This window comes from Candidatus Electrothrix sp. (assembly GCF_052785085.1).
The window spans coordinates 1-49651 of record NZ_JALAAI010000011.1 but is presented as its reverse complement, the minus strand read 5'-3'; the positions used below and the strand labels follow the sequence as shown (position 1 = coordinate 49651).

General features: G+C 47.0%; 49 protein-coding genes, 5 pseudogenes and 1 riboswitch. Of the genes and pseudogenes, 24 read left to right on the top strand and 30 right to left on the bottom strand.

Annotated elements, in window-relative coordinates; genetic code table 11:
• Positions 1-222: pseudogene (locus L2082_RS03540) on the top strand (IS66 family transposase); the annotation flags it as partial.
• A 24-nt stretch (positions 223-246) separates the two neighbouring features.
• Here L2082_RS03540 and L2082_RS03535 read toward each other — a convergent pair.
• Together L2082_RS03535 and L2082_RS03530 are read right to left on the bottom strand one after the other, a co-directional pair.
• The gene (locus L2082_RS03535; RefSeq protein WP_446009650.1) at positions 247-669 is read right to left on the bottom strand and encodes a c-type heme family protein; all 423 of its coding nucleotides are present in this window, start codon (positions 667-669) and stop codon (positions 247-249) included.
• Positions 670-1476: 807 nt separating this feature from the next.
• Positions 1477-2091: a class I SAM-dependent methyltransferase gene (locus L2082_RS03530; RefSeq protein ID WP_446009649.1), complete on the bottom strand. Its 615-nt coding sequence runs from the start codon at positions 2089-2091 to the stop codon at positions 1477-1479.
• Between the two features lie 565 nt (positions 2092-2656).
• Here L2082_RS03530 and L2082_RS03525 point away from each other — a divergent pair.
• The gene (locus tag L2082_RS03525) at positions 2657-3175 is read left to right on the top strand and encodes a shikimate kinase (RefSeq protein ID WP_446009648.1); all 519 of its coding nucleotides are present in this window, start codon (positions 2657-2659) and stop codon (positions 3173-3175) included.
• Positions 3175-3777 (top strand): UbiX family flavin prenyltransferase, encoded by a 603-nt coding sequence (locus tag L2082_RS03520; protein ID WP_446009647.1) that lies wholly within the window; start codon positions 3175-3177, stop codon positions 3775-3777. Before L2082_RS03525 ends, L2082_RS03520 begins: the two co-directional genes overlap by 1 nt.
• Positions 3778-3917: 140 nt before the next feature.
• On the opposite strand, the gene L2082_RS03515 is transcribed toward L2082_RS03520, so the two are convergent.
• Positions 3918-4631: a Bax inhibitor-1/YccA family protein gene (locus L2082_RS03515; protein ID WP_446009646.1), complete on the bottom strand. Its 714-nt coding sequence runs from the start codon at positions 4629-4631 to the stop codon at positions 3918-3920.
• A 136-nt stretch (positions 4632-4767) separates the two neighbouring features.
• On the opposite strand from L2082_RS03515, the gene L2082_RS03510 reads away from it, so the two are divergent.
• Entirely contained in the window at positions 4768-5526 is a 759-nt protein-coding gene (locus L2082_RS03510; RefSeq protein ID WP_446009645.1) for an ATP-binding protein, read from the top strand.
• A gap of 5 nt (positions 5527-5531) precedes the next feature.
• Here the strand turns inward: L2082_RS03510 and L2082_RS03505 are convergent, their stop codons facing one another.
• Positions 5532-5816: a hypothetical protein gene (locus tag L2082_RS03505; RefSeq protein WP_446009644.1), complete on the bottom strand. Its 285-nt coding sequence runs from the start codon at positions 5814-5816 to the stop codon at positions 5532-5534.
• 380 nt (positions 5817-6196) lie between these two features.
• Entirely contained in the window at positions 6197-6985 is a 789-nt protein-coding gene (locus L2082_RS03500) for a type III pantothenate kinase (RefSeq protein WP_446009643.1), read from the bottom strand.
• Positions 6986-7301: 316 nt separating this feature from the next.
• On the opposite strand from L2082_RS03500, the gene trmFO reads away from it, so the two are divergent.
• Positions 7302-8618, top strand: a complete 1317-nt coding sequence (trmFO, locus tag L2082_RS03495) for a methylenetetrahydrofolate--tRNA-(uracil(54)-C(5))-methyltransferase (FADH(2)-oxidizing) TrmFO (protein WP_446009642.1) — start codon at positions 7302-7304, stop codon at positions 8616-8618.
• Between the two features lie 61 nt (positions 8619-8679).
• Here trmFO and L2082_RS03490 read toward each other — a convergent pair whose 3' ends face one another.
• Positions 8680-9168: a universal stress protein gene (locus L2082_RS03490; RefSeq protein ID WP_446009641.1), complete on the bottom strand. Its 489-nt coding sequence runs from the start codon at positions 9166-9168 to the stop codon at positions 8680-8682.
• Positions 9169-9460: 292 nt separating this feature from the next.
• Complete coding sequence (locus tag L2082_RS03485; protein ID WP_446011451.1) at positions 9461-10543, bottom strand: peptidylprolyl isomerase; 1083 nt, start codon at positions 10541-10543, stop codon at positions 9461-9463.
• 277 nt (positions 10544-10820) lie between these two features.
• Between L2082_RS03485 and L2082_RS03480 the strand changes: the two genes are divergently transcribed.
• Positions 10821-12167 carry a 3-deoxy-D-manno-octulosonic acid transferase gene (locus L2082_RS03480; protein ID WP_446008574.1) on the top strand — a complete coding sequence of 449 codons (1347 nt, stop codon included), beginning with the start codon at positions 10821-10823 and terminating at the stop codon, positions 12165-12167.
• Between the two features lie 11 nt (positions 12168-12178).
• Here the strand turns inward: L2082_RS03480 and L2082_RS03475 are convergent, their stop codons facing one another.
• On the bottom strand, positions 12179-12436 hold the full coding sequence (locus tag L2082_RS03475; protein WP_446008575.1) for a BrnA antitoxin family protein: 258 nt from the start codon (positions 12434-12436) through the stop codon (positions 12179-12181).
• Positions 12437-12802: 366 nt separating this feature from the next.
• Here L2082_RS03475 and L2082_RS03470 point away from each other — a divergent pair, with 366 nt between their 5' ends.
• The 6 genes and pseudogenes from L2082_RS03470 to carB all read left to right on the top strand — a co-directional run bounded on the left by L2082_RS03470 (position 12803) and on the right by carB (position 20431).
• Positions 12803-13441 carry an IS1096 element passenger TnpR family protein gene (locus L2082_RS03470; protein ID WP_446008576.1) on the top strand — a complete coding sequence of 213 codons (639 nt, stop codon included), beginning with the start codon at positions 12803-12805 and terminating at the stop codon, positions 13439-13441.
• Positions 13442-14313: 872 nt separating this feature from the next.
• Positions 14314-14451, top strand: a pseudogene (locus L2082_RS03465) (excalibur calcium-binding domain-containing protein); the annotation flags it as partial.
• A gap of 177 nt (positions 14452-14628) precedes the next feature.
• Positions 14629-14907, top strand: a complete 279-nt coding sequence (locus L2082_RS03460) for an addiction module protein (RefSeq protein ID WP_446008577.1) — start codon at positions 14629-14631, stop codon at positions 14905-14907.
• 157 nt (positions 14908-15064) lie between these two features.
• Positions 15065-15664: a flavodoxin family protein gene (locus tag L2082_RS03455; protein ID WP_446011450.1), complete on the top strand. Its 600-nt coding sequence runs from the start codon at positions 15065-15067 to the stop codon at positions 15662-15664.
• A 276-nt stretch (positions 15665-15940) separates the two neighbouring features.
• Positions 15941-17050: a glutamine-hydrolyzing carbamoyl-phosphate synthase small subunit gene (gene carA / locus L2082_RS03450; RefSeq protein WP_446008579.1), complete on the top strand. Its 1110-nt coding sequence runs from the start codon at positions 15941-15943 to the stop codon at positions 17048-17050.
• A gap of 159 nt (positions 17051-17209) precedes the next feature.
• A complete protein-coding gene (carB, locus tag L2082_RS03445; protein ID WP_446008580.1) occupies positions 17210-20431 on the top strand; it encodes a carbamoyl-phosphate synthase large subunit in 3222 nt (1073 codons plus the stop codon).
• Between the two features lie 81 nt (positions 20432-20512).
• On the opposite strand, the gene L2082_RS03440 is transcribed toward carB, so the two are convergent.
• Positions 20513-21889 (bottom strand): B12-binding domain-containing radical SAM protein, encoded by a 1377-nt coding sequence (locus L2082_RS03440; protein WP_446008581.1) that lies wholly within the window; start codon positions 21887-21889, stop codon positions 20513-20515.
• Positions 21890-22652: 763 nt separating this feature from the next.
• Between L2082_RS03440 and L2082_RS03435 the strand changes: the two genes are divergently transcribed.
• Genes L2082_RS03435 through L2082_RS03425 form a run of 3 tightly spaced genes read left to right on the top strand, consistent with a single transcriptional unit; the run spans position 22653 to position 23501 of the window.
• A complete protein-coding gene (locus L2082_RS03435; RefSeq protein ID WP_446008582.1) occupies positions 22653-22883 on the top strand; it encodes a hypothetical protein in 231 nt (76 codons plus the stop codon).
• On the top strand, positions 22822-23223 hold the full coding sequence (locus tag L2082_RS03430) for a Uma2 family endonuclease (protein WP_446008583.1): 402 nt from the start codon (positions 22822-22824) through the stop codon (positions 23221-23223). Before L2082_RS03435 ends, L2082_RS03430 begins: the two co-directional genes overlap by 62 nt.
• The gene (locus L2082_RS03425) at positions 23169-23501 is read left to right on the top strand and encodes a Uma2 family endonuclease (RefSeq protein WP_446011449.1); all 333 of its coding nucleotides are present in this window, start codon (positions 23169-23171) and stop codon (positions 23499-23501) included. Before L2082_RS03430 ends, L2082_RS03425 begins: the two co-directional genes overlap by 55 nt.
• On the opposite strand, the gene L2082_RS03420 is transcribed toward L2082_RS03425, so the two are convergent.
• Both L2082_RS03420 and L2082_RS03415 read right to left on the bottom strand, forming a co-directional pair.
• Complete coding sequence (locus L2082_RS03420) at positions 23387-23638, bottom strand: toxin-antitoxin system HicB family antitoxin (RefSeq protein WP_446008584.1); 252 nt, start codon at positions 23636-23638, stop codon at positions 23387-23389. The two genes, L2082_RS03425 and L2082_RS03420, sit on opposite strands and share 115 nt — an antisense overlap.
• The gene (locus tag L2082_RS03415) at positions 23635-24033 is read right to left on the bottom strand and encodes a putative toxin-antitoxin system toxin component, PIN family (RefSeq protein WP_446008585.1); all 399 of its coding nucleotides are present in this window, start codon (positions 24031-24033) and stop codon (positions 23635-23637) included. Before L2082_RS03415 ends, L2082_RS03420 begins: the two co-directional genes overlap by 4 nt.
• Before the next feature lie 116 nt (positions 24034-24149).
• Here L2082_RS03415 and L2082_RS03410 point away from each other — a divergent pair, with 116 nt between their 5' ends.
• From L2082_RS03410 to L2082_RS03390, 5 genes are all read left to right on the top strand, one after another.
• Positions 24150-24308 (top strand): hypothetical protein, encoded by a 159-nt coding sequence (locus L2082_RS03410; protein WP_446008586.1) that lies wholly within the window; start codon positions 24150-24152, stop codon positions 24306-24308.
• Between the two features lies 1 nt (position 24309).
• Positions 24310-25572 (top strand): ABC transporter substrate-binding protein/permease, encoded by a 1263-nt coding sequence (locus L2082_RS03405; protein ID WP_446008587.1) that lies wholly within the window; start codon positions 24310-24312, stop codon positions 25570-25572.
• Positions 25565-26251, top strand: a complete 687-nt coding sequence (locus L2082_RS03400) for an amino acid ABC transporter ATP-binding protein (protein ID WP_446008588.1) — start codon at positions 25565-25567, stop codon at positions 26249-26251. Before L2082_RS03405 ends, L2082_RS03400 begins: the two co-directional genes overlap by 8 nt.
• 112 nt (positions 26252-26363) lie before the next feature.
• A complete protein-coding gene (locus L2082_RS03395) occupies positions 26364-28094 on the top strand; it encodes an FAD-dependent oxidoreductase (protein ID WP_446008589.1) in 1731 nt (576 codons plus the stop codon).
• 58 nt (positions 28095-28152) lie between these two features.
• On the top strand, positions 28153-29010 hold the full coding sequence (locus tag L2082_RS03390; RefSeq protein WP_446008590.1) for a UbiA-like polyprenyltransferase: 858 nt from the start codon (positions 28153-28155) through the stop codon (positions 29008-29010).
• Positions 29011-29155: 145 nt separating this feature from the next.
• On the opposite strand, the gene L2082_RS03385 is transcribed toward L2082_RS03390, so the two are convergent.
• A complete protein-coding gene (locus tag L2082_RS03385; RefSeq protein WP_446008591.1) occupies positions 29156-29530 on the bottom strand; it encodes a hypothetical protein in 375 nt (124 codons plus the stop codon).
• Positions 29531-29563: 33 nt separating this feature from the next.
• A riboswitch (cyclic di-GMP riboswitch) is annotated at positions 29564-29642 on the bottom strand.
• Positions 29643-30083: 441 nt separating this feature from the next.
• Entirely contained in the window at positions 30084-30455 is a 372-nt protein-coding gene (locus L2082_RS03380) for a hypothetical protein (protein ID WP_446008592.1), read from the bottom strand.
• 638 nt (positions 30456-31093) lie between these two features.
• On the opposite strand from L2082_RS03380, the gene L2082_RS03375 reads away from it, so the two are divergent.
• Positions 31094-31459 carry a VanZ family protein gene (locus tag L2082_RS03375; protein ID WP_446008666.1) on the top strand — a complete coding sequence of 122 codons (366 nt, stop codon included), beginning with the start codon at positions 31094-31096 and terminating at the stop codon, positions 31457-31459.
• A gap of 93 nt (positions 31460-31552) precedes the next feature.
• Here the strand turns inward: L2082_RS03375 and L2082_RS03370 are convergent, their stop codons facing one another.
• The 17 genes and pseudogenes from L2082_RS03370 to L2082_RS03290 form a co-directional block, all read right to left on the bottom strand.
• Positions 31553-32866 carry a B12-binding domain-containing radical SAM protein gene (locus tag L2082_RS03370; RefSeq protein ID WP_446008665.1) on the bottom strand — a complete coding sequence of 438 codons (1314 nt, stop codon included), beginning with the start codon at positions 32864-32866 and terminating at the stop codon, positions 31553-31555.
• Entirely contained in the window at positions 32863-34245 is a 1383-nt protein-coding gene (locus tag L2082_RS03365) for a B12-binding domain-containing radical SAM protein (protein WP_446008664.1), read from the bottom strand. The genes L2082_RS03370 and L2082_RS03365 overlap by 4 nt, the downstream gene beginning before the upstream one ends.
• Positions 34246-34260: 15 nt before the next feature.
• A complete protein-coding gene (gspE, locus tag L2082_RS03360) occupies positions 34261-35949 on the bottom strand; it encodes a type II secretion system ATPase GspE (protein WP_446008663.1) in 1689 nt (562 codons plus the stop codon).
• A 13-nt stretch (positions 35950-35962) separates the two neighbouring features.
• On the bottom strand, positions 35963-38251 hold the full coding sequence (gene gspD / locus L2082_RS03355) for a type II secretion system secretin GspD (protein WP_446008662.1): 2289 nt from the start codon (positions 38249-38251) through the stop codon (positions 35963-35965).
• Between the two features lie 229 nt (positions 38252-38480).
• Positions 38481-39548, bottom strand: coding sequence for a beta-N-acetylglucosaminidase domain-containing protein (locus L2082_RS03350; protein ID WP_446008661.1), 1068 nt, complete (start codon positions 39546-39548; stop codon positions 38481-38483).
• 5 nt (positions 39549-39553) lie between these two features.
• A complete protein-coding gene (locus tag L2082_RS03345) occupies positions 39554-40534 on the bottom strand; it encodes a type II secretion system protein N (RefSeq protein WP_446008660.1) in 981 nt (326 codons plus the stop codon).
• Positions 40531-41487, bottom strand: coding sequence for a type II secretion system protein GspN (gene gspN, locus L2082_RS03340; protein WP_446008659.1), 957 nt, complete (start codon positions 41485-41487; stop codon positions 40531-40533). Before gspN ends, L2082_RS03345 begins: the two co-directional genes overlap by 4 nt.
• An 18-nt stretch (positions 41488-41505) precedes the next feature.
• Positions 41506-42045, bottom strand: coding sequence for a hypothetical protein (locus L2082_RS03335; protein ID WP_446008658.1), 540 nt, complete (start codon positions 42043-42045; stop codon positions 41506-41508).
• Positions 42042-43583 (bottom strand): type II secretion system protein GspL, encoded by a 1542-nt coding sequence (gene gspL, locus L2082_RS03330; RefSeq protein ID WP_446008657.1) that lies wholly within the window; start codon positions 43581-43583, stop codon positions 42042-42044. The genes L2082_RS03335 and gspL overlap by 4 nt, the downstream gene beginning before the upstream one ends.
• 8 nt (positions 43584-43591) lie before the next feature.
• Complete coding sequence (locus L2082_RS03325; protein WP_446008656.1) at positions 43592-44617, bottom strand: hypothetical protein; 1026 nt, start codon at positions 44615-44617, stop codon at positions 43592-43594.
• Positions 44614-45684, bottom strand: a complete 1071-nt coding sequence (locus tag L2082_RS03320; RefSeq protein ID WP_446011448.1) for a general secretion pathway protein GspK — start codon at positions 45682-45684, stop codon at positions 44614-44616. Before L2082_RS03320 ends, L2082_RS03325 begins: the two co-directional genes overlap by 4 nt.
• The gene (locus L2082_RS03315) at positions 45684-46388 is read right to left on the bottom strand and encodes a PulJ/GspJ family protein (protein WP_446008654.1); all 705 of its coding nucleotides are present in this window, start codon (positions 46386-46388) and stop codon (positions 45684-45686) included. Before L2082_RS03315 ends, L2082_RS03320 begins: the two co-directional genes overlap by 1 nt.
• A gap of 2 nt (positions 46389-46390) precedes the next feature.
• Positions 46391-46801, bottom strand: a complete 411-nt coding sequence (locus tag L2082_RS03310) for a type IV pilus modification PilV family protein (RefSeq protein ID WP_446008653.1) — start codon at positions 46799-46801, stop codon at positions 46391-46393.
• A complete protein-coding gene (locus L2082_RS03305) occupies positions 46798-47346 on the bottom strand; it encodes a pilus assembly FimT family protein (protein ID WP_446008652.1) in 549 nt (182 codons plus the stop codon). Before L2082_RS03305 ends, L2082_RS03310 begins: the two co-directional genes overlap by 4 nt.
• Before the next feature lie 9 nt (positions 47347-47355).
• Positions 47356-47826, bottom strand: a complete 471-nt coding sequence (gene gspG / locus L2082_RS03300) for a type II secretion system major pseudopilin GspG (protein WP_446008651.1) — start codon at positions 47824-47826, stop codon at positions 47356-47358.
• Positions 47827-48044: 218 nt separating this feature from the next.
• Positions 48045-48269: pseudogene (locus tag L2082_RS03295) on the bottom strand (type II TA system antitoxin MqsA family protein); the annotation flags it as partial.
• Between the two features lie 18 nt (positions 48270-48287).
• Positions 48288-48401 (bottom strand): annotated as a pseudogene (locus L2082_RS03290) (type II toxin-antitoxin system MqsR family toxin); the annotation flags it as partial.
• A 66-nt stretch (positions 48402-48467) separates the two neighbouring features.
• On the opposite strand from L2082_RS03290, the pseudogene L2082_RS03285 reads away from it, so the two are divergent.
• The 3 genes and pseudogenes from L2082_RS03285 to L2082_RS03275 all read left to right on the top strand — a co-directional run.
• Positions 48468-48662 (top strand): annotated as a pseudogene (locus L2082_RS03285) (recombinase family protein); the annotation flags it as partial.
• 77 nt (positions 48663-48739) lie between these two features.
• Positions 48740-48970, top strand: a complete 231-nt coding sequence (locus L2082_RS03280; protein ID WP_446008650.1) for a type II toxin-antitoxin system Phd/YefM family antitoxin — start codon at positions 48740-48742, stop codon at positions 48968-48970.
• Positions 48945-49334, top strand: coding sequence for a type II toxin-antitoxin system VapC family toxin (locus tag L2082_RS03275; RefSeq protein WP_446008649.1), 390 nt, complete (start codon positions 48945-48947; stop codon positions 49332-49334). The genes L2082_RS03280 and L2082_RS03275 overlap by 26 nt, the downstream gene beginning before the upstream one ends.
• Positions 49335-49651: the final 317 nt, after the last annotated feature.

Genomic DNA, 49651 nt, shown 5'->3' with positions numbered 1-49651 from the left:
CTGACCAATAATGAGGCGGAGCAAGCACTACGTCATTGGGTTATTGCGCGCAAATTAAGCCACGGTACCCGTAATGGCCAAGGCAGTCATGTGTTCGCCATACTTGCGAGCGTGATTGATACGTGTAAGAAGCGCAACGCCTGTCCGTGGAAATATCTCGCTGAGGTTATCACGGCTCGGCGCCAGGGGCTGGATGTGCCTCCTCTGCCTCTTGCTGCGTAAAAAAAATGAGAGGGGTCTGAACGGTTACGTCTCTTCTGTTTCCAGCGGCTTCATAAAACGAAGAAATGATTTCTCATTAACTTGAGCATAGTTGATATATTCTTTTTCCCCTTGTTCAAAAGAATGAAGAGCCTCTTTTTCCCAGAGTGCAGGCTTATTTTCAGGCCGTTTGGGGTCAAGGCTTGTAATACGTCCCTGTACAGAAATGCTATCTTTTCCAAGCTCGTAAACTTGCCTGGAGATATATGCCGGGTTCATTAAAGTATATTTTTTTCCAGCTATTGTTACATCACGATTTTCAATATCAAGGTAAGGATTGGGCTGGTTATACTTAGAGACCGGAACATAGACACCACCATGCGATACAGCCCATGCCCGATATAACATATCTTTTTCCAAGAACATAAGAGCATGCGTCTCAGCCAGTTGCTGTGTTGTTTTTTTCATATTCTGTTGATTCCAGATCAACAGTAGAAGTAATAATAATGTCCACACAACAAGGGACAAAATCAAGAATTTGACAAGTAAAAAACTGGTAGTTATTTTTGTCTGCATAATTATAAGAAGGCAGTAGTAGTTATTTTGAATCGTTAAGGAACGGGAATTAAATAACTGTCGCTTTTCGAGGCAGCAATGCCTGTTATCACATCAGTCTCTGGGAGACAAATAAGGCAATTATTGAAGAATTATTCCTAAGAATAAAACGTTCCTTTTGCAGCTATATCTGCATCAATTATGCCTGTGTCTTTCGAATAATACTGTTCAAAAAGTTGTATATTTTGGAATAAAAATTACAATGACTTATTGTAATAGAAATAGATATCTTTATCAGTAATAATAAATATTATACTTATTTAAAGGAAATATTTTGTTAAAGACAAGAAAAATGAATACTTTTTACACTTTCTGACCGAGGCAGGTACAATATATTCTGTAAAAAGTTAACAGTTCGAGATGACAAGATATACAGGTATTGTTGATTGGTTATGCAATCTGACAAAACTGTAATGTTGGAAAAAAATACTCATATCGCTATGGCAAAACTTCTTTGGATTGCGTAGTGATGGGGATAGGAAGACAAGACAAAAAAGGGGGGTAAAAAAAAACACTTTCTGCTGGCTGTATGCAGGCTTGCTTGCGGGCTACAGTATTTACGTCATCTGAAAGGGAGCCATGAGTATAACCTGCTGATTTTTGAGCAATCATTGTCAGGATCAGATGACGTTTATGTCATTCCTTCACAAATTCGCCAACCTAATTTGGTCGAGCCACAATCATCCGGTATTCCCCTTTGCAACACTTTCCTGGTGTTGCTTTGTCGTGTAAAACTGAAAGATTATGATTTTCAAGTAAAGTAAAGAATTCATTCTCATATGTTGCTTTTCCAAAATCAACGGTGGTGAGATACCTTAATTTGGGTTTGGCAATGTCTAATAACCAGGATTTTTCCTTAAACATGGTTTGAGAAAATACTATTTCGCCGTTAGGATGAAGGCAGTCCTTTACTTTATCTAAAATCAAGGGCTGATCATTGAACAGCATAAAGCTCATGCTAAAAAGAACAAAATCATAAGATTTATTATTGGGTGGGGAAAACTGTTCAATAGGCTCATGGTAAATGCTTAAATGATCTTGAAGATCATACTTTTTGATGAGGCGCTTACAATTCTTTAAATAAGCTTTATTGATATCTATTCCTGTTATGTTTAGTTGCTTAGATTTAATTACAGGATGAAATGTTTTTAGCATCTTGCCATTGCCGATTCCAATATCTAAAATACTTGAATCGTGAGGGAAATATTCTAAACAATATTCATAGCCATGATTGGTGAAATCCTTGATGATGTAGTTATACAGTAGGTTTCTCATTTTCTGATGTAATCCTTTGTCGTGTTATCAAGTAACACCACTAAATTATTTTTTATGCGTAAGTTGCTTTCTAAATAGCTTATTAAGTTCTTCATGTAGCGTTCTTGCAGTTTCTACCAGAAACGTCAAGTTGTGCAACGAAAGGAAATTCTTGGCCTCGCCAAAGTATGACTCCTTCTTCAGCGATTAGAGAAGTAATATTGCGTTCGCAGTCCTCAAGGTATTGCTTGCTATATACCTTGATCTCAATGAAGGAGTCCTGTTCGGTTTTTTTGCCATTCTTTCAGCCCAGGCGGGATTTACAAACAAGTTGTTTGTACAGGTTTTTTTAAGACGACATCCAGTATGCAATATTTGATGAGTTTTTCTTAATCAAGAACGTCATTATGACATTATGAACTTTTTAGAGCAACCCGAATTTTTATTTCAAGCAGGACGTGACTGGCCCAAATGGGCAAGAAAAAAAATCAGCATTCATTGCAGACCAGGCGAATACTCCGTATAATCACCTCGCAAACTGTATTGAAAGAAACGCCTGACAGCACCTGTGATCCTTAACGAAATCATGACAAAAGCACCTGCAAATATTATTTTGATCGGCATGCCCGGCTCTGGCAAGAGTACTGTTGGATCCCTCCTTGCCAGCAAGATATCCCGCAACTTTCTGGATACAGACCAGGTTATTCAGGAATCACAAGGGCGGGCATTGCAGGATATTGTAAATACAGAGGGACAGGCTGTGCTCCGGGTTCTTGAAGAACACGTCTTGCTGAACCTTACTGTACAAAATTATGTCATTGCCACAGGAGGAAGCGCTGTTTACAGTGAGCAAGGCATGGTGCATCTCAAAGCCAGTGGTCTTGTTCTTTTTCTTGATGCAGATAAAATCACCTTGGAGTCGAGAATCCATAATTTCAGTTCACGAGGTCTTATCAAGCAACCAGGTCAGACCTTTGCGCAATTATTTGACGAACGTCTTCCGTTATACAGGAAATATGCAGATATCATCATTAACAGCACAGGGCAGACGCAAGAAGGAGTTTGTGTCGATATTATTGCCGAACTGGAGAAAAATAATATATAATGAACGAGAAAAAACGACCACGCTGCATCATTCTTGCCATAACAGGGGCCACGGGTATGTTGTATGTCAGAGCCTTACTTGACCTGTTGGCAGATCAGGATGTGGCTGTGGATGCGATTATTTCTGATTCCGGTAGAAAAGTCCTTCGGTTAGAGCAGGATATGGGACCTGAAGATCTGCCTGGTATCAAGCGTTGGTTTGCAGCAGGTAATTTTACCGCCCCTCCGGCCTCGGGATCAGCCCCTTATGATGCCATGATTATCCTGCCCTGTACGGTCGGAACTCTGGGAGCCATTGCCAGTGGTTTTTCTGGAAATCTGATCCACCGGGCAGCGGATGTCTGCCTGAAAGAGCGGCGGCCCTTGCTTCTTGCTGTCCGGGAGACGCCATTAAATCGCACCCATCTCAACAATATGCTGACTCTGCATGATGCCGGAGCAACCATTTGTCCACCCATGCCCTCTTTTTATTTGCATCCTCAGAACCTTCAGGAAATGGCTCGTCAGTTTGCCAGTCGGGTCTGTGATCAGATCGGGATTCATCTTGAGGGGATGCCTCGTTGGCAGGGTGTTATTTCCAGCTCGTCCCTTGGGGAGAGATAAACAACACAGCATGCAAAAAACAATGAAAACAGAGGGAAAGGGGCAGGATAAACAAAGTACAAAGATAAGGCCGGAACAACAAGTGTTCCGGCCTTTTGTTAATATAATAGTTAAACCAGCCTGTCTGAGATTCCTTAATCTTAGTCGCGTCCTCCACCAAAAAAGCTGAGTAACATAATAAAAAGATTTATAAAATCAAGGTAGAGCGCCAAAGCTCCGGTAATCGCACCCTTCTGAACCACATCGTCACCCTGCTGCATAATACCCTGCTCACCTATATTTTTGATCCTCTGAACATCATAAGCGGTCAAACCAACAAATACCAGCACACCAACAGCGGATATTGCCAGGTGCAGAGTTGAACTCCCTAAAAACATATTAACCACTGAGGCAAGGATAAGCCCGACCAGCCCCATAAACATAAAGGATCCTACCCCTGACAAATCCTTCTTGGTGACCAATCCATAAACTGCCATAGCCCCGAACATGCCAGCAGTAATCATAAAGGTAGCTGCGATTGATGTGCCCGTATAGCTAAGAAAAATCATAGAAAAAGTGAGCCCATTCAAAGCGGCATACACCACAAACAACGCCGTTGCCGTATTGGCCCGAATTTTCTCAATACGGGCAGAAAGGTAAACAACGAGACCAATCTCAGCAAGAAAAAGTAACCAATATACTCCTGAACTCGCCATGATGTATGCTAGATTAGTATTGGCAGTAAACCAGGCCACAACACCTGTCAAAGCCAACCCTCCCGCCATCCAGTTAAAGACCTTGGCCAGGAATATTGTTGAAGCCTCCTGCTGCGCCCTGACATTCACTGCGGTATTGCTCGCATACTTTGTTTCCATATTGTATAGTCTCCTGATAAAATTTAAAGGATTTACCACGTTGTGCCGCACACTCGACTGTCGGCTATACTATAATTATCTCTGATTAATGTAACCACTCTGTTGAAACAAGGCAAGGAATTCAGGAGAAAAGACTATGAAAATCGCGATCAGTGGCAAGGGCGGGGTCGGTAAGACAACCATCATGGCGTTATTGGCTGGAGAACTGAAAAGACAGGGGCGTAGGGTGCTGGTTATAGACGCTGATCCCAGTCCGCATATGGCAGAGACCTTGGGGGTTAAAAATGCACAAGAGGTGAAGCCCATTGCAGAAATGAACACCCTGCTGACAGAACGGGCCGGGAAAACCCAGGGATCTCCTTTTTACAACCTCAATCCAGAAGTAAATGATCTGCTACAAGATTTTATGCTGGAACAGGATGGCATCCGCCTGATGATTCTTGGTGCCGTGCAAACAGCCGAAGGAGGCTGTGCTTGTCCGGAAAATCATGTGCTTCGTAAAATGTTAAAAAAGATGCTTCTGAGTGCTGATGAAACCGTTCTGTTAGACATGGAAGCCGGGGTAGAACATCTGGGGCGGGGGACAGTGGCTGGGGCAGATTGTCTTCTGATTGTGACCATTCCATCCAGATCTGGTATTCGTACGGCCCTGAAGATTAAAAAAATGGCCGATGATGTGGGGATACCTCGGGTTTGTTTTGTCGGTAATCTGGTACAGGGGCAGGAGGATGAAAAATTTCTTGAACAGGAATTGGGAGAACAACCTCTTGTTTGTTTTCCAGACTCACAGGCTGTGCGCCGTGCTGAGCGGGCTGAGCAGGCAATACTTACGATCAAAGAAGGCTTACAGGAGGTTCCTGGGCAATTGGTAGAAAAGCTTTTCGTTACAGAATAACGGGTTCATATTGAGCAAAGAAACTGCCCTACATCAGAGTTATCTTTGTACTCGCTGCTCATTGCCTGGCCCACAAGAAAACTTTGAATATAGAGAAAGATGCAAAGAAAACGTGGGCTGGTATGAGTTCTGTTCAGAAATATATGTTCATCACCAGTTAAAAGAAACCAGCAGGCAACGAGAAGGAAAACAACTGATAACGAACCTAGGGTAACAAAGAAAAGTGTTTCAAATCCATTGATTGTTCCCTGTTTTTTTTTTCTGCTTAACTGATCTTTTTTTACAACCATATCAATTCCTCCTTTTTTGGTTCTTTTGTACATCAATTGATCATGGGTACGTTTTGATGTTCTGATTTGTGCGGTCAGGATAAGGGGTGTTACTGCTTGATTGTTTTTAATCAGCCAACCTTGTTATTATTACCTTCCTCCTTAAAGATTGAATACTGCAATCTTGTGTTATTTTTTATACCCATTAAGTCAAGAGTAAAAATTTTTAAATATTTAGCACTATTAATAATAATTATCTTTAAGGGTATTGTAACAGATGATTTGCAGATGTCAAGATTGATTCTCTGACAACGAAAAAACAGCGGATTGGGTTATGAGGTGTAAAAAAAGATGGAGATCCTGGTGCTTACATCAGAATAAGGGGTAATATTGAAGCGTGTTCAGCTTTGATGCAACTCATGAATGAGGCGTAGGCCAGTCAGGGTCAGGAGTGGATCAATGTCTGTGATGGAGGAACAGTACGGTGCAATCAGCTCTGCCATACCACCAGTGGCAATGATATTGACTTCCTCATTTTTTTGTTGCATTTCTTTGTATAAGAGATCAGTCATACGGTCAATCATGCCGCCAAAGCCGTACAGCATTCCTGAGCTGATTGCATCAACAGTATTGGTACCTATTACTGAAACAGGATTCTTTCCCAGGTCAATACGTGGTAATTTTGCTGTTTTGCCAGCAAGGGCATCAAGGGAAATTCCGATACCTGGATGAATCGTGCCGCCCAAGTACTCTCCTTTTTTGCTGACACAATCAAAGGTTATAGCTGTTCCAAAGTCAATAACTATCAGAGCAGTTTTAAAAGAATCCCAAGCTGCAACAGCATTGACAATTCTGTCTGCGCCAACTTCTGTCGGGCTTTCTGTACGGATGATAATGCCAGTATCTATCTGGTGGGAAACAGCCAAAGGAGGGGCGAGGCAGCCGGTAAGATATTTTTCCCCAAAATTGAGCCAGCTGGTTTCCAAGGTCGGAACAACCGAGCAGACAATAAAGGCGGTGATATCTCCTTGTTTGATACCATCCATCTGAAAGAGGGAGTGATAGCGGAGAGCCAGTTCATCAGCAGTGTTATGCCGGTCTGATTTTAACCGCCATTGATGGATCAGGTTTTGATCAGTAAATACACCGCTGACAGTATGTGAGTTACCCACATCAACAGTAAGGAGCATAGGTTAACGTTAACCAAGGGAAGAATTTTGTCTTTTGGTTGAGGTGTTCCTGATCTTTCCAAGAGTGAGTAAGAACAGGAGGGACACCTCTACGAATCTGAATATGATATGAGGACTTCATTATCAAAAAAAAAATCATCTGTCAAATCTCTTGTTCTCTCGCCATATTCTCCTTGTCATTATCTTGCTCAATTTGTTAGATATTCGGTCCCGAACCAAGGATTCAACTACGCTGGATTCTAACTATGAAATCGTGTACTTTGAAGAATTCCTGTAGTTTTTGTGATATCCCTTTACTGAGAAAATATATTCAAATATGAAAAAAATACAAATAATCGGCGGTGGTCTGGCTGGCTGTGAAGCTGCCTGGCAGGCTGCACAACGCAGTTGCACAGTTGAACTCTATGAAATGAAACCAACCCGGTTCAGCCCGGCCCATGAGTCAAAGTTATTGGGCGAACTGGTCTGCTCCAACTCGTTTCGTTCCAATGCCCCGGATTCAGCAGTAGGGTTGCTCAAGGAAGAAATGCGACGGCTGGGTTCATTGATTATGCGGGCAGCAGAGGCTACAGCTGTGCCAGCAGGGTCAGCCCTGGCTGTGGATCGACAGGAATTTGCCGCCTTTATTTCACAGGCAGTGGAAGAGCATCCAGGAATCACTGTTATTCGAGAGGAGGTGACCAGCCTGCCTGAAGTATCCGCAACAGGTTTTCCGGTTATTCTGGCCACAGGTCCATTGACCTCGGAGACCATGACTGCTGCCTTGGTTGAATTAACCGGGGAGCAGCATCTGGCTTTTTATGATGCCATTGCTCCGATTGTGGCAGCAGATTCCCTGGATATGGATATCATCTATCAAAAATCCCGCTGGGATGATGAAGGGCCTGGGGATTATCTCAATTGCCCCATGACAGAGGAGCAGTACCAGCATTTTATTGATGAGCTGGGAGCCGCAAAGACGGTGCCGCTGAAGTCTTTTGAAAAAACCAAGTATTTTGAGGGCTGTCTTCCCATTGAGGTGATGTGTGAACGGGGCAAGGAAACCCTGCGTTTTGGTCCCATGAAGCCAGTAGGGCTGGCTCATCCCAAGACCGGAGCCAAGGCCCATGCTGTTGTTCAGCTACGGGCAGAAAACCGGGGCAAGACCATGTATAACCTGGTGGGATTTCAAACCAAGCTTACCTATCCTGAGCAGAAGCGGGTCTTTCGGACTATCCCAGGCCTGGAAAAGGCTGAATTTGTGCGCTTGGGTTCCATTCATCGTAATACCTTTATCTGCGCCCCAGAGCTGCTGGATACCTCCTTGCAGATGAAAAAACGCCCCGGTCTGTTTCTGGCTGGTCAGCTCTCAGGGGTAGAAGGGTATGTGGAATCCACCGCAATGGGTTTGCTGGCAGGTATTAATGCGGCCTGTCTTTTATCAGAGAGGTCAATAATTCCACCGCCCCCGGCCACTGCTCTGGGAGCCTTAATCCATCATCTCACGGAAACAGAACCCAAGCATTTTCAGCCCTCCAACGTGAACTTTGGCCTTTTTCCTCCTTTGCAGAAAAAAATGCGTAAGCGGGATCGGGGGCAATTCCGGGCAAATCAGGCATTGGAGCTTTTGCAGGAATGGCAGCAGAGGATGTAGAGTTCAGCGGAATAAGGGCAGTTTGCAAACCGCCCTTGCTTTTTCCACGGAAAATTCGGTGTTACGGCTTTTTCGCTTCTTCACAGATTTTACGATAAGGATTGATGGTCATGACCGGGCAGCAGGCGTTTTTCACCACCTTATCAGCAACGCTCCCAAACATGATCCGCTCAAGGCCCTTATAGCCGTGGGTGCCCATCACGATCAGATTACAGTCAATCTCTCTGGCATAGTTCAGGATTTCTTCACTCACGTCACCGGTCAGCACCTTGCTGTGGACAGTAGCAACGCCAGCTTCATAGAAGTCCTTTTTCTTTTCCGCGATAAATTCATCCATCCGTTGTTGAGCAGATTTCAGGAGTTCCTCTTCCAGATTAGGCAGGTTGACTGGTGGGACAAAGAACCCGGAGTAATCTTCGAAATTTTGGACAACAAAGACCAAGTGCAGTTCTGCATTAAATTTTCCAGCGGTGTAACCAGCTGACTTTGCTATCATGTCGGCGTTGTCGGAAAAGTCAACCGGTGTGATAATAGTTTGGATTTCCTGCATGGTGTTCTCCTTTGTGCTGAATAACCCTGGGGTACAGCCCAAGGTTTTTAATATGAAGAGATGTATTATGATGTATTCAAACAGGCTGCAACTAAGCTGCACCTCTTGCGGTCTTCAGCGCAGCTTACTGCATATAAATCGGTTTTAGGGAGTCAGCAAAATATATTTTGCCCCTTTATGCTGGGCTTCGTAGGGGCGAACCTCTGTGTTCGCCCTGGTATACCGGCAGACACGCAGGTCTTGCCCCTACAGCTCTCGACGGAAAACGAGATATTTATTTCTGCTGCATCCCTTAGAAATCAACAAGTTCCACGTCAAAGACCAGCCAGGCATCAGGAGGAATAACCCCGCCTGCTCCTCGCGAACCATAGGCCAGTTCCGGTGGGATAATCAGGGTGCGCTTTTCACCTTTGCGCATATTAGAAAGAGCCTGGTCCCAGCCCTTGATTACTCGTCCCTCTCCCACAGGAAATTGAAGAGGTTCGCCACGATCATGAGAGCTGTCAAATTTTTTGTTGTTGGAAAGGAGACGGCCTGTGTAATGGACACTGATGGTCGTTCCCTGAACTGGTTTGTCGCCAGTACCTTCCTGATTCACAACCCAGTAAAGACCAGAATTACTGAAATGGACATCTGGCCATTTCTGTTTGATCATTTTTATGGTTGCTTCTTTCTCGTTTTCAGCAACGTTTTTCTGGCCCTGTTTTAACTTTTCCTGCATCAACTCAAAGGCTTCCTGATCGGTTTTAAAATTTTCTGCTGCCTCGCCAACCCGGATGATCTCCACGCTTTTTATTTCATCGTTTTGGGCAATGCTGTCAACAACATCCTGGCCTTCAATCACATGACCAAAAATGGTGTGTTTGCCGTTCAGGTGCGGGGTCGGAACATGGGTGATAAAGAATTGTGAACCATTGGTTCCCAGGCCAGCATTAGCCATAGCCAGAATACCAGGGCTGGTAAAACGTAGTTCAGGATCAAACTCATCAGCAAAGGTGTAACCAGGGCCACCGGTACCGGTTCCCAGGGGACAACCGCCCTGAATCATGAAGTCCTTAATGACTCTGTGGAATTTTAAGCCGTCATAGAAGCGAATTCCTGTGGGTTTTTCTGCACCACCATAGGTCAGGGTACCTTCAGCCAGTCCAACAAAGTTGATAACGGTCAGCGGAGCTTTATCATAATACAGGGAGAGCAGGATGTCTCCCTTGGGTGTGTGTATCTTTGCGTATAATCCGTCGTGCATTTTTTCTTCCTTATGTTCTTGAGGAGTTACCTCTTGTTCGGTGGTTGCTGAAACAGGCTGTTGTATAAAAATACACAATGCCGACAAGATAATGGGAATAATGAAACGTTTTGCAAGCAGGTTGCGCATAAATGCCTCCAACAGCAGATAATGTCTTTTTGCCTTGTTTAAGTTTTCAGAGCAGGATTCTGTACCTTAACAGAAAAACTGTATAGGTTGCTAACAAAACATGAGCCCAGTTGTCAAGAAAAACCAGAGTATTTCTTTTTTATTGTTGCACTTTCTTCACTATTGACGAAGAGAGATAATCCTGTTTATAATGATAAATCTTTCGGAAAGGTGGCAATGAATTGATTGCCCTTTGAAAAAGTGAGCTTTTTTCGGACCGAAAAGATAAGGACACTGTGTGCTGTACAACTTCTATCGCATAACCGGAGCAATATTTTATCCCCTGCTCGTTGCGGTGTCTCCGCTTTTTGATCAATGTAAACCAAATTGGTATGTGAGCCAGCGGCTTGGGCGGTATCAGTACCGATATCGAACAGCACCAGGAGGACTCCACGCGCAGTTGATCTGGATACATGCTGCTTCTGTTGGCGAGGTTCAAGCGGCTCAGGCACTTATTGCTTTTTTGCTTGATGCCTTGCCTGAGACTGGAATTTTTTTAACGACCATGACACGGCAGGGAAGGGCAGTGGCCTGCTCTCTGTTGCCCTCCCAAATTCGTTGCGAGTTGGTTCCCTTGGATATGCCCCAGGCAGTGGCCAGGGTTCTTCAAGATGTGCAACCGGATCTCTATATTTGCCTGGAAACAGAACTCTGGCCTGTGATGTTGACAACCTTGCACAAAGCCGGTGTGCCCATGCTCCTCCTCAATGGTCGGATCTCCGAGCGTTCCTTTCGTCAATACCAGCGTATTAAAGAGACGATTTCCTCTCTTTTGAACGGTTTTTCTCGTCTTGCTGTGATTACGGAGCAGGACCGTGAACGTTTTCAGCATCTTGGTGTTCCTGCTGATCGGATTCGGGTCTGTGGTAACCTGAAATACGGCCTGATGCAGTCTGCCACAGGACATGATGCTTCAGGAAGCAAATCCGCAGAACAAACAAAACAAGAGTACAGCCAATTGCTCGGGATTCAGTCTGATGACGTTGTATTTCTCTGCGGTTCCACCCGTACAGGAGAAGAGAAACTCCTTCTGCCTGTTTACCTTCAACTGCAAAAAAAATACGCTGACAAAATTCTGTGGATTCTTGCTCCCCGCCATTTGGAACGGTTGCCGGGAATTATGGCCTTCCTGGAACAGGCCGGATTGGGTTATGAACTGTTTTCGCAATGCTCTCAGTCCGTTGCAATGGCTGGCAAAACACGCCAGGAAAATATTATCCTGCTGGATAGTATAGGGGAGCTTGCCCGTTTGTATGCTGTTGGGGATTATATCTTTTGCGGGGGGAGTCTGGTTGACAAAGGGGGACATAATATAATGGAGCCTATTGCCCAACGAAAGCCGGTCTTTTTCGGTCCCTTTATGCAGGATTTTCAGGATGCCGTGGATTTGGTTCTTGCTGCTGGAGCTGGGGTGCAGGTTGCCTCGCCTGATGAGTTGTCAGAACGTCTGCTGGAGTATCCTGTGGATGCGCCTGCCTATGAGCATGCCTGCCTGGCGGCGGATCAGTTGGCGCAGACCCAACAGGGTGCGGTGATTCGGCAGGCGGAGATGGTGTTGCAGGTGTTGGATGCAAAACGAGTGTGAGGAATATTTTGTCAATGCAAAGTAATTCGTTCCAGTTCTTCACGCACAACCTTTCGCAGGGTTCCTTCGCTGATAGGATCTTGGTTTTTCTTCAGATATTCACGGAGTGCTTTGTTGATCATTGTTTGATAACCAGACCCGGAAGCGTCTGCCTGTTCACGAAAATCCTCAAGAACATCATTATCAAGGTAAATAGTGATGCGTGTTTTTCCAGGCTGTTGAATGACCGGGCCACGTTTAGCCGCAGAAAAGTCATATTCCTTTTTCATAGCGTTTTTTCTCTGCTGGGGTTGCCGGACGAGCTGAAAATTCACAGTAAAAGTGTACATATAATGTATGCATAGGTCAAGCGGAGTAATGAAGACCTGGATATTCGATATAAGGTCTGTGTGAAATTATCAATAGCCAATAATAGGCAACTAAGCGATTTTTAAACAGGTACAAAGGTGCTGGCCTACGTCAAAAAACGCTTAAAAACCAATATATTGCAGAGCGAATATAATTGATATAAGCTACGTTCTACATTTTGTGTACACCTGTCAAGCTAACCGCAAAATATAGTATGCTCGAAAGGTTGAATCCTTATATCGAATATCCAGATGAAGACAGATTGTTTTGAAAAAATAGGATAATTTATGAAATTAAAAAGAAACGATAAATGTCCGTGTGGTAGTGGAAAGAAATATAAAAAGTGTTGCTATCTTGATGAGGAAAAGAATGCCGAAATCCTCCGGTTAACCTCACAAACCAACAACTTCGATAAACTGGCTGAACTGCTTTCCCGACCGATGCAGATATACAGGCTGAAAGTTATCCTCAAAAGAATGGGATTTGAGGAGATAGGGGAAGAGGTCTCAAGAACCTTTGAGATAGGAGGTCGTTACAATTTATATGATCTGCATCTGGAAATCCAGCGTGCTTTTGCCTGGGATAATGACCATATGTTTTCATTCTACTTTGGTGGCGAGTTGTTTGACCGACCTAATGAATATTCCGGCAGTCCGCTTGGCGAGCATTTTGCGTCCAGAATAGGCCCATCTTCCAAGTCGGCTGCTAAAACCCAACTTCGTGATTTAGGACTAAAGAAAGAGCAAGGTTTCCTCTATTTGTTTGATTACGGGGATGAGTTGGTTCATGAAATTTTGGTGGAAGGAATCCGTGATAAAGAAGAGGATGAGAAAGGAGTTCCGGTTGTTGTCAAGAAAGTCGGGGAACCTCCTGCGCAATATGATGACAGTGAATATGAGGATTGGGAGGAAGATGATGAGTATTGAGCTGTTGACGACTCATAAAAGAAAAGCAAAGGCTCTTGAGAAAGAAAAAGCAACTTTGGAAAAAAAGCTGGAGTTGCTGATTAATACCAATATTCAAAATAATTAATTTTTTCATGAACCTTTTCATTACAAAACAAAGAACACGCTGTTTCCTGGTGGGATTTATCATAGGTTTTCTTTTCCATGTCCCAATATCCCAAGCCACAGAGTTTTATCTGTCCGTTGCTGGCAATAACGGGAAAGAGCATTGTGAGTCGCTGGAGATAAGAGGAAAGACGGCTGCATGCATCAATGAAAAAAAGGTTACTGGTTACGAGCTTGGCTTGATACGAGAGGTTGAGATTATTGACCAAGGAAAGATTACGCTTATTGGTCAACTCACCCCGGATTCAATTAAAATGATTAATTCGTCGAGCCAAAATGCTCGGGAATATGCAGAAACTGTCGAGAAGATAGAACACAGCAAAATCGGCTATCTTGTTCATAAGCTCAAACATATTAAATCGTTTGCTGATCTTCAAAGGCTCGGTGAAAAACAGTATCAAAAATACGGCCTGAATGGCGCATTGCATCTCTTTCTTCCCCTTTTGGGAGTGCTTTTTATTCTTGTTGGTTCACTTTGGTTTATTATCGTGGCCTTCCGCGTGCATATTCTCTGGGGGCTTGGCTGTCTCCTGATTCCCTTTGTGTCCTTATTTTTTCTTTTTTTCCACTGGCGAGCCGCAGCAAAGCCTTTTCTTTTGTCCGTTTTCGGGATTATTCTCGCCCTGTCAGGAATCTATCTTTTTGATACTCAACCGGTTCATGCGGTAAAGGAGAGAGCTACTGTTACTTCACCAATAAAGAAGAGCCAGAGAAAAGTAACGAGTAGGTTTCGTTGTCAGGGGAAAATATATTGTTCAGAGATGACCTCCTGTGCTGAAGCGAAATTTTACCTGAAGAACTGTCCCGGCGTTAAAATAGACGGTGATAATGACGGCGTTCCCTGCGAGCGTCAGTGGTGTAAATAGAATTCCTCTATATCCCTGAAAAATTGAAACCTCTTAAATTGCATTTCGGTGACAAGATTGAAATCTTTGTTACAAATAAAAGAGAAGCGATCATCAGTTCGGTTTCACGCAAGGTGAACGAAGTCTTTTGCAAACTGCGCAGGCCGGGTCAAAAACCAGTAACGCTTGAGGAGATGGATGAAGCTGTTAGGGCAAGTATGTAAGTATAGATTTTCTAAATTCAATGCGGAGGAAAAGATGGTGAAAGCGAATGAATTATTGTCTATTGCGGAATCATTGCCGATAGAATTGAAAATTCAAATGATTGAGAAACTTATCGGCAGTCTTAATCCTTCACAGGATAAGTTTGATAGATTATGGGCAGATGAAGCTGAAAAAAGAGTCTCTGATTTGAAAAACGGGATGGTGAAATCAATACCCGGAGAAGAAGTATTCAGAGAAATCAAAATGACATAAGGGCATAAGATTCCCTCTGCCAATGTATATTTAAATGTACGGCTACTAGCTTAAGTCGGGAAAAGAGTCCGGGTTCTGAGGTTTCTGAATTCGGCAAAAGCCCCATGATAGCCAGATGGTGGTCCAATGTACTAATCACGAATATGAGAAAGAAGCAATGAAAATTATAGGTGTAGCAGCAAGTCCGAGACAGAATAAATCCACCCGCTTCCTTTTGGAACAATGCCTTGACGCTGTTAAAAACTCAACAGAGGCCGCTGAAAAGGGTATTGAGGTTGAATTAATTGATCTTGCTCCGCTTGAAGTTAATGGCTGCATTGCCTGTGATGCCTGTAAAAAGGGTGTCCTGTGCAGTCAAAAAGATGGCTTCCAGTCTATCATTCCCAAACTTGCAGACCCGGAATTGGTTGGAATTATAATGGCGACCCCGGTTTATATGGGCTGCATGACCAGCCGGGCCAAGGCATTTATTGATCGAACCGTCATCTTTCGCCGTAATGGGTTTATGCTGAAGAATAAACTGGGCGGTGTTATTGCGGTGGGTGGTTCCCGAAACGGTGGGCAGGAGCTGACCGTGCAGGCCGTGCATGCGGCCATGATGATTCATGATATGATCATTGTTGGTGACGGCGATCATTTTGGAGGAGCAGCCTGGGCTAATCATCCAGACGGCTATGAGGCAGATGCAACAGGTATTGCCACAGCCAGGAATCTGGGGATACGTATGGGGGAGGTCGCTGCAACGTTGCGTGGATAGCTTTCTGTTATCTTCATTGCAAAGCGATACAGGGAGTGGTAAAAAGCATCGCAACGCAAACGCCGCAGGCGAAATCCATAGTCTATCTCTACAGAATTTTTTTCTATAAAAGTGCTGGATAATTTACTTGAGTCGCCCATCCTTTTCATTGTTTGATGCCCCGCCCCAGAGGGGCGGGATGAGATTTTATATGAAAGTACAGGTGGACTTTTTTTGGTTGTCTGACGCATTTTTATGTTTTGTTTTCTCGGCCTGTGGGCCGAGATGGGAGTTTATATGAAAGCATTCATCGCGCTTGAAGATGGCACCGTGCTTACAGGCCGCTCTTTTACCGGAGCCGGGGAAGCAGTGGGTGAAATAGTCTTTAATACCAGCATGAGCGGTTACCAGGAGGTCTTGACCGATCCCTCTTATACAGGCCAGCTGGTCACCATGACCTATCCCCTGATCGGTAATTACGGGGTCAATGAGGAGGATATGGAATCCTCGTCAGTCCATCCCCGCGCCTTTCTGGTGCGTGAGTATCAGGATGTTCCCAGTAATTTCAGAGCAACAGGAACGCTGGCTGAATTTTTGCAAAAATATGGCGTATTGGGTGTTGATGGCTTTGATACCCGAATGCTGACCCGGATTATCCGTAAGCATGGTGCTATGAAGGCGATTATCTCCACCGAGAATCTGAATGAGGCATCCTTAGTGCAACGGGCAAAAGAATGGTCTGGCCTGGTGGGTCGGGACATGGTCGCCCAGGTCACAACCGGAACAGCCTATAACTGGATCAATAATGCTCCGGCCGAAGGCGCCGATTTTTCCCCAGAGGCAGATGATAAATTTAAGGTGGTTGCCTATGATTTTGGTGTGAAATACAACCAGCTTCGTATTCTTAAAGAAAAGGGCTGCGCTGTCCATGTGGTTCCTGCCACCACCTCTGCTGAGGATGTGCTGGCCCTGAACCCGGACGGTGTTTTTCTTTCCAACGGCCCTGGCGACCCTGCCGGGGTAGATGGGGTTGTGGAAAACGTGCGCAAGCTTTTGGGCAAGAAGCCTGTCTTTGGCATCTGTCTTGGCCATCAGATTCTGGGACTGGCCTACGGGGCTTCCACCTATAAGCTTAAATTCGGTCACCGGGGCGGCAACCAGCCGGTCAAGGATTTGCAGACCGGCAAGGTGGAGATCACCTCGCAGAATCACGGATTCTGCGTTGATCAAGAAAATTTACCAGATCAGGTCGAGATAACCCATATTAATCTTAATGATGGCAGCCTGGAGGGAATGCGCCACACCGGGTTTCCGGCCTTTTCTGTGCAATATCATCCAGAGCACGCACCTGGTCCCCATGATGCTGTTTATCTTTTTGACCGTTTTATTGAGCTGATGGCCCAGTGACAGATGTTGTAGGGGCGAACCTGTGTGTTCGCCCTCTCATACCGGGCAGACACGTAGGTCTGCCCCTACGCTATCTGAAAAAACGATAATCATACCGGGTAGACACGCAGGTCTGCCCCTATATGAAATTTACATTAAATATTTCACATATCCTCTGTCATGCCAAAACGCACAGATATACATAAGATTCTCATTATCGGGTCCGGCCCGATCATTATCAGCCAGGCCTGTGAATTCGACTACTCCGGTGCCCAGGCCGTCAAGGCCCTCAAGGAAGAGGGCTATGAGGTGGTGCTGATCAACTCCAACCCGGCCACTATTATGACCGATCCAGGTTTGGCTGATCGTACCTATATTGAACCCATTACTCCGGAATACCTGATCAAGGTTATTGAGCGGGAGCGTCCTGATGCCATTCTGCCCACTCTGGGCGGACAGACCGCCCTGAACACCGCCATTAAGGTGGCTGAGACCGGGATTCTGGAAAAGTATAATGTCGAGATGCTGGCTGCAAATATCGATGTTATCCGCAAGGCCGAAGGTCGGGAAGAATTCCGTGATGCCATGGAAAAAATCGGCCTCAATGTGCCGAAATCTTTTATTGTCCATACCATTGAAGATGCTATGGATGCCGGTGACAAGATCGGTTTTCCCGTGATTGTTCGTCCCAGCTTCACCTTGGGCGGAACCGGCGGCGGGGTGGCCTATAACCGTCAGGAACTGCGGGAGATGTGTACAGCTGGCCTGGATCTTTCCATGACCACTGAGATCATGCTGGAGCGCAGCCTGCTGGGTTGGAAAGAATACGAGTTGGAGGTGGTACGGGACCGCAAGGATAACGTGGTTATTATCTGCTCCATCGAAAATATCGACGCCATGGGCGTACACACCGGTGATTCCATCACCGTGGCCCCGCAGCAGACCCTGTCTGATGTGGAGTACCAGGAGTTGCGGGACGCCTCCATTGCCATTATCCGGGAAATCGGGGTGGAGACTGGCGGTTCCAATGTTCAGTTTGCGGTCAACCCGGCAGACGGCGAAATCATGGTTATTGAGATGAATCCTCGGGTTTCCCGTTCTTCTGCCCTGGCTTCCAAGGCCACCGGCTTCCCCATTGCCAAGATTGCAGCCAAGCTGGCTGTGGGCTATACCCTGGATGAGTTAAAGAACGATATCACTCAGGAAACTTATGCCGCTTTTGAGCCCAGCATTGATTACTGTGTGGTCAAGATTCCCCGGTGGACCTTTGAGAAATTCCCTGAAGCCGATGATACCCTGACCACGGCCATGAAGTCGGTGGGCGAGACTATGTCCATGGGGCGCACCTTTAAAGAGGCCTTTCAGAAGGCCATGCGTTCTCTGGAAATCGGACGGATGGGCTTTGGCTTTGATGGCAAGGATGGGATGGAGGATCTGCATCAGGATGATCTGGAAAAGGCCCTTAAAGAACCCAGCTCCAAGCGTTTCTTTTTTCTCTTTGAGGCCATGCGACGGGGCATGTCCATTGAACGGATGCATGAGTTGAGCATGATTGACCCCTGGTATCTGCGCAACATGCAGCAGATCGTTGACATGGGCAAGAATATTGAGCAGCGGGGCTTTACCGGGCTTGATGCTGATTTCCTTTGCACGGTTAAACAACATGGTTTTTCTGATGTCCAATTGGGGTATCTCACTGGTACCTCAGAGGATGATATCCGTCAACTCCGTAAGGAAAAGGATGTCCTGCCGGTGTATAAGCTGGTGGACACCTGTGCTGCTGAGTTTGAATCCTACACGCCTTATTATTATTCCTGCTATGATCAGGAGAATGAATCCCTGCCTTCGGAGAATAAAAAAATCATCATCCTGGGTGGTGGGCCCAACCGAATCGGCCAAGGCATTGAGTTTGATTATTGCTGTGTCCATGCCTCCTTTGCCTTGGCAGAGATCGGGGTGGAATCCATCATGGTGAATTCCAACCCGGAAACCGTGTCCACGGATTATGATACATCAGATCGCCTCTATTTTGAACCGCTGACCCGTGAGGATGTACTCAATATCATTGAGCTGGAAAAGCCAGATGGTGTGATTGTTCAGTTTGGTGGTCAGACCCCACTCAATCTTGCTGTGGCCCTGGATAAGGCTGGGGTGAACATTATCGGGACCCCGCCCGATGCCATTGACCGGGCAGAGGACAGGAAGCGTTTTCAGCAGCTCTTGCAAAAGCTGGGGCTGAAGCAGCCGGAAAACGGCACAGTGAATAATCTGGAAGAAGCCCTGAAAGAGGTAGAGCGAATCGGCTATCCGGTTGTTATGCGTCCTTCCTATGTGCTGGGTGGTCGGGATATGCAGATCGTCTATAATGAGCAGGGCCTGCGGGAGTTCATGGCCCGGCCCACCATTATGGGCAGCGAGCATCCGGTTCTGCTGGATCGCTTTCTGAAAGATGCGGTTGAGGTGGATGTGGATGCGGTCTCTGACGGGACAATGACTGTGATTGGCGGGATCATGGAGCATATTGAAGAGGCTGGTATTCACTCTGGTGACTCGGCCTGTGTGCTGCCGCCCCATACTTTGTCTGAGAACATGATCAATGAGATCATGCGGGCCACCAAGGCCATGGCTGGTGAACTGGGCGTGATCGGCTTGATGAATGTGCAGTATGCAGTCAAGGGTGAGGAACTCTGTATTCTGGAGGTCAACCCACGGGCCTCACGGACCGTGCCCTTTGTGTCCAAGGCCACTGGTGTGCCTTTGGCTAAAATGGCAACCAAGGTGATGATGGGTATGACCCTGGAGGAACTGGGCTTTACTAAAGAGGTTGCCATTGATCATTGGGCGGTCAAAGAAGCGGTCTTTCCTTTTGATCGTTTTGAGAATGTGGATACCTTGCTTGGGCCGGAGATGAAATCCACTGGTGAGGTCATGGGGATAGATGGGGATCTGGGGCTGGCCCTGGCCAAGTCGCAGCAGGCAGCCAATCAGCAGGTGCCTCAAACCGGAACCGTGTTTATCTCTGTTCGTCGTGGTGATAAGAAGCCCTTGGTACCAGTGATCACGTCTCTGCTGGAACGCGGCTTTACAATTCTGGCTACTGATGGCACTGCTGAGAAGTTTACAGAATATGGTCTGGAATGTGAGCAGATCAATAAGATTTCTCAGGGACGGCCTCATATCCTGGACAAGATCAAGGACGGGCAGGTGCAGTGGATCATCAATACCTCATCCGGCAGCAGAACCACAGAGGATTCCTACCGGATCCGCCGGGCTGCTCTGGATTATCATGTTCCCTATACCACCACTGTGAGCGGGGCAGTGTCTATGGCCCAGGCTATTATTGCCTCTGCTGAGCAGGAGGTGGGGGTGAAGACGGTACAGGAGTTTTCCAGTCTAATCTAATGCCCACCAGCAAATATTCCGTTGTTATGTCGAAGTGTTGTGATTTTTGTAGGGGCACGACGTGCCGTGTCCCTACGGTATTCAGCCAGACCGCCACATCGCAGCCAGATAACGCAGGGTCAGGTGAATCCCTCCAATGCTGAGGCGAAGCAGAGTTTTTATTCCAAAGCGTTGGATCAGGTAGAAGGCATTATTCATGAAAAAGTTGACCTGAAGATTGGTCAGCAGTACCTCAGCATAATAGGCCCGCAAACTCATCTTGCTGGGCCGGATAGCAATATTACCAAAACTCCATTGCTCATAATCTGTTGGCTCAAAGAGGAGTCGATCCTGGAATTGCTGAAAAGCAGGCAGGCCAGGAAAGGGGGTCAGTGGTGAGAGCGAGGATATTTCCGGGCGCAGCTGGCGGATCGAACGGCGAAAGGCCTTGAAATCCTCATGATCCCAATTGGGGTGCAAAATAAAAGAGGCCCAGGCATCTATTCCCCATTGCCGGAGTAAGTGGCTGACCTTGAGATTATCTTCCACAGAAGCCTTTTTCTGATAACTTGCCAGCTCATCAGGATCAAAGGACTCATAGCCCACCAGCACTGCCTTGAGCCCGTGTCGGGCAAAACGGCGTACCCTTTCCTCATTATTCAGGATGCTCTGCACAGACCCGTAGCAGAGAAAGTTTTTGCGGATTCCTTCCTGGTCAAGGAAGTCACAGAGCTGTTCCAGCCGTTCTCCACTACAGAGGAAGTCATTATCAATGATCATGATGCTGGGTTCGTCGATGGTGCGAATCTGCGTAAAGATGACCTCCATGTCCTGGTGGGCCTCTTTGCCGCCCTCAAGTCGCCACCGCAGACAAAAAGAACAGCATTGGCTACATCCCTGGGAGGTTTGGAGTAAGGCACAGGGTTTATAGCCAAAATAGCTGTATTGGTCCCTGTATTGTTGGCAGGAACTGCGATCCGGCACCAGGTACTCGTTTTTTTGCCGGCGGATTTTCTTCGGGATTCCCTGTTGTACTGAGATTACGCCAGGAATATCAGGATCAGGTATGGCCTTGATGGGGGTTGCTAAGGCATGAAAGAGGCTATGCAGTCCCTCTGCTGTGGTTTGGTGCATCACATAATCGATAACCGGATCAGCAAAGGCCTGGGGCACGAGCTGGGCCTGGGTGCCGCCCACCACCACAGGAATGTTTTGATCAATGGTCTTGACAAGCCGGGCCAAGGCCAGCACATTCTCCACATCTATACAGAGCGCGGTGATCCCCACCGCTTCCGGTTGCATTTCCAGTAGATACTGCCCGATATTCACCTGTTCCGCCATCATATCCAGGATAGTGACCTGATGTTTTTCCTGGAGCACAGCAGAGACCGCCTCAAGCCCCAAAGGCTCGCAGAACATGAATTCGCCAATGGTGATGGCCTTGGGTGGACGGGGAGGGCGGATAAGGAGGATACGCATGGTGTTGGAGTAACCGGTGTGTCTCAATTTGAGTAAGGAGGCTGTCTCAAACCGAGCATAACGCTTTGCTCGGTGCGAGTATAGTGCTTTGCTCAATACGAGTATAACGCTATGCTCAATGTAAGTATAGTGCTTTGCTCAATTCGAGTAAAATACTTGTCTGTTGCGGAGGCGAGTAATCATCTGTCCTGTCGTTGCGCGGTTCGGGGTAAAGCTGCGGTGCCCTGCCTGATCGCTTCAAATAATCATTGATATGCTTGCTCGCTTTTTATAAGCTGAGTTTAAGCTCAGACAAAATCAGCATACGAGACAGAATGAAAGTTTATAGTGACTCAACACAAGAGAAGCGTGCATCCGAGAGAGTTCGGCTGGCCGGATATACTGTCAGTTTTATTGATGTTCATTGCAGTTCTTCGGTAACCGTCACGGATGTCTCCAATGAAGGGTTGCACATGATAAGAGTTCCGAGGAAACTGGCTTACAAAGAGACGCCGACAAGGATTACAGTTTCAGGAAATCTTCTTTCGGGAAACTGTTGCCTGACAATTATGCCGTGCTGGAGAAAGAAGGGGGTTGTTTATTGGGATGTCGGGTTTTATATCAACAGCCCGCCTGAATTCTGGAGAAAATTTGTCAGACTTATAAAGATACGGAACAGGTAGGAGTTACTTCATAACGAAACAGCTTCTCCGTCGCTGAATACAGTAATACCCCTCCATTCCGGCCGGGCGCGCCGGGATAACACAACACGATAGACGGGATAATGCATCTTCCCGTCTATCTCTTTTTTTCTGGAACCTGCCGTGATGATTATCCCTGTTTACAAACTGCCATACACGGTGGTAACCTGTCTGGCAGTTGTTATGATAAGGAGCGCGACAAGGAGCGAACCGCAGCATCCATCAAGCGAATAAAAAAGGGAAGAAAAAGCCATGCCATTGCCTCAGCAAGAACCGCAACAGCAGATCAGCGAACAGGAATACCTGGACGGTGAACTCCTCAGCGAAGTGAAGCACGAGTTCATTGACGGTGCTGTTTACGCAATGGCAGGGGCCAGTGCTGATCATGGCAGAATAGCAGGCAACCTTTTTGCCGCCTTCCTCCGCCATCTTCAGGAGCGGAAGTCACCATGTGAGCCTTTCCTGGCTGATATGAAAGTGAAGACCGGCAACAAGTTCTTTTACCCGGATGTGCTTATCTCCTGTGAACGAGAAGAGAATGACTCTTACCGCAATGCTCCTGTGAACGAGAAGAGAATGACTCTTACCGCAATGCCCCTGTGCTCATTATCGAGGTGGTCTCGCAATCAACCCGTAAAAAAGACAACACCATAAAACGACAGTCCTACCAGACTCTTCCCAGCCTGGAAGAATTCGTTCTGATTGAGCAGGATTTTGTCGATATTGAGGTCTGTCGGAGGAGCAAGCACTGGTGGCCTGAGCATTATTATCTCGGCGATGCAGTGCATTTTGATATCACGGTCAACAGACAGATGCTCTACTGCTTCTCCGGCGTGATTTCATCTCCCGGTAGTGGTGTCCGCTCAGGAACCTTGTCCAGTATGCTCCTGAATGCTGCTCTGTCCGCCTTCTTCGCCCGTTGTTTCAGATAATCTTCTGTTGTGATGGCGGAAATTTTTTCAGACACGGCAGAAGAGATGAACTGATTGATCGACACACCTTCACTGGAAGCTATTTGTTTGATGTGGCGATGAATAGAGTTGGGAAGTCGTAAACTGAGTGTGCTCATTGTATTGCCTCCAATATTTTTCCAGGGCGCAGGGCCGTTATGCCGAATTTATCAACCCCTTTAAAATCTTTCATATTATGGGTGACGATTATTTGTGTTTTTGACGCGACAGCCACCTCAAGGACATGATCATCCTTCGGATCTTTCAGGTATGGCCGCCACAAAAAATAGATTTTTTGAAATTCGCTGAGGGCACATATGTTGTCGAGGATTACGTTAACCTCATTGTCAGATATGCCCAATTCCTTTTGTTTTCGTTTCAGAACGTCTTCGTACTCAAAAAGCAATGTTGTTGATATAACCGGCGTTATTTCCCCGGCATCAATGCGTCGCAAAAGTTGATGCGATGCTCCTGATGAGGAATATAATCCTGAAAAAAGTACATTGGTGTCCATAATAATTCTTTTCATGTTTGCACGATACCATATGCGGTGTTAATCTGTCCAGCGATGGCGGTTAAGATAATGAGTGAAACCCGAAAAAATGTTAACAAACATTCAGAGGAGGTACAATGCACTATGCCCGGATAATCCTCACCCTAACCCTTGCCTTCCTTGTCCTGGCAGGCCCTTGGCCCGCCGCAGCCGAGGAAGAATTCGTCACCGCCCTGACCGGCAAGTTTCCCCCCCTTCAGCTATTACGACAACCAAGGGAACCTTGCCGGTTTTGACGTGGACGTCAGTCGGGAGATCGCCCAACGCATCAACCGTGAATCCCGGATTGTCGCCACGGAATGGGACGGCATTCTGGCAGGGCTGCTGGCAGAGAAATACGACGCCATCATCGGTTCAATGGCCATCACCCCGACCCGGCAAGAAAGCGTGGATTTCTCCACCCCCTATTACCATTCCGGTGCCCAGCTCTTTGTCCACCGCGATAACCCGGACAAGGTCTATTCGATCAGCGAGTGCAACGGCCTGCGCATTGCGGTCGTGCTCGGCGAGACCTACCAGCATTTCCTTGAAGAAAAATTCCCGGATGTTGAGGTGGTCACCCTCAAATCAGCAGCCGAGATCTTTGCCATGCTGGAGCAGAAGCGGATCACCGGTTTTGTCACGGATCGGCTGGTCGGGGCTTGGCAGACCAAGGAGGCAGGCCGTCCCTTTGTGCCGGTGGGCGAGATGCTCTATAAGGAGCGCATCGGTATCCCGGTGCGCAAGGATAATCCGGATCTGCTCGGCCAGATCAACACTGCCCTGGCCGCAATGGAGGATGACGGCACCATGCAGCGCATCCACCAACGTTATTTCGGCTTGGGCAAAACCTCCTCCTCCAAGCTCGGCACGATGGAGCCTTCGGTGATTGCGACCAAGCTGCTCAAGGGCTTTGCTGTCAGTCTCGGCATAGCCCTTGCTGCTCTCCTGCTCGGCTTTGTTCTGGCCATACCCAGCGGCCTGCTGCTGACCTTTCAGCGCGGCAGTCTCAAGCCGCTTCATTTTTTGGTGCGGGGCTTTGTTGATTTTATCCGGGGCACCCCTGTCCTGATCCAGCTCCTCTTTGTCTGGCTGGGTCTTGGCTTGTCACCCTTTCCGGCAGCCATCCTCACCTTAGGTATCTGCGCAATGGCTTATATGGCCGAGGTTATCCGGGCAGGCCTGATGAGTGTTGATCCGGGCCAGGACTTAGGAGCACGGGCCTTGGGACTTTCTCCCCTGGATCGTTTCCGCTTTGTGGTCTGGCCCCAGGCCTTCCGCATTGCTATCCCGCCCTTGATGAACTGCGTGGTGGCCCTGCTCAAGGACACAGCCTTGGTCTCGATCATCTCCATCCCCGAGCTGATTCGCGAGGCCCAGTCCATTATCAGCGTCACCTTTGAGCCGGGTCTCTACTACCTGATTGCCGGACTTATGTTCTTTGCTGTCACCTTCCCGCTGATGAAGCTCTCTGATCGCGTTGAACGATCCATCAAAGCCAAAGGATTTGCCCATGATTGAAGTACAAAACGTAGCCTACACCTATGCGGACGGAACAAAGGCAGTCAATGATGTCAGCATGACCTTCCCGGAACAGGGGATCTTTGCTGTTATGGGCCTGTCCGGTTCCGGTAAGACCACCCTGCTTAATTGCATTGCCCGTTTTCTTTCCCCGCAGCAGGGAGCAATTCTCCTGGATGGGCAGGATATCCAGGATATGAAAGAAGTCGATTTCCGGCAACAGGTCGGGGTGGTGTTTCAGCACCTGAACCTCTTTCCCCATCTGAACGTGCTGGAAAATATGATGCTGGCCTTGGAACGAGTCCAGGGGCGAAGCAAGAGCGAGGCAAAGGCGGAGGCGATGGATATCCTGAAGCGGCTCAATATTGGCGAGCTGGCAGCAAATTATCCTGCTCAGGTCAGCGGCGGTCAGGCCCAGCGGGTGGCTATTGCCCGAGGGCTGGCTCTGAAACCCAAATTCATGCTCCTGGATGAACCGACCAGTGCCTTAGATGCAGCCACGACCTCGGATTTCGCTCAATGGCTGCGGGAGTTACAGGAGTTCACCAGCTTTATTATTGTCACCCATGACCTGCCCTTTGCCGAACAGACCGCAGATCAAGGGGTGTTTATGGCACAGGGTCAGGTGCAGGAACAGGGCCGCCTTACCGAGGTATTGCAAAATCTTGACCGCTGCTGAGAAAAAATAAACCGAGAACAGGTTGACAGGGGCGGCTTCCTGAAATATTCTGCGTACTCATCTTATGAGAATTATACCCCCTTAAAAATATAATATATAGACGGAGAATATTATGAGCAAAAAAGTCGTCATTGTCGGTGGAGTTGCTGCTGGCCCCAAGGCTGCCTGTCATCTGAAAAGGGTTCAACCGGGCTGGGATGTCACTGTAGTGGATCAGGACAGCATGATATCCTACGGAGGTTGCGGTATTCCCTATTATGTGGGGGGAGATGTCTCGGACGAGGCAGAGCTGCGCTCCACCAGCTTTCACATGGTTCGTGACGAGCCCTTTTTCGCTGATGCCAAGGGAGTTGAGGTGCTTACCCGGACCAAGGCCCTGGCAATCGACCGGCAGAACAAGAAGCTTCAGGTGAAGAATCTGGACAGCGGTGAAGAGCAGGAACTCCCTTATGATAAGCTCATGCTGGCTACCGGTGCTTTCCCCTTTGTCCTGCCCATCCCTGGGGCGGAACTGGATGGCGTGTTTACTATTGCGAATCTGCATAAGGCCATTGAGATCAAGAAACGAATTGCTGCTGGTAAGGTGGGTAAGGTCGTGGTGATCGGCGGTGGAGCTATTGGCATTGAGATGGCTGAATCCTTTGCTGACCTCTGGGGCCTGGAAACAAGCCTGGTGGAGTTCATGCCCCAGCTTTTGCCCAAGCTGGTGGATGCCGACTTTGCCACCATGCTGCAAGGGCATCTTGAGGAGATGAAGGTGGCGGTCTACACCGACGAAGGCGCAACCGAGATCGTCGGGGATAGCGACGGCAAGGTCGTGGCCGTGAAAACACCTCAACGCACCTTGGAAGCAGATCTGGTGGTGATGGCGGCAGGTGTCCGTCCGCGCAGTGACTTGGCCAAAGAGGCAGGCTTGCTTGTGGAACCTTGGGGCGGTATCACGGTGAACAACAGGTTGCAGACCTCTGACCCGGATATCTACGCTGCTGGCGACTGTATTGCTGCCAAAAATCTGGTCACAGGAAAGCAGACCTTTGCGCCTATGGGTTCACTAGCCAATCGGGAGGGCAGGGTGGCTGCTGATAATATGGCAGGTCTTGCTGCCTCCTTTGAAGGTGTGGTGGGTTCCTTTATCATGAAAGCCTTTGATCGCTGTATTGCCGCCACCGGTATCACCTATGAGGCGGCTGTGGCAGAGGGTTTTGACGCGGATTACTCGCTGACAGCTCCGGCTGATCGTGCTCATTTTTTCCCAAATACAGCTGCGGTTATCTTTCAAATGGTCTTTGATAAGCGCACTCGCCGGGTGCTGGGCCTGCAGGGCTTTGGTATGATGAATGACTCTATCTCTGCCCGGATCAATGCTGCTGCGGTGATGATCAGCAAGGGCGCAACCATTGAGGACTTCATGATGGCGGAAATGGCCTATGCACCGCCCTTCTCTGCTGCTATTGATTCCCTGAACGCTGCTGCCTTTGTGGCAGATAACATCTGCGCGGGCCGGATGCGCCCTGTCAGTATGCAACGCTTTTATGCCTGGATGGATGATTTTTCCACAGAACCGGATTGGGTGGCCCTGGATATCCGTCATCCCAAGGAGGCAGCGGTCTTTGTTGAGAAGTTTGGTGCTGACAAATGGGTGGCAGTGCCCTATGCAGAGATGCGTCAATGCTTTGCAGAGGTCCCGGATGACAAGACCCTGATTATTCTTTGCGATGCCGGAACCCGTTCCTTTGAGGTTCAGGTCTTTTTGGATCATATAGGCAAGACAAACAGCCTTGTTTTGGGCGGCGGTTTTAATGTTATCCGCAGGCTCGGGGCTGACTGGTTGCCGCAATCGTAACTTCAATTCTGCAGGATAGGGGCACAGCCTGCTGTGTCCCTGCTGCGTTTCATCAATAATGCTGAAAAAAATACATATCCTGCTTGAGATGATCAAATTCAAGCACACGGTGTTTGCCTTACCCTTTGCCCTGATGGGGGCTTTTCTTGCTGCTCAAGGGTTCCCATCGTTGCAGGTGTTTTTTTGGGTACTTATAGCGATGGTTGGTGCTCGCACTGCTGCCATGACCTTTAACCGTATTGCCGATTATCGCTTTGATGCTGCCAATCCACGTACGGAAAAACGGGCCATCCCTGCTGGTGAAGTTTCGCTCAAGGAATCATGGCTCATGGTCGCATTGTCCTCGGGCCTGTTTTTTCTGGCCTGCTGGATGCTTAACCCCCTGGCCTTGTTCCTCTCGCCCTTGGCCCTGGGGTTGACCTTTTTTTACTCCCTGACCAAGCGTTTTACCTGGCTTTGTCATGTTATTTTGGGAATAGCCCTGGCCATTGCCCCGCTGGGCGGTTGGGTGGCTGTGCAGGGGAGCCTGGTTGGTTATCCCTGGATGCTTTCCCTTGGGGTGCTGTTTTGGGTCACTGGTTTTGATATTGTCTATGCCTCCCAGGATGCAGAGTTTGATCGCAAGGCCGGGTTGTATTCCATGCCTGCCTCGCTGGGGCGTAAAAATGCCTTTCGGCTGGCTGTAACCTTTCATGCCCTGGCCTTTGTGCTTTTCATCCTGACCGGTTACGTACAGGGGCTGAACATCGTCTATTATATCGGCATAGCTCTCACAGGAAGTGCCTTGTTTTATCAGCATCTCATAGTTAACCCGAGAGATCTCTCCCGGATTCAGGTTTCTTTTTTTTCCATGAACGGCTTTATCTCCTTGACCCTTTTTGTCGCTACCTGTATTTCTTTGTTGATGACAAGATGAGGCAAAGAGAAAGGGGGATACAAAGACAAAAAAAACAGCCCACTCCCGTGAAGGAGCAGACTGTCAGGTTGAGGTTATATTCAGGTTATGCAGTCTGTGTTACAAGGGAAAGAGTTTGAATCCTTTCCTTTCCTTTACGGTTGAATTACTGTTGAAGCACCTGAGCAGTTCTGTATTCTGGTTTCACCGGACAGGAACCAGTGTCCGGGTAGAAGTATACCTCCACCACAAACATCCCGTTTTCCTTTTCCGGCAGGATACGGATACGGACATTGCCGTGCAGCTTATCCGTTCCCAGTGATGCATCGGCCTTTTGCAGGATTTCGTTTCCCAAAGCAAAAGCTTCCTCCGGGGTTTTTCCGTAATCGCGAATACAGAGTTTGGCACTGCCTGGGCCACCGACAGTGGTTTTGTTGACTTTGAGGTTTTTCTCAGCTGCTGACAAGAGCGACGGGGTGCTGAGAAAAAGTGCTGTAAGAACGACCAGACTTCCGTTGAATAACCTTTTTGTGATTTTCATAATCTCCTCCTGGTATTTTAAAGGAAATAAAAAGCAGACAACCCGGCTGTCTCTCCAGATGAGACCCGTGGCTTTCCGACACCGCCTCACGGCGGCTGTGGCTTTTACAACTTTCCAGGGACTTGTGCTACTGCCCCTGACCAGAAAGTTTGCAGCCCGCTTTGCAAAACTATCGAGCACAACTACCACATTGCAGGGGCTGTGCCAAAACTCAAAAGGCAATGATGGTCCAATGGAAAAGTAGAGGAAAGTAGAGAAGAAAGGGTAAAAAATATACACCTGCTTACGTAAATGTATTTTTTGCTTTATGGCGTTTTGTACAGAAAATAGTACTTGTCACTGACAGAAAATGTCAAAACTCCTGCTTGTTAAAGTCGAAAAACAGATATTTAAAGTGCTTCCCGCCAAAGTTCAAAACCTGACAGCCAGCCATTTTTATGAATTGACAGGTGGGTACGTAGCAGATACATACCCGCTCCTCTGGTAAGAGGGGCGGGTGTCTTGTTTATGAGATCACTTGCAATGACGTGAGCAACTTCAAATGCGGTCCTGGTTACTCTTGCAGCAGCTGATATGCCAAATATTCTGGGTTGACCGGACAGGATTTCTTCTTGTCTGGAATTGAGTAGACTTCTACGACAAACATATCCTTTTCCTTTTCCGGCAAAACGCGGATACGCACATTGCCATGCAGCCTGTCTGCTCCTAACAGAGCATCTGCCTTTTCAAGGATTTTTGCTCCAGCAGCAAAGGCTTCAGCAGGTGTTTTGCCATACTCCCGGATACAGAGTTTAGATGTTCCTGGACCTCCCACCGTGGTTTGGCCAACTTTTAAAGGCTCTTGGGCAGCAAGTGGAGCTGCGGTAAGGAAATAAGCTGCGAATACGGTCAGGCCAGTTTTGAATAAGGTGCTTGTTGCTTCCATAATTCTCCTCCTGATGCTAGGGGAAAAAGCATTTCCCCCGGTTGTCTCTTTATATTGAGACTCTTGGGTTTTCAGAATATTTTACAACCTGTTTTATCTCGTTGAGCATTTGCTCTTGTTCCCTCTTATACAGAAAGCATGCCAGTACAATATGATGCATGCTGATGAGCAGGGTTGATTGGTAAAAAAAATATGAGAGAGAAAGAAAAAAAATGATAGCTCTTATTGGATTATGATATATAAAAATATTTATGCAATATTCACATCTTTATAATATGACAAAAAGTGACCTAATATATGAATTTTAATGACAAAAAGAGACAGTATATCATTAATGTGCGAACAATCAGTCATAAAAGGATAGATAATGAATGTTAACAAGTATAAGTTTTTATTTATGTAAATCAATAGAATGATCACTTTTATTGTTTATTTTCTTACCTCTTTTTTTGACAAAAAATGTCACCATAAATATTTTTTATGCTGTAATGATAATATGTATATTTGTTTGCAATAAGATATATTTATAAAATTATATTGCAATAAATAATAAAGATGCTTGTTTGTATGTTTTGTTGGATGGATAAATAATGATTATATTTTATTAATTTGTAAGATTTATGTAGAAAATATCTATTATGAAATATTTTGTATATATTATGCAAAGGTATTGGTTAATCAATACAGCTATTGTTTTTATTGCTATTAGCGTGTTGTCACTTTGGCCTCTTGAAAGTGTACCTTCGGCACCGGGAAGCGATAAATTTCATCATCTTGTAGCCTATGCGGCCTTAGTTTTTCCTATTGCCTTGCGTAAGCCCCGTTTATGGCAGTTTATGGTTTTATTTTGCATTGCCTATAGTGGTTTTATCGAACTGGTACAACCTGTTGTGAATCGTTATGGGGAGTGGTTGAATATGGCGGCAAATGGTACAGGTGTGGTCTGCGGCATTCTCCTTGCGGAGGTCATGCAGCTGTGGGTGGAAAGGAAGAGAAAAGAATAAATTCCTTTCGCATGAGAGCTTTTAAAAGTGGATGCCGGGAGAGGAGAAAGGGATATTTTTTGGGAACTGACTGGTGGAAAACTGGTGGAGCTTTTAAAAAATATTTGGCGTAATCTTTTTTTTGATATGGTGGCGATAATAGAGGTTAACCACCAGGTAGAGAAAAAAATCCCAAGGGCGCTTCCAGAAGTCCTTGCGCAGAATTGTGCGTTGCAGAATAGATCCCAGGCTGAATACTTCTTCGTACAGTTGCCAATATGCCTGGGTGAGTTCTTCCGGGCTCATATGCCGTGGGATATGGACTGCTTCAGTGCCATTATAGGAGTAGAGATCGTGATTACATATTCGCCCCTGTGTCAGCATCTGTGTATAGAAATCTGTGCCCGGAATAGGTGTCAGGATGTAAAATCTTGGCACAACGATTTTGTTTTTTTTGATAAAATCAGCTGTCCGGGCAATACTTTCCTTGGTATCCCCGTCCGCACCTACCACCATTTCCGTGGACACGTCAATTCCCGCATCCTGAATAGTACGGATCAGAGCAGGATACTGGCTTGAGTCAGCCCAGTCTTTATCTATGGCTGCAAGGCTTTCCTGGGAAATGGATTCCAGGCCAAAGCTCAGGGCCCGGCAACCACTTTCTGCTGCTGCCTTGAGCAGGTCCGGACGATGGACAATTTCAATGGAGCATTGCGAGTACCAGGTCATGTTCAGCGGTTTGATTTGCTCGCATAACTGGAGGAGGTAGGAGGGGTGCGCCAGGATATTATCATCCAAAAGGAGGAATTTACGAAATCCCAGGTTTTGCACATAATGGATATCCCGCATCACTGCCGCTACCGGGCGTTGGTAATAGCGATTACGGTACAGGCAATGGACTGAGCAGAAAGAACAGGATTTGGGACAGCCTCTACCTGCTTGCACGGGTAAGAAGTCACCGATCTTTTTACCCAGCAGTAATTCATAGCGAGGCAGGGGAGGGTCAAGTTCTTTCAGTTGTTCTTCATAGTACGGTTGGAGACTGTCGTGCTGATAATCTTCCAGCAGCCTGGGCCAAGCCAGTTCTGCATCACCGATGACCACGGCGTCACAATATTTTTTTGCCTCTTTGGGCATCAGGCTGGCCATGTAGCCTCCCATGATCACGGTTTTGCCGAGGCCGCGAAATTCCTTGGCCAGATTAATGGAGCGCACAATACTATGTCCCATTCCAGACAGAGCAATGATATGTGCATCTGTATCATAGGGGATATCTTCAATGGTTTCCAGGCAGATTTCCACCTGCCAATCCTTAGGGGTAAGGGCTGCCAGCAGCGGCAGGGCCAGGCCAACAAAGTAGAGCCGCTTTTTTTTTATTGGTAAGCTATCAGAACCATAGGGTGAGGGTTGGATAAAGAGGATTTTCATGGCATGTTGTTTTTGTTTATAGATCGAATAACCTTGCCAAGGTATTGTAGGGTCACCCGGCTGGAGCCGAAAAAAAGTCGTACATTATCCCGTAACCCAAAACGTCGGAGCAGGTTAAGGAGAGATTTTGGACGAAAGGTAACAGTATGATAGAGCCTGATAATATTCCAGTAATACCCTGCCACAGAGAGTTTACCAGGACGAAGAACCAGATGGGCCAAGTCCCATTTTTCATACTCACTGCGTGGAATACGCAGGGCTGTTTCATAGCCCTCACCAGCAGCAGTGCCCTTGAGTGGGGTAAAGGGCTGAAGGTTGACAAAAGAAAGATTCATCTTTTTCAACCACTGGCCTAAATGACGAAAGTCTTTGCTGTTCCAGTCCATGTCCAGAATCATAGTGGCATAGCAATCCACCTGATGCTCAGCCAACACAGCCACAGCCTGTTCATTAATACTGAGGCTGGATTTTTTATTAAAGCGATCCAGATCCCTATCCAGGCAGGATTCAATCCCCACAATCACAGCCCGCAGGCCATTGGCAGCAAAACGACGGATGACCTCTGGGTGAGCAGCGATGAAGTCAGCCCTGCCATAGATCAGGAAACGTTTATCCATGTTGCGTTGTTCCAGTTCATCGCAAAAGGCCAGGACCCGGTCCGCATTGACCAGAAAATTATCATCCACAATATAGATTTCCTGCTCCGGGATCTGACAGAGTTCCTCCATGATATCAGGAAGAGGGCGTTCAAAATACTGGTGATCAGTGATTTCACGACAAAAGCAGAAATTGCAGTGGAAAGGACAGCCAAAGGAGGTTTTGAGCAGGGCGCAGGGATTATGAAAAAGATAGTAATAGCGATGGCGATAGCGGGCCACCTTGGAGCGGTCTGGAAAAGGATGAGAAAAAGAGGTCTCTTTGACAGGTCGGGGCTTATCAGGGTGCCATACACCAGCTATCTCCTGAAAAGACTGTTGTGTTGCGGCACAGTGTACCAGTTCCTGAAAAGTGGTCAGGCCGTTGGCGCAGATAATGGCATTCAAGGCAGGATGCTGAAAATCTTCTGGAACCACCTCTGCATGGACTCCACCCACCACAGTCAGGCATTCTGCTGACCAGGCCTTGATGGTCTCAGCCATTAGCTTGATAATGCGAACATGGGTGATATAGCCAGTCATGGCCACCAGATCAGGTTGGAACGCAGCGAGGAGATCAGGCAGGGGCCGTTTTTCCAGGATCATATCAAGAATATCTACCTGATGCCCTTGATCAGCAATGCTGGCAGCAAGGTATTCCAGCTCCAAAGGTTCGCAGAGCATCACATGCTGGAGGCCAATGGTTTCGCGACTGGGGCGGGGACGGATAAGGAGGATATTCATAAAAGGACTTTCGGGTTAGGTCACTCGGAAGACCTCTTCCAGAGTCGTAACCCCATCCAGTACCTTTTGCAGGCCATCCATGCGAAGGGTCAACATGGGGTTTTCTGGATCAGCCATTGCCTCTCGTTTAATTTGACCAGCATCGGAAGTTGTGAGGATGGTACTTCTGATCTGCTCGGACAGAACCATGAGTTCGTAGATCCCCAGCCGCCCATGGTACCCTGTATACAAACATTCTTCACAACCCCTGCCAAGATAAAGGTTAGCATCATGAAATTCCTGGGGCAGGGCTAACTGTTCCAGATACTCTGGAGCCGGTGTGTAGGCTTCCCGGCAATGGGGGCAGATTTTACGGACAAGTCGCTGGGCCATAATGGCGTTCACAGAGGATGAGACCAGGAAAGGCTCAACGCCCATATCGATCAGGCGGGTGACGGCACTGGCTGCATCATTGGTATGGAGGGTGGAGAAGACAAGATGGCCGGTCAGGGCCGCCTGAATGGCCATATTTGCTGTTTCGATATCCCTGATCTCACCAACAAGGATGATATCCGGATCCTGACGGACAATAGTGCGCAGGCCATTAGCAAAAGTCAGGTCAATTTTTGCATTCACCTGGACCTGACTGATCCCATTGATTTGATATTCTATAGGATCTTCTACCGTAATAATATTAACATCAGGCTGGTTCAGCACAGATAAGGCAGAATAAAGACTGGTTGTTTTACCGCTTCCTGTGGGGCCGGTGACCAGAATGATACCATGGGGTACCTTGATCAGCTTCATGAGCAGGTCCAGATCTCGGGAAGACATACCAAGTTGTTCCAGGGAAAGCAGCACATTGGATTTATCCAACAGGCGCATAACAATGCGCTCTCCAAAGGCTGTGGGCAGAGAAGAGACACGAAGGTCAATATTTTTATCTGCAATGCGGATTTCAATCCGTCCATCCTGGGGCAGGCGCTTTTCGGCAATATCCATTTTACCCATGATCTTAATCCTGGAGATCAACTTGGCCTGAACATGCTTTTGCGGGGTCAGCATATCATAAAGAATACCGTCAACACGCTTTCGGATTTTGACCCGGTCCTTATACGGCTCCACATGGATATCGCTGGCACCATCACGAACTGCCTGGGAAAGGATCAGGTTGACCAGTTTAATAACCGGTGCATCACTGGTATCGTCCAGCAGATCCGCTGTTTCTTCGATTTCTGAAAGAAGGGCTTCTGGATCATCCTCATCAATATCCTGGAGTACTTGATCTGCGGCCCCCTGGCTGGAGCGGTCGTAGGCAGTATTGACTGCAATAAGAATTTCTTCTTCCGGTGTAAGAACCGTTTTGATACCCTCCCAATGAAGAGACCTCTGAAGATCGTCCAGTTGTTGAAAATAGGCTGGGTCAGCCAGTGCAATAAAGGACTCGCTCGGTGTTGCAATAGGCATCATTTTGAATTTTTTCAAGAAACCTATAGAAACTTTATTCGTAAAAAAAGGATTGGTATCCGTAGGGAGCGATTTTCGCAGTTCAAGACCTGAGTGAAGACTGAGTGCGTGCAGCAGTTCGAGTTCAGTTATTTTTTTTTCCTGAACCAGAATATTGCCCAGCAATCCACCTTGTTCTGTTTGAATCTGCAGAGCATGGCTGATATCCTCTTCCTCAATATTAAAGGACTCTAAAAGAATTTGACCAAGAGGCTTCATGAGAGGATACCTGTTATTTCAGCCTTTGCTGTTTAATTTTTCTCAGGTTCTCACGAGCTGTATTGAGTAATGCCTGATCTTCTGCGGTATGTCCTGACTCACTTGCATCCTGACGGCTGTCAGCAAGCTCAAGAACCTGCTTATAGGTTTCTTCAGCCTTCTTGAATTGCTGTTCATGCTCGTAGATGATTCCCATATTAATCAGGGCATAGGGGTTTTCCGGGTCAATTTTCAGGGCCTGGAGAAAGTATCCTTGAGCAGCTTTGTATTCCTTTTGTTGCAACTTGGCAAATCCCAGGTCAATAAAGGCAAGCGCATGTTCTTGTTTGGGAACACTTTGCAGAGACTCTTCAGGAACATCTCCAGCCCCCTCCTGAACGTCCTCCATAACATCTCGTTTCCGCTGGTAGATATCTGCAAGTTGGGGCGAGCTTTCCACGATCCGGGGCATGATAAAGATAAACATATTGGTTTTATTATTACGATCTTCGTGAGTTTTAAACAGCCAGCCCAGCAAAGGGATGTCGCCAAACAAAGGAACTTTATAATCCCCGGAGGTGATATCCTGGCCGATCATACCGCCGATAACAACAATTTCTTCATTATGAACCACTACCGTGGTGTCGGCTGATCGTTTATAGGTGGTTGGAGTGGTCACTCCGGCTTCACTTTTGAGTCTGGTGACTTCAACGCCAATTTCCAGGCGAAGCAGGTTTGCCTGATTAATCTGCGGGGTAATTTTTAGAGTCGTACCGACATCCTTGTACTCGTAGTTCGTGTAATCCTGGGTGCTTCCAGTGTCGGATGTATTTTTACTCGTAATATAGGGAACGTTTTGTCCAACTGTAATGGTTGCTTCTTTATTATCAGTGGTTAAAACCTGTGGGGTTGCAATGATGTTGATATCTGAATCTCTCTTAAAGGCATTAAGTACTGCGCCAATATCCGGGAAATAGACCCCGCCTATTTTAACACCTTTTTTCAGAAGGCCCAAGGTTGCTCCATCAGCCATCCCGGCAACCCCTGAATCAATTCCTTTGAGCAATCCAAAGTTATTATCAGTAAACCCGCTCCCCAGGGTACCGGTTTCATCGTGAAAACTTCCTAAGCCTCCCCATTCGACACCCAGCTGGAAGTTTTTTTCAATGGATACTTCCATAATCAGGGCTTCCAGGTAGACCATACGCCGGGGGATATCAAGCTTTTCAATGATCTCTTCCAGAATCACGTATTCTTCTTTGGGAGCTGTGATAATCAGGGAATTTGTTTCCGGATCTGCGTTGATTTGCAGGTTTGTGGACAAAGGAGGGGCCTTTGACGCCTCTTCCTTGGTATTCTTTCTTGCTGTTGTTCCTGACTGTTTGGTTGGCAGACTGGTCAGCACCTTGACCAGCTCTTCGGCATTGGCGTGCTGAAGATAGTAGACATGGATCTTTCCACCGCTTTTTGGTGCCTTGGTATCCAGTTGTTCCAAAAGGCTTCGGAGTTTTTCTATTTGGGCCTTGGGTGCGAAAACAATAAGGGAATTCGTGCGTTCATAGGGGATAATTTTGATATTTGAGGACGAGCTGCTGCTCCGGGTTCTTCGCCTGGATTGGACAAAGAGTTGGCTGATGGATTTACCCACATCAGTGACAGAGGCATACTGCAAAGGAATAATAACCAGCTCTTCATCCACAGCTGGCACATCAATTTCTTCAATAATTTCCATCAAACGTTTGATGTTGGATTGGACATCTGTCAGAATCAACATCCCGGACTGGGCATGAGCAATTACATTGCTTGTTTTGGAAAGCAGGGGAGTGAGTATCTTTCTCAGTTCATCTGGATCAGAGTGCTTCATTGGAATAATCCGGGTGACAACCTTGTCGTCTGAAGAATACTTTGCCCCGGCCTTGACCGTGGGAATACTTTTTGAACGCGCTTCAACAGCAGGGACAATTTTGATGATTGGCCCACTGGGAACGGTCGTAAATCCATGGACTTCCAGGACAGATTCAAAGACCTGATAGGCATCTTTTTCTGTCATGCGGGTTGGAGAGATGACAGTAACCTTTCCTTTAACAGTGCGGTCAACAATAAAGTTTTTTCCTGTCAACTCACTGATGTATTTAATGAAAACATTAATATCAACATCATTGAAATCAATGGTCACATATTGCTGTCCGTCTTCCTCCTGGGATTGACCAGTGCTTTCAGCAAAGCTGTTCGGCAGGCAGATACACAGGGAAAACAACACAGTAATAGATGCTATAGATAATGTTCGGAATATACGTTGTACTAAAGAGAAAGAAATTTTCATAATATATTGCAATGCAAAAAGGGTTGTCCTTATCCCTATAACTCTCATCCCACCACCAAGGGAGGGATAACAAAATATGGAAGTTGATCAGACGACTCCAAGGAGCCGTCGGTACTTTCAAATAAGCTTCCATCCCTCCCCTTGGGAGGGATCACAAAGCATACCCGGTACTTTCACGTAAATAATTAACAGGTAAACAGTACGTCGACAAGTATCAAAATATCAAAAGCTAATCGGTCAGGCATGCCGGATCAAAGGCATATTCCCCATTGAGCCAGTCTATAATTTCCTGAGCATAGGGACTGGTATAGCAGCTGTATTGCATAATAAGTGCTTTTTTTTGGGCCGGGTTGATATGATCCAGCCCTTGGGTATGCAGTATATCAATATCGTTAAGGAGTTGCTGCGCAAGTCTTTTTTCGCCTACCTGTTGGACAGCCTCTTGTCTGGTTTTCTGCAGGTCATAATGTTCCTTTTCAGCATAACTGCGTGGAAGCGAATATAAGGGAATGCGGGAAAGCCAGGCCTGATTCATAGGATTTGCAGCATGGCCTGCAGTCAGTTCAACCAGCGACCCCGGACGATTCTCAAAAGGTTTCAGAAGGATGAACTGAGAGGTCACCCTTCCGTCATTCACTGGATAGTTATCCCAGAGAAACGGTTTCCGCCCCAGAAGTTCACTCACTTCTTGTACATGGGATTCTGGAAATTCCTGTGAACAAACTTTCGGGCCTGTCCAGAAAATATCAATTTGAGGCGGTAGTCCTTTTGCTAAATCCTGAAAATATCCTTTTGGACGTGTACCAAACACCTTTTCCAGAACCGGGTCAAAGGAATAATAGGTAGGGCACATTATGACCTTGTCAGCTGTTGTCTTGTTCAGGACATCAAGGGTAATTTCAGCCTGCTTTTGCGCCAAATCTGGTACATCTCCGTGCATATCATCAAAGAGTACACAGAGTAAGTTGATCCCTAATTCATTAAAGAGCGTTATTTTCTCGTGTAGGCTTTTTCGGGCAGAACGATCATAGTTGTTATACATTTCAAAGGGGCTGAGTCCAATACCAAAGTCCAGCCCCAGGTTTTGATAATGATTGATTAATCGCTGAAGTTGGATAAAAATTTCAGCAGGCCAGTCTTCCTCCCATTTTTTGCGTAACCAGGGATCATTTTTGGGCGCATAGATGTAAAAATGATAGCCATTATCTTTCAAAAATTCTGCATAGTCAAACCGGGTTGCAAAAGACCATGCCCGGCCAAAGAAGCCTTCAATGATGCCTAAATACGGGGAGTTCATTCTTCTCATTCTTCTTCAGGCAACCTGTCCAGGTCCGGCAGAACTTCTTCATCCAGCTCATCTATGGGCATATCTTCTTCCATGTCAGAGGGATTACGAATCGGATTCCGACGAAAATTTACTCGACGATGGGGCCGTATAGCAGGAGGACGTCGCTGAGTTTTAATGCTCTTTTCTTCAACAGAATCATCTTCTTCAGGGTCTTCAAAGTCATCCATATCCTCCAGCTCTTCTTCAATCTGAGGGGGTTGTGGGGCAGGAGGTCGAGGGCTCCGGGTAATGAAAGGTAGGCCTGGTCCGCCGCCTTCTCGTTTTTTCATGAGCAAGGCTTCCTGGGCACCAAAGACATCAAGAATAACCTTACCCCGCTCAATGGATTCTATAATTGCGCCCTGGACAGCATCACCGATCTGATAGAGCTTTTGTTCGTTTTTGTTATCTTCAACAATAATAGCCCGTGCTGCTTGTTTATCACCCGTCACGGTACCCAAGAGAGTCAGATTTAATGCTGTTTGCACTTCCTTAACCGGCTGTTTCTCAATAAGAGTTGGTTGCTCTTCTGTGATTACTGGTTCCTCTTGCTGCGTGAGCTGGAAAATATTACGGCGAATGATCACCTGGAAGTCCGGGTTTTCATAATCAATTGTCTGCCCAACAGCAGGTACATCACCCGGCAAATCTGTAGGTAAGGTTTCCTCTCGGTTTTCAGAGGTTGTGGATTGGTCTTCAAGCGGTAAGCCAGGTGCTGTATTGGCAGTATGCTGATGGCGCAGTTCAGCAGGAGGACCCTCTGCATTAGGCTGGGGTTCTTCCTTGTCGCCTCTGTGCTGAATTGCTGGCCCTGGAGTTGGTAGCCCTGCAATGTCAAAGCAGCTGCGATGCAAGAGCTCCTTTTCCAGTTGAGCATATCCCAGATGAACAGCTGTATATGCCAGCACAAAGATGCCAGCTAATTTGAGCAGGATCTTGATCATCTTGCTGATCATTTTGCCGGGCTCCCTTTGGGCGTTTGCTGCAGCTGTTTTCTGATCAACCCCATCTGGTTATTAAATTGAGAAGGAAGACTGGGAAATTTAATACCTGGTGCTTTGAGGATCCCATTCACCGTAAAAGGAAGATCCCCTTTTTGCATTTCTTTTTTCAGGAGCGCCACAAGTGACGGGCTCTCCAGAGAAGAGGCAAATTCAGCTCTGGGCTGGAAAGAGCCTTTTACATCAACGTGGGAGAGTGAGCAGGGAACCATTGTCTGCATGCTGCCTTGAAAGTCTGCAGCAAATAAGGGCGCGTTCACCTTGCCTTGGCTTATGGATACTGTCCCTGCCTTAAATGTGAGTTTGGTCTCTATGGTGTCAAAGTCTATTTGCTTCATGCCCAAAACTGGCTGCTGCAGGCTCAGGGTGCCTTGTGCAAAGGTAAACTCCCCTTGCAGGGTATGGTTGTTCTTGTTCAGCATTCGTGTACCGGAAAAAGTACCTGATAAGGTACCATGCACAGTCCGTTGATATTCTTGCTGAATAAAGGCCAACTCGTTATTGTTTATCTGGATATCCTGCACTGTCCCATCATATTCAAGGGCACTATGATCTTTTGTCACGCTCAGGTGTCCGGTGAGAGACCCCTGGAGGATATCGCAGGTGTATTTTCCTGCAACATTTCCTGTTTTTTTCCAGGTCATAAGATCAGGGCGCAGGTTAACTGATTGGACCTTGACGAGTGTATTGTGTTCTTTTTTCCCGGTAATGCTGATATTATGCAGCTGCACATTAAACGGTGGAAACAATATTATTTTTTCCACAGCCCATTGCAGGGTTGGAGTCATGATATTCAGATCCTTCTCAATCCTGCTCTTAAACGCCTCAGCAGGGAATTTATACCAGAGCAGCAGGAGCACAACTGCGACAGTATATATAAGGTATCCTGATAATTTCAGTAACTTCATAGTCATATTGCAGAGTGCCTAGTCACCGATTACATCCGTTTGGATCAGACTGATAACCTGCATAATCACGTCCAGGGTTCCAACCTCCTTCTTGTTCACCTGAATGGAGATACGTTTCAGTGCCACGGTATGCTCTGCGGATTCAACCCGTTCCAAAAAGGCAACCAGGAGATTAAGACGTATGGCTTTGAGCTTCATCTCAACCATTATTTGTTGGACAGCCCCTTCACCAGTGGGGTCAGAGGGTTTCATGTAGGAAATATTATCCTTGACCTTTGTTTCTGCACATTTTTCTTCAAGAAAGGCGAACAGACTGAAATCTGCTGGTCGGGCAGCAACCAGCTGTTCCAGAGTGTTACTCCGCTGGCTTAATCGACTGATTTCTTCCTGCATGGACTGCATTTCAACCAGATCTTTCTCCATTTTTTGTATCTTTTGCTCGTTTTCTTTTTTCTTGTTCAGAAGAGGAAAAAGGGCGAATTGCATAACAGCAAAGAGGATAAGTGCGCTCAGCAGAATGATCAGCGCTTTTTTATCGTTTTGCTTTAAAGAGGTCATGAGGTATGTTCTTCTCCTTCTGCACTGTTAAGCTGTAGTTTAATTTCAAAGCGAATGCCTTCGCCTTGCTTACCATTGGTTGCAGACACAATATTTACTGCTGCGTAACGATCTGATGCAGTAAGCAGGCTCTTAATGGTGTTGACATTTTTAAAGGCATCTGTTGTTCCTGTCATTTTGACGGAATCCTGATCAATAATCAACCGGGTGATATGCAGGTCAAGAGTCTCTGGAATTCGGGCTGAGATATCATAGAGAACGAAGAGTACCCGCTTTTCTTCGCTGAAAATCGGCATGGAAACAGACATGGTGTCCATCCCCTGTAGTTTAGAGCGCATATGGAGGAGCGGATCTCCACTGGGGCGTATTCCTGGAAAAGATTGTTGAAACACCTGTGTCATTTGCGTTGACAGCCTATCATGTTTCTTTTCCAGTTGGTGAACATCGCCAAAGAGGTAGCCTAAAGTCAGCAGAATAAAGCCACCAACTGTGGCTGCTGCTCCGATGAGCTGTTTTTTTGAGCCCAGCAGGTAATGTGGCAGGGAAAATTCGTCTTTGCGGAAGTTGAAACTCGTTGCTTTTCTTCCAGCTTTGGCAGCCTGTAACGCCAAGGCCAAAGGTCGGTCAAAGAGTTCAGGTTTCCATTGACCAGCAATATCTGCTGTCAGAGTCACAGTATCTATACGGACCAAATCAGATTGTTTCACTGGCAGGCCGAGTTCTGAAGCGACCTTTTTCTGAAATCCCTGATCGAGCAGCATAGAGCCGGTAAGCAGAATGTAATCTGGTTGCAGGTTGTTGGAAAATTGATACGTGAAGATGTCTATACTTTGTTCAACCGTGTGGCAAATCTGCTTGACAGCCTGTTCAGCCTTGTCTGGATCGTCTGTATGAATTTCTTTTCCATCAAAGGAGAAAAGGGTTTCTGTAAAAACCTCGGTTGGGTAGGGCAGCTCTCGCATAAAAGCAACAGCACCATGTTGAACAATAGCGATGGTGGCAGCAGAGGTTGCACAGGAAAGCACGATAAAATTTTCTGATTCCTGATCGGTCTGGCTCAGGCATTCTGCCAGCACAAAGTCAGTTGGACAAATTTTGTTTGGCTCCACTCCCTGTTCGCGAAAGACTGAGAGGTGCCGGGCCATGCGTTCTTTTTCAAGAGCAGCAGCCACCAGCTGGGTTTCTCCCTTTTCCTCATCCACCATTGCAGGATTGGTGGTGATAATGTGTTGATCAGCTGGAAGGAGCAGCTGTTCATCAAGTTCAAAAGGAAGGATTTGCTCTATCTTTTTACTATCAGTAAAGGGTAGAGTGATATTGCGCAGGCTCAGTTGCGAAAGGCCAAGGCCGATATCACAGCGTCCTTTGCCAGAATATTGCAGTTCTTCCAGCAAAAGAGGAAGTTGCTCTGAAAGCTGGTTTTCCTCATCAAGCTGACAAAAGGCGCAGGCAACCGCATTGCTCTCTTTACCGTTTCTGGAAACAGTTACTCCGGTTACCAGATCATCACTGATATCTATGCCCCAAAAAAGTGTCACCCGCTCTCTTACTGTCCGAATTCGGTCAAAGATTTTACCAGCACAGCCTGCTGCAAAAGCCGCTCCAGTCTGCTCAGGTCATCGCAGTTGACGATCTTTTTCTGTGTCATATCTGGAAGCCTCCCAAAGCGGACTTCCAGAACCTTGAGCACTGCTTTCCGGGCTTCCTCAAGCTGCCCCGTGCTTCTTCCCTGCTCAAGCCCCAAAGTGATCCCTAAGTCCCTTCCTTGCTCAAGCCCCAAATCTCTTCCCTGCTCAAGCCCCTGAAGCCGTCCCTCCTCTCTGGCTATCCGTTCCGTGCTGGTTATGTACGGCATCTTTCTCTCCTCCTCAAATGCTTCCAGTTCCTTTTTAAACTCCAACGCCTTGGGCTTCGGTAGTTTCAGCACATAGTCGATAAATCGGTACAGTCTGAAAATCTGTTCTTTGCTGTAGTTTTTCTGGTACAATTCCTTAGTCAGTTCCATTCTGAAGCTGTAGCGTTTGTCCACATCTCCCCCAGAGTGCAGTTTGGCCAGCTGCACTCTGGTCACAACAGCAAACGGGTTGTTGCTTTTCGCAGTTTCCTCAGTATCAAAGTCCAGCAGCTTAATCACCGGAAAAGTGAACTCAACCGAGCAACCGAATTGCTCCCGCAGAAAACGGCATGGCCTGAAGTCCTTGCTCCTGTCAACGAGAACCGCGATACTGACGACATCCTGCCGATACTTATCGAATATTCTGTAGTTGTACACATACATCCTTTCCTCAAAGCTGTCGTCCCTGTTGCCCTGCACTTCGATATGAATTAGAATCCACCTGACCGCTCCACTGTTGAGCAGGCGTACCTCAAGCAACTTGTCCGCCTCGCGCTTGATGTTGTCGCTATCGCAGAGGATCTCGTTTAACTCCTTGTCCAGGAACCTTATTTCCTTAGAAAAATCTATGGCTTTGTGCAAATCTGGCAGGTAGAAACGGAAAAAATCCTCGGTGAAATCTTCGATGATATCTTTCCATCCACCGTCCATGTCTGAAGGAGGTATTTGGTTGTTCATTGTATCTTCCAGTACAGCAGAACCTGCTCCTGATTTTCTTTGCGCTGGATGATTCCTTCGCCAATCCGTTGCAGACCTTGTTCCGTAGCAGTTACAGTTATTTTAAACAAGTTACTTTCAGTTGTCACCAGAGCAGAGTCAAAGGTGATATCCCCGGGAAACCCCGGAACATTGCGGTACCAGGTGACCTGATTAAGCATTTCTTGATTCACTTCATCTTCTCTGAACGAGATCATGTCAGCAGCAAGTTCTTCAGTCATATCATCGTGAAGGGCCTGAAGAACCAGTACAGGTGCTGTGTTGATATTGACCATACCCGGTTGCGCACCATTGGTCAAATAAGCAATGAGATGAGAGGTGGTATTTGCCTTGTTTTTCAGCTCGCTGTAAAGAATTTTTTGCTTCCATCCCTTCACCAATGCCAGGTCATCTATCAAGGACATAGGCCCATTAGCCGGAACATAGGGAGGATCAAGACTGCTGTAGTATCCTTTTTCCGCACCGTTTTCTTCTGTTTCATCGTTCTCATCCAACCAATCCATCAGACTGTCCAGCATAATAGCGGCTTGATTCTCGCCAAGCTCTTCAATGCCAAGGTTCTCCAGGAGGAGGAAACGCTTCCAGAGGCTTCGCTGAAGTTTTTCCGGGTCTTTCTTCTTGTCTTTCCCTTTTTGTTTTTTCTTCCAGGCCTTTTTTTCTTTCTCTGTCCAGACCAAGGCATTGGCCTGTAAGCGGCCAGACAGGTCTGTTACTGTAATATCCATGGAACCAGAAAAAAGTTGGCTGATCAGCGGTGAATCAATGACTCCCCAGCTATCCCATGAAGAATCTGATGCATCTCCTTCCTCATTTTTCTGCTGATCAGCAAGGAGAGCTGCCCGTGCAAGGTTAAGTCCGGACAGGAGCATGGCATCCAGGCGTACTGCTCTGCTTTGATTGACAGCAGCCTGCATCTGTCCATTCACTGAGGTGCTGAGGCGTACAGTGACCGCAACCAGAAAGGCAACAGTCAGCAATGCCAGAACCAGGGCCATGCCTGAACGGTCACGGAGAAAGGATAATGACATTATTCCTCCTCTGGTTTGCCCTGAATGAGGCCGGTGGGCAGCAATACGCTTGTCTGAAAGACCGTTGTTCGCTCTTCTTCTTTATTTCGCCAAAATTCCAGGCGACAGGTTACAGCAGCAGGCAGACGTCGTTTTGCTGCAGCCTCTTCATCACCATCTTGAACCGTGGTGTCCCAGCTCTCCTGCTGTGTTCCTGTATGATCATGATAGGTAAAACGCACAGAGCGGAGTTGATTTGCGAGAATATAGGCATCAACCTCATTGTTTTCGTTACCCTCTTCTCGTGGTCGTTGGAGAACATCGCTGCGCAAAAGCACCAAATGACCATCATGGTTTGGGTCTGATTGCACAGCATAGCTGACTCTGGCCATGCCCGGACTGTCATTTTCCGGATCAAAAACAAGATGGGCTAAGGAGGAGAAAGAGAGCAGAATGCCCTGGTCACCAGTACTGGTTCCCTGCTCACCAATGAATTCCCAGTCTTGGGTCAATAGTGCTGAACTCAGATCCTCGCTGATCCGTTCCATAGCGACCTGGGCCTGAAACGAGATCTCTCCTTGTTTGAGAGTAGCATCAATAGCATTAATGGAACCAGACAGGGCAACGGTCACCATAGCCACCACCAGACCGAGGATGGAGATCGCCAGCATGATTTCCAGCAAGGTAAAGCCTGACTCAGCACCGGACTGATGTGGACTGGACACGCTTATTCCCCTTCTATTGGCTCAATCTCAGCCATGATAACAGAACGGAGCCTGAAGACCTGGCTCTCATCTTCGTAGCGGCTGACCTCAAGAGTAACAAGCTTGAGCATACCCTCAATGCCTGTTATGCCGGTTTCATCCTCATACAATTCCCTGACCTCGGTCTGCCAGGTGTAATCCGCAAATGCATCATCAAAGTCTCCTGATGTGCTGCTTAAGACATCAAAGCCTTCCAGTTGCAGTTCTGTCAGCTTTTGCCGGGCCAGCATGGCTGCATTGGTTTCAAAGCGGGAGATACCTGCAATGGAAATACTCTGCGACTGGGAACCCAGAAGAGAGACAAAGGTCATGGCGATGATTGCCACTGCCACCATAACCTCAAGAAGGGTGAAGCCGTTTTGCGATGCGTTCATCTGCTCACAATTATCCGGTCATTTTCAAGCGTAACATAACCATCAAGGATTCGTGCAAGCCCGAGAAAGGGAGACAGTATAACAGTACGTTGATCTCCAGTATCGTTTTCTAAATGAATAGCTGCTTTTCGGGTATACCCTTTGCTGGTAAAAAGTATCCCTGTCTCATTATTATGTACTGTAGTATTCGCTGTCAGCGTCTCGTTCTCTGGCGTTTCTATGCCTGCCAGTCTCACAGAATCATCCAGCGTGACCCGCAAAAAGGCTTTATTCTGTTCTTCCTCTTCCATTTCCGGTATCCTTGTAACCGGTACAGTAACAAATTCTTTTGTATCAGGATCAAAGCGCAGGGTATAGCTGGTATGCCTGGCTCTGGCCTCTTGCGCTGTTGCCGTGACCAGGCTGACAATGCGCTGGGCTGTTGCACTGAGTTCATTGCTGTACAGGCTGGCTTGGATTTTAGGCATCGTAAAAACGGCTGTCAGGGAGATCAACACCATGACAACGATCAGTTCAAGAAGGGTAAAGCCCTGTTGCTTGGTCATGATTCCCAGCTATTGATCCCAGCTATTGATATCAGCATTCATGCCTTCACCGCCAGGTTCGTTATCAGCTCCATAGGACATGAGATCAAAATCGTCGTGCAAACCAGGACTGATGTAAATAAAATCATTGTCCCAGGGGTCTGTCGGGACAGCATTTTTGTCCAGATAGCCACCATCACGCCAGTTCTTGGCCAGCTTGCCTGTTGAAGGGGGTTCTATCAGGGCCTGTAATCCCTGATCAGTGGTAGGATATTTGCCATTATCCAGTTTATACAGCTTTAATGCCTGGCTGATTGCTCCGATATCGACCTCTGCCTTGGTGCGCCGGGCCTCATCAGGGCGATCCATGATACGGGGGACAATCATACCTGCAAGAATACCAAGGATCACAATGACCACCATGAGTTCAATCAGGGTGAAGCCTTGCTCGTTGTGCAGTATGGATCTGTTCTTCTTTTGGTTGTTGCTATTGTTTTTCAAAGTGCCACCTTTTATTATCTAGGTATCATCTTGTTATGAAATTGTTTTTCTTTAAAAAGTTTTTGAACTGCATAGGTAAAGCGAACTTTTCTTTTCAGAAGATATATTGAAAAAAAATATACTGGAAAAAGGGAGGGAATGCCATGCAAATATTTTTTAAGAGCAGAAAACTGTTGCTGAGGAAATGAATGTTTTGTTGCGGTTAGTGTCCCTTGAATCTACACCGTTCTGATTTCACCGAGCAGGTCAGGATGACGGTCAAGCAGTTTGAGCAATTTCACCAAAGACAGGGGCGGACGTGTCCTGCCGTTTTCATAGCGCGAAAATGCGTTGATGCCGCCGCCGAAGATCTCCGCTGCAGTGCGCTGATCAAGTCCGAGTTTTTTTCGCATCTTGGCGATAAAACTCGGATCGACAATCGCCGCATTGACCTGTTTAGAGAACTCACCGCCCACAGGGGTGCTCGGTCGGTACACGTCCTGCCAGATTTTATGATCGGCGTAGGTGGTCATGCTTTTATAAAAATCAGCGGGCGTGAGGGGATCTTTTCCCTGTTCCGCAAGGGGTACTGACAACAGCCAAAGGGCGATGCGGGGTTTGTTTTTCCATGCTGATATATTAACCTATTTGGTTAGTTTCGGCAAGAGCAGGGAACGGGTTTTATCAGCCTGCAGGAAGGATTGGACACCACCAGCGGGGGCAGGCTGGTCTTTCAGATCTTCGGGGCTTTGGCCGAGTTTGAACGAAACCTGATCCGGGAACGGACAAAGGCCGGGCTGGAGGCGGCACGGGCCAGGGGGGAAGGAACATGCCACCCCCCTATTTCCTCTATTGATTTTAAAATCGCTTGCTAGCGCACGAACGATTATGTAAAATAGAGTCGTACGTAAACTTAAGCTAAGGAGGATAATCAATGGCTATCACGGCATCAACCCTGCGGGGCAATATCTATAAACTGTTAGATAAAATTCTGGCATCAGGAAAACCTCTGGAGGTGGAAAGAAAAGGAGCGCGGTTGCAAATTATCCCTAAAAAACCAGTATCCAAGCTATCTCGACTAACAAAACATGCCTGCATACAGGGCAACCCTGAATCAATCATACATTTGGACTGGTCGGATGAGTGGAACAGCGATTTACCTTGATACCCATGTCGTAGTCTGGCTGTACAGCGGTGACCTGTCTCTGCTCTCAGAAAAAGCCTGTCAACTCATAGAAGAAAACGAGCTGCTGATTTCCCCACTGGTCCTGCTTGAACTTCAGTATTTATTTGAAATAAAAAGAATCACGGTTGAACCGACCGTTATTTTTGATTCGCTTGCGGAGAGCATAGGGCTGGAAAAATGCCGTGCATCTTTTGCACGGGTGATTACGGAAGCCATGCGGATCTCGTGGACGAGAGACCCTTTTGACAGGATCATCACCGCTACGGCAATGATTCATCAGGCTGGTTTGCTGACCAAGGATGAGATGATCAGGCAGGAGTGTGGGTTGGCGGTTTGGGACTGACCGGCCCCAAAAATGGTGCGGCTCACAAATCCCATCCTGCGTTTGGTTTGCGGGATGGGATTTTTCGTTTCAATGCCGCAGTGTTTGTAGTGCATGGGATGCATCACATGGCTGGAGCAGCAAGGACAGCCTGGATTGCCTCCAGGTTGTTGTCCGGCATGTGTCGGCAGGAAAACAGCAGAATATCATACTGATAATTTCACCTGACCTTCAACGGGCTGTTTTTCATAGCTAACCGTGTTATACTCCATGAAAATGCTTTTTAATCATAACATTGGAGGATGCACTTATGTTAACAAACGAACTCAATTGGTTTT

Coding starts and splice junctions, on each gene's coding strand:
- L2082_RS03535 (WP_446009650.1), bottom strand. CDS start 669: ATGAAAAAAACAACACAGCAACTGGCTGAGACGCATGCTCTTATGTTC.
- L2082_RS03530 (WP_446009649.1), bottom strand. CDS start 2,091: ATGAGAAACCTACTGTATAACTACATCATCAAGGATTTCACCAATCAT.
- L2082_RS03525 (WP_446009648.1), top strand. CDS start 2,657: ATGACAAAAGCACCTGCAAATATTATTTTGATCGGCATGCCCGGCTCT.
- L2082_RS03520 (WP_446009647.1), top strand. CDS start 3,175: ATGAACGAGAAAAAACGACCACGCTGCATCATTCTTGCCATAACAGGG.
- L2082_RS03515 (WP_446009646.1), bottom strand. CDS start 4,631: ATGGAAACAAAGTATGCGAGCAATACCGCAGTGAATGTCAGGGCGCAG.
- L2082_RS03510 (WP_446009645.1), top strand. CDS start 4,768: ATGAAAATCGCGATCAGTGGCAAGGGCGGGGTCGGTAAGACAACCATC.
- L2082_RS03505 (WP_446009644.1), bottom strand. CDS start 5,816: ATGGTTGTAAAAAAAGATCAGTTAAGCAGAAAAAAAAAACAGGGAACA.
- L2082_RS03500 (WP_446009643.1), bottom strand. CDS start 6,985: ATGCTCCTTACTGTTGATGTGGGTAACTCACATACTGTCAGCGGTGTA.
- trmFO (WP_446009642.1), top strand. CDS start 7,302: ATGAAAAAAATACAAATAATCGGCGGTGGTCTGGCTGGCTGTGAAGCT.
- L2082_RS03490 (WP_446009641.1), bottom strand. CDS start 9,168: ATGCAGGAAATCCAAACTATTATCACACCGGTTGACTTTTCCGACAAC.
- L2082_RS03485 (WP_446011451.1), bottom strand. CDS start 10,543: ATGCGCAACCTGCTTGCAAAACGTTTCATTATTCCCATTATCTTGTCG.
- L2082_RS03475 (WP_446008575.1), bottom strand. CDS start 12,436: ATGAAAAAGGAATATGACTTTTCTGCGGCTAAACGTGGCCCGGTCATT.
- L2082_RS03470 (WP_446008576.1), top strand. CDS start 12,803: ATGAAATTAAAAAGAAACGATAAATGTCCGTGTGGTAGTGGAAAGAAA.
- L2082_RS03460 (WP_446008577.1), top strand. CDS start 14,629: ATGAAGCTGTTAGGGCAAGTATGTAAGTATAGATTTTCTAAATTCAAT.
- L2082_RS03455 (WP_446011450.1), top strand. CDS start 15,065: ATGAAAATTATAGGTGTAGCAGCAAGTCCGAGACAGAATAAATCCACC.
- carA (WP_446008579.1), top strand. CDS start 15,941: ATGAAAGCATTCATCGCGCTTGAAGATGGCACCGTGCTTACAGGCCGC.
- carB (WP_446008580.1), top strand. CDS start 17,210: ATGCCAAAACGCACAGATATACATAAGATTCTCATTATCGGGTCCGGC.
- L2082_RS03440 (WP_446008581.1), bottom strand. CDS start 21,889: ATGCGTATCCTCCTTATCCGCCCTCCCCGTCCACCCAAGGCCATCACC.
- L2082_RS03435 (WP_446008582.1), top strand. CDS start 22,653: ATGCATCTTCCCGTCTATCTCTTTTTTTCTGGAACCTGCCGTGATGAT.
- L2082_RS03430 (WP_446008583.1), top strand. CDS start 22,822: ATGCCATTGCCTCAGCAAGAACCGCAACAGCAGATCAGCGAACAGGAA.
- L2082_RS03420 (WP_446008584.1), bottom strand. CDS start 23,638: ATGAGCACACTCAGTTTACGACTTCCCAACTCTATTCATCGCCACATC.
- L2082_RS03415 (WP_446008585.1), bottom strand. CDS start 24,033: ATGGACACCAATGTACTTTTTTCAGGATTATATTCCTCATCAGGAGCA.
- L2082_RS03410 (WP_446008586.1), top strand. CDS start 24,150: ATGCACTATGCCCGGATAATCCTCACCCTAACCCTTGCCTTCCTTGTC.
- L2082_RS03400 (WP_446008588.1), top strand. CDS start 25,565: ATGATTGAAGTACAAAACGTAGCCTACACCTATGCGGACGGAACAAAG.
- L2082_RS03395 (WP_446008589.1), top strand. CDS start 26,364: ATGAGCAAAAAAGTCGTCATTGTCGGTGGAGTTGCTGCTGGCCCCAAG.
- L2082_RS03390 (WP_446008590.1), top strand. CDS start 28,153: ATGCTGAAAAAAATACATATCCTGCTTGAGATGATCAAATTCAAGCAC.
- L2082_RS03385 (WP_446008591.1), bottom strand. CDS start 29,530: ATGAAAATCACAAAAAGGTTATTCAACGGAAGTCTGGTCGTTCTTACA.
- L2082_RS03380 (WP_446008592.1), bottom strand. CDS start 30,455: ATGGAAGCAACAAGCACCTTATTCAAAACTGGCCTGACCGTATTCGCA.
- L2082_RS03375 (WP_446008666.1), top strand. CDS start 31,094: ATGAAATATTTTGTATATATTATGCAAAGGTATTGGTTAATCAATACA.
- L2082_RS03370 (WP_446008665.1), bottom strand. CDS start 32,866: ATGAAAATCCTCTTTATCCAACCCTCACCCTATGGTTCTGATAGCTTA.
- L2082_RS03365 (WP_446008664.1), bottom strand. CDS start 34,245: ATGAATATCCTCCTTATCCGTCCCCGCCCCAGTCGCGAAACCATTGGC.
- gspE (WP_446008663.1), bottom strand. CDS start 35,949: ATGAAGCCTCTTGGTCAAATTCTTTTAGAGTCCTTTAATATTGAGGAA.
- gspD (WP_446008662.1), bottom strand. CDS start 38,251: ATGAAAATTTCTTTCTCTTTAGTACAACGTATATTCCGAACATTATCT.
- L2082_RS03350 (WP_446008661.1), bottom strand. CDS start 39,548: ATGAACTCCCCGTATTTAGGCATCATTGAAGGCTTCTTTGGCCGGGCA.
- L2082_RS03345 (WP_446008660.1), bottom strand. CDS start 40,534: ATGATCAGCAAGATGATCAAGATCCTGCTCAAATTAGCTGGCATCTTT.
- gspN (WP_446008659.1), bottom strand. CDS start 41,487: ATGAAGTTACTGAAATTATCAGGATACCTTATATATACTGTCGCAGTT.
- L2082_RS03335 (WP_446008658.1), bottom strand. CDS start 42,045: ATGACCTCTTTAAAGCAAAACGATAAAAAAGCGCTGATCATTCTGCTG.
- L2082_RS03325 (WP_446008656.1), bottom strand. CDS start 44,617: ATGAACAACCAAATACCTCCTTCAGACATGGACGGTGGATGGAAAGAT.
- L2082_RS03320 (WP_446011448.1), bottom strand. CDS start 45,684: ATGTCATTATCCTTTCTCCGTGACCGTTCAGGCATGGCCCTGGTTCTG.
- L2082_RS03310 (WP_446008653.1), bottom strand. CDS start 46,801: ATGAACGCATCGCAAAACGGCTTCACCCTTCTTGAGGTTATGGTGGCA.
- L2082_RS03305 (WP_446008652.1), bottom strand. CDS start 47,346: ATGACCAAGCAACAGGGCTTTACCCTTCTTGAACTGATCGTTGTCATG.
- L2082_RS03280 (WP_446008650.1), top strand. CDS start 48,740: ATGGCTATCACGGCATCAACCCTGCGGGGCAATATCTATAAACTGTTA.
- L2082_RS03275 (WP_446008649.1), top strand. CDS start 48,945: ATGAGTGGAACAGCGATTTACCTTGATACCCATGTCGTAGTCTGGCTG.